The organism is Chengkuizengella sp. SCS-71B, from assembly GCF_040100845.1.
GTDB lineage: Bacteria > Bacillota > Bacilli > Paenibacillales > KCTC-33759 > Chengkuizengella.
In genome coordinates, this window is the sequence record NZ_JAZHSH010000001.1 from 1038087 (window position 1) to 1095015 (window position 56929).

Here is a 56929-nt window from a genome sequence, read left to right on the forward strand (position 1 = left end):
TGGAGTCATTAGCAGGAAAGATGTTTTACATGCATTACAACATCTTCAAAAACAACCTCAAATGGGGGAAACGTTTGAAAATCTCATTTGGTCAGGTTTTGAACAGGAACGTAACAACGATGGGGAATTACAATTTCATGGTGAAATCACCCCTCAGATGACAAGTCAACTAGGTACCGTTTCTGAAGGTGTGCTTACCACTTTAATGACAAAATCAGCTTATCAGGCCATAAGTGATGTTAAAAAAGGAGATTATGTATTAGATAATATCTCCACTTATTTTGTAAGACCTTTGCAGATTGATAGTCATATAAAAATATGCCCTGGAATTATAGAAGTTAGTAGAAAGTTTGCAAAAGTAGAAGTTCAGATTTTTCATGAATTTGATTTAATCTGCAAAGCGATGTTAACTGCTCAAATTATTGATTCATAAACTTCATAATTTGTACATGATTGCGGATGCCGCCGTATATATTAGCTATACCTAACAACAAGAATATAATACCTACAATGAAACGAGTCCAAGTGAACTCAAATAAAAATAACTGTATACAAGCAATGGTTATTAATCCTACTCCTATACTCATGTTCATGCGTGATCTCATCAGCCCTTGTTGTTTGGCATCCTTTGTACGCCTTGCCTTCATACTGAAATAAAAGGAAAGCCACGCAGCTACTAATACAATAATTAAAGGTATTAAATTGAGAAAATCCATTTGTTCATCTCCATATTCTGTTACTATCTATACTATATGACAACTATTGTATCAAAAAAAGCAGGCATAACTCAATCCGATATTATTCTTGGCTTAGTTTATGATTCTGGATTAAACTCTTCAACTGAAATCCAGAAGGTAACCTCGCCGTAAACAATGTACATATACTGTATCTCAACAACATAATCCTTTTCATGAACATTAATGTATGTTTTTCTACCATACAATTGTTTAACGTAATCAGGGTCTTTATAAATGATCGAAACTTGTTTCCCTTTTAAGACTTTTAGATCCTCACTTACTTCATTTTTTATATCATTTTTTATAAGGTCATCTAGTGGTTTTTCATCTTTATCCTCATGAATTTTAATAATAATAGAATGAATAACTGTATTTGAATCTTTATATTTTTCTAAACCTTCAATTTTTGACAGTAAATCTTTATTTTCTTGTCGGATCGTCTCGTTTATTTTAAACATCTCTTGCATATTGTGTTGATATATAATCATATGAGCAGCAGCCCCAATAATCATACCAGATACGATAAGAGCAATGGCTTGCATATATTTTAAAAATCTTGCGATCGATGGAACTCTCAAGAGGAATCTCCTCCATTACTTAACCATAACATGAGAGTTGTACCTGATTGAGCCCCTATAAAGGCGCTGATAATTTGTAATATTTGTTTGATTGCAGGTGAAAGATGACCGTCCACGACGTTACTTTCTATTAGACGCAGTGGATCAATTGTTCCTCCTATAGCTACAACTACTGCCCATATTTTCACGTTTTTTGCTACTTCTTGCATCGTAAAAGAAGGCGGCTGCAACGTCAGTGTAGCAGCTATTCCTGCCAATAAACTAGCACCAAGTACAACCCCAAATGCAATCATATAATCAGTAATCATTTTAGTTAATAAATTACCCATTGTGAATACGTCCTTTCTATTAAACAGGAAATCACAACTTCCCATTTAATTTAAGTTGATGTAATACAAGCCCTCTATATTAATGTATGGGGTGAGTTTAATAAATTATGCTAAAATAGAGTAAAGAGATTTGCGAAATGTTAGACATTTTTTTATTAAAAGTCGCATACCGATCTTTTTTCGAACATATGTTTTATTTGAGGGGCTTTTTTATGGTAATATGAAGTTAAACAACTAGCTTTGAGATGAATTTAAGGAGCGGTAGAGAAATGGAAAGCTTTACTCATCTTCACGTACATAGTGAATATAGTTTATTGGACGGAGCAGCTCGTATTGATGAATTAACGAAAAGAGCTTCTGAATTATCCATGAGTGCACTTGCATTAACTGATCATGGCGTGATGTATGGAGCGCTTCCTTTTTATAAATCATGCTTAAAAAATAATATAAAACCGATCATTGGTTGTGAGGTGTATTTCACTGCCGAATCTCTGCATGAAAAAAAATCTAGAAAAGAGAGTCCGATATACCATCTGATTCTGCTATGTAAAAATGAAAAAGGTTATCAAAATCTAATGAAAATTTGTTCTATTGCACATCTCAAAGGGCATCATTATAAACCAAGAATCGATGAGCAATATTTAAAACAACATGCAGAAGGGTTAATTTGTTTAAGCGCTTGTTTAGGAGGAGAAGTTTCACAACATTTACTTCATGAAGAGTGGGATAAAGCCCAAAAAGCAGCCAAACGTTATCATAGTATTTTTGGAGAAGATTTTTACTTAGAGCTTCAGGACCATGGGGTTTTTGAACAGAAAAAAGTGTTGAATAACATGATCAAACTAAGTCGTGAAATGGGTATACAATTAGTAGCTACAAATGATGTTCACTATATTAAACAAGAGGACTATTCTGTACAGGATGTTCTAATTTGTATTGGCACTGGTAAAACTTTAGAGGACTCACACAGAATGAAGTTTCAAACAGATCAGCTTTATTTAAAAAGTCAGTCTGAGATGAATGATTTATTTTCATTCGTACCTGAAGCGATCCATAATACAAAAGTCATAGAAAACAAGTGCAATCTACAATTAGAATTAGGAGCGTCTATTTTACCCCAATATGCACCAATACCAGAGGGGTTTAACTCATATACTTATTTAAACATGCTTTGTGAAGAAGGTTTACTAAGAAGGTATAAAGGGCTGCAAGCGTGGGAGAATCAATCCTTTCAGGCAAAAGTTAAAGAAAGACTAGATTATGAACTTCGTGTCATTCAAAAGATGGGATATTCCGATTATTTTTTAATCGTTTGGGACTTTATTCGTTTTGCACATGAAAAAAACATTATGACTGGTCCTGGAAGAGGTTCTTCTGCTGGCAGTTTAGTCGCCTATGTATTAAATATTACGAATGTCGATCCAATTCGTTACCAGTTATTATTTGAAAGGTTTTTAAATCCAGAAAGAATTTCCATGCCAGATATTGATATTGATTTTAGTGATGAACGCCGTGAAGAAGTCATTGAATATGTCGTACAAAAATATGGTTCAGAACATGTTGCCCAAATTATCACTTTCGGTACAATGGCCGCTAAAGCAGCTGTAAGGGATGTCGGTAGAGTACTAAACTTTCCTTATCAAGAAGTAGATAAAACAGCCAAAATGATTCCAAATCAGCTTGGAATCACTATTGATAAAGCAATCTCTTATAATCCTGATTTAAAGAGTGTCTATGAAAGAAACGAGAAAATTACCGAACTTTTAAATATGGCCTCTAAAGTAGAAGGATTTCCTAGACATGTTTCTACTCATGCAGCAGGAGTTGTCATATCTAAAGAACCATTAACAAACTACGTTCCTCTACAAGAAGGAACGGATTTAATTCCTCTAACTCAATATCCTATGGAACAGTTAGAATCCATTGGTTTATTAAAGATGGATTTTTTAGGACTACGAACGTTATCTATTATAGAAAGAACACTTGATTGGATAAAACAACAGTTTGATGTAGATATAGATTTAGAAAAATTAAATGTAAATGATGCAACAACATATGAGATGTTAAGCAAAGGAGAAACAACAGGTATTTTTCAACTAGAATCATCAGGCGTACGTCGTGTTCTAAAAGAATTAAAACCATCAGAATTTGAGGATATTATTTCTGTACTAGCCCTATATCGTCCTGGACCAATGGAGTTTATCCCTAAATATATTCAAGGTAAACATAAGCAAATTAAAGTAGAATACCCACACTCCTCTCTTAAAACCATACTATCAGACACATATGGTATTATCGTGTATCAAGAACAGATTATGCAAATTGCATCAAAGATGGCAGGATTTAGTCTGGGTGAAGCGGATCTTCTTAGACGAGCCGTATCTAAAAAGAAAAGGGAAGAGTTAATTAAACAACGTGAGGTTTTTGTAACAGGAAGCATAAATGAAGGATATGCAGAAACAGAAGCTAATAAAGTTTATGATATGATTGTTCGATTTGCGGATTATGGATTTCCAAGAGCACATGCAACTGCTTACGGTGTATTAGCATTTCAAACGGCTTTTTTAAAGGCACATTATCCTGTACAGTTTATGTCTGCCATGTTAACTTCTGTAATTGGAAATCAGGGGAAACTAGCTGAGTATATAGATGAATGCAGAAGAATGAACATCAAAGTATTGCCACCAGATGTAAATGAAAGTGATATTTTGTTTACACCTGTTACTAAGAAAAACTCAAATGATCAATGGAAGGGTAAGATTCGATTCGGATTGGCTGCAATTAAAAATGTAGGAACAACGGCAATGAAATCCATTATTAATGAAAGACAAATTTCGCCGTTTGAAGATTTGTTGGATTTTTGTAAAAAAGTGGACTTAAAAGCATGCAATACACGGGTTATAGAATCACTTGTATTAAGTGGAGCTTTTGATTTTCTTCCAGGTCATCGTGCTCAGTTACTTGCCATGTTGGATGAAACAGTGGATGCTGCAATGAAATGGAAAAAAGAAAGAGAGGATTTACAAATTCATCTATTCGGATTAACTGAGGAAATGAACTGGACAATAGAATATCCAGATGTTCTAGCTTTTACAGAAACACAAAGGTTAGAGCAAGAAAGAGAAATGTTAGGTTTTTTCGTTTCTGGACATCCACTTGACGCATTTCAAGAGAAGATCGCCAAATTAAATACGGATGAGATACATCTACTAGGTGAGATAAAGGAAAATACCAATGCTAAAGTAGTAGGTATGATTACATCTTTTAGAATGATTTTAACAAAGAAAGGTCAACAGATGGCTTTTATGGAATTAGAGGATCGTATCGCTAAAATAGAAGCAGTTATTTTCCCTGAAACGTGGAAAAAATATGGGAAAAACATTGAAAAAGGGAATATTGTGTATCTAGAAGGAAAAATACAACATCAAGATGAAGGTGTAAAAATCTTAGCACAGTGTGTTTTTTCAATAAATGACATTAATCAACAAATTGTTATCAAAGAAAGTCCAAAACAGGAGTACTCTGAGAAAAAGAAAAAAAATAAACTGAATAATAAGCAACAAGTATACATTAAGATTATGGAAATGAATCAAAGTGTTGAAAAATTAGTGAAGCTAAAAAAAATGTTGAAAAATCATTCAGGCCCTCTAGAGGTCATATTATTTTATGAACAAACCCATAAGGTTGTAGCATTAAATGAATCATTTAATATAAAACCTTCACAAGAGCTTTTTACAGCTATCGAAGCATTCTTAGGAAAGGGAACAGTAAAAGTGAGATAATTGGGTATCATAAAACAAATCACATATTGATCAACTTTCATTACTTTACAATTCGTAAAATCTAGGATAAGCTTTGTTATGGGGAAGGATAAGGATTATCGAGATACTTTAATCTATAAAATTACAAAACAAATTCAGGAGGTTCTTCATTCATGTGGACAGTAATTTATATTGCACCTACTGAAAAAATGGCAGAGCGATTAAAGGATAACCTGACAACCGAAGGTTTTTTTGTGAAAATTAAATCAAGCGGACTATCCAAAAATCAATTTGAAATATTGGTCCCTGAGGGAGAAGTAGAAGAAGTACAGGAGGTATTAGGCACCCTGCTTCACAAATAACCAGCCCAAAATACATACATGTTTTAATCTTATAAAAAATGAGTGTAAAAAAAATAAAACGCCTTGTGAGGTGTAATAGTGTTTAAAGATCTATTTAATAAAAAAAGAAAATATGCAATCATTCCTTCTGAAAACTCCAAACGAGACAATATTCCAGAGGGATTAATGAACAAATGTCCAGAATGTGGGACGATTCAATTTAATAAAGAGTTAGAAAAAAATTTAAAAGTTTGCTCAGGTTGTGGTTATCATTTTAGATTAAATGCCAAAGAAAGATTTCAAATCACATTGGATGATGGAAGATTATTTGAATATGACAGTGATATGATTTCTGAAGATCCATTAGATTTTCCAGGTTATAAAGAGAAAATAGCTAAACATCAAGAAAAAACAGGTTCAAAGGATGCAGTCATTACAGGAGAAGGAACGATAGGAGGATTTCCTGTCGTAGTGGCAGGGATGAGCTTTGAGTTTTTTGGCGGTAGCATGGGATCTGTTGTAGGTGAAAAAGTGACTAGAGCCATTGAAACAGCAATGAATAAAAACTATCCATTGCTTATTTTTTCTACATCTGGTGGAGCTAGAATGGAAGAAAGTATCCTAAGTTTAATGCAAATGGCTAAAACAAGCGCAGCAATCCAAAAATTTAGTGATCAAGGTGGATTATATATTTCCATTATTACAGATCCTACTTTTGGGGGCGTTCCTGCCAGTTTTGCAATGTTAGGAGATTATATTATTGCAGAACCAGGTGCTGCTTCTGGATTTACTGGCAGACGAGTGATTGAGCAAACCATTAGACAAAAATTGCCAGAAACATTCCAAACTGCGGAATTTAATTTAAAGCATGGGCAACTGGACAAAGTTGTTTCACGCGATCAAATGAAAAACACGTTAATTAAATTATTGGATTTACATTTAACAAAGGAGGAAACCGAATATGGCGAATGAGCTGCCATTTGAAAAACCTCTTATAGATTTACGTGCAAAAATTAATGAAATACGTAAATTTGGAATTGAGAAAGAGATTGATATATCAGAAGAGATTAATCGCCTTGAACAAAGATATACGGACTTGGAGGAAGAGATTTTTTCTAATTTGACAGTCTCACAAAAGATACTAATAGCAAGGCACCCCTTGCGTCCTACCACTTTAGATTATGTTCAACATATATTTGATGATTTTATTGAATTGCATGGAGATCGTTCTTATGGGGATGATTTAGCGATTGTTGGTGGAATAGCCAAGTTGAATGGCCAACCTGTAACGATTGTTGGTCATCAAAAAGGGAAAGACACGAAGGATAATATTGCAAGGAATTTCGGAATGCCTCACCCTGAAGGATTCCGTAAAGGATTGCGATTAATGAATCAAGCAAATAAATTTAAAAGACCTATTATTACCTTTATTGACACCCCAGGTGCATATCCTGGCGGTGCTGCAGAAGAAAGAGGTCAGGCCGAAGCCATTGCAAAGAACTTATTCGATATGGCTGGTTTTGAAGTGCCTATTATTTGTATTGTTATTGGCGAAGGTGGAAGTGGAGGGGCTCTGGCTTTAGGCGTAGGAAATCGAGTTCTTATGTTAGAGAACGCCATTTATTCTGTTAGCAGCCCAGAAGCTGCTGCATCTATTCTTTACAAAGATGCTTCCAAATCTCTTCTTGCCGCAGAATCCATGAGAATAACAGCAAATCATATTCTTAACTTTGGAGTTGCTGATGATATCATTCCGGAACCAAAAGGAGGAGCTCATCAGAACGAAAAAGAGCAAGCTGAGATGATAAAAAAATCCATACTGAAACATCTCGAACAACTTAATGGACTGGATGAATTTGAAATAAAAGAAGATAGATATAATAAATTTAGGAAAATTGGGAGTTTTACTATGCTTGAAAGTGTATATTAGTTTGGACTAGGAGGAGTAGATACATGCGTAAAACAAAAATAGTATGTACTTTAGGACCGGCAAGTGATTCATTGGAAAAAACAAAAGAGCTAATTCAATCAGGGTTGAATGTAGGAAGATTAAATTTTTCACATGGAGATTTTGAAGAGCATGGAAAACGAATCATAAACATAAGAAAAGCTAGTGAGGAATTAGGAAAGACAGTTGCTATTTTATTAGATACTAAAGGGCCTGAAATTAGGACAGGGAAATTAAAGGAAGATAAAGTTCAACTTGTTGCCAATGAATATATTACTTTAACCACAGAAGAAATTCAAGGTGATCAGAATCGTGTTGCAATTACTTATGATAAACTTCCTTCAGAAGTCCATATCGGATCAACGATATTAATCGATGATGGATTAATTGGTTTGGAGGTTGTAGAAGTCCAAGATACTGAAATTAAGTGTCAAATTGTAAACGGCGGTTTGCTTGGTAGTAGAAAGGGTGTAAATGTACCTGGAGTAAAAATTTCTTTGCCTGGTATTACTGAAAAGGATACCAATGATATTATATTTGGAATTGAACAAGGAGTTGACTTTATAGCAGCTTCATTTGTTCGAAAAGCAAGTGATGTATTAGAAATTAGAGATTTATTACAGCGTTATAATGCCCAGCATATACATATTATTTCAAAGATTGAAAACCAAGAAGGTGTAGACAATCTTGATGAAATTTTAGAAGTGTCAGATGGTTTGATGGTGGCACGTGGAGATCTTGGAGTTGAAATCCCAGCTGAAGAAGTACCCTTAGTTCAAAAACGAATGATAGAGAAATGTAACCAAGCAGGTAAACCGGTTATTACAGCTACACAAATGCTTGATTCTATGCAGCGTAATCCTCGCCCAACTAGAGCAGAAGCGAGTGATGTTGCTAACGCGATATTTGATGGAACGGATGCTATCATGTTGTCAGGAGAAACTGCACAGGGAAAATATCCATTTCAGTCAGTACAAACGATGGCTCGAATTGCTGAAAAAGCAGAATCTGCGCTAGAATATAGAGAAATCTTCTTAAAGCAAGCGAGTATTCAGCAAATTACTGTAACAGAATCGATAAGCCAATCCGTTGCGAACTCAGCTTTAGATTTAAATGCAAAAGCTATTTTCACCTCTACACAAAGTGGTTATACAGCACGTATGGTTTCTAAATATCGTCCAAAGTCCCCTATTATTGCAGTGACTCCTGATGAGCAGGTTATGCGTCGTTTATCCTTAGTGTGGGGAGTAAATCCAGTAAAAGGAGAACAGGCAGATTCTACAGATAAAATGTTTGAACTTGCAGTAAACAGTGGTTTAAAAGCTGGATATGTTCAATTTGGAGATTTAGTAGTGATTACAGCTGGAGTACCAATTGGACGTTCTGGAACAACAAATTTAATTAAAATTCATCATATTGGTAAAATGATTGCTAGAGGTCAAGGCATTGGTAGTTATAGTGTAACAGGAAAAGTTGTTGCAGCTCGTACACCAGAAGATGCTAATGAAAAGGTCACAGAAGGATGTATATTAGTAGCCGCTGGAACTGATAAGGAGTATGTCCCAGCCATGCAAAAAGCATCAGCAATTATAACTGAGACAGGTGGACTTACATCACATGCCGCAGTGGTAGGTGTTGAATTAGGCATTCCTGTTATTGTCAATGTAGAAAATGCCCTAAATATATTAAAAGATGGCATGGATGTTTCTGTATATAGTGAACAAGGCTTCATTTATTCTGGAAAATCAGAAACTTTATAATAGTTTAACTTAACGTTCGAGGAGCTTGGTCAGGTCGAATCTGACTGGCTCTTTTTATTATGGTAAAATATATATATTGGACAAAGTAGGAGGGATACTAGTGGAGACAACAGAATGGCAAAAGCATTCGGTAAGGGTCAGATACCAAGAAACAGATCAAATGGGTGTAGTACACCATGGAAATTATTTGAATTGGTTTGAAATAGGAAGGACAGAATATGTAAGAGCAATGGGTTATAGTTATAGAGAGATTGAGAAATTAGGTCTATACCTTCCTGTTGTTGATATACAAATGAGCTTTAGGAAACCAGCTAGATACGATGATATGATTGATATATATACAAAAGTGGATGAATTTACGAACAAAAAAATCATTTTTGAAGTTGAAGTTAGAAAGGGAGAGGATCTTCTAGTTACAGGAAAAACAGTACATGTATGGTTAAATTCACAATGGAGAACGGTTCGTTTGGATGAAGAAGCACCAGAAATATTTGAACACCTGACAAAAGGGGCTGTGGTGACTGACAAAGTAAAATGAGGGAGATGTGATTATGTTTCGTTTACTCGTTGTCATTATGATCGTTGTACCTGCTATTGAAATTTTGGGACTAATAACAGTAGGAGGTTTAATTGGTGGCTTTGAAACTTTTATTTTAATATTACTTACTGGATTTGTAGGTGCTTTTTTAGCAAAAAATGAAGGGTCCAAGGTCATGAATCAAGCTCGATTTGAAATGTCTAATGGTCGGGTTCCAGCAGGTTCTATTTTAGATGGGATATGTATATTTTCTGGCGGACTCCTTTTGCTTACTCCTGGGTTTTTAACAGATACTGTAGGATTTTTGCTTGTATTACCTATGACAAGGGGCTTTTTCAAAGGCTGGATTTTGTATTTTATAAAAAAACTAATGTCCAGAGGAACGATCATCCGTTTTTAGAGTATGTTTTTAAGATGAAAACAAAGTATATATGAGAATTCCGTATGGAATAAAATAATCTTTATAATAATGATAATGAAGTTTTATGTCCAGATGAGTTCACAATTTGTATGAAATCCTTTATCATTAACATGAATGATTATTAATCTATAAGGGTAAATATTTGGATGTTCAAATTCAAGTAAATTAATCTTTAAATAAAGGAGAGTATATAATGACAGCACCTACAAAAGGTCTAGAGGGTATCGTTGCGACTACTTCATCTGTTAGCTCCATTATCGATGGTGTATTAACATATCGTGGCATTAACATTGATGATTTAGCTGAAAAAGGTACTTTTGAAGAAATTGTTTATTTATTGTGGTTTGGCAAATTACCAAATCAGACAGAATTAGAAGAATTCAAGAACCAATTAGTTGAAAATATGGTGATTCCTAATGAAGTTTTAGATCAAATTAAACTTTTCCCTAAAGATGCAAACGCGATGGCCGCACTTCGTACAGCTGTTTCAAGCTTAGCATTATATGATGAAGAAGCAGAGGATATGAGCAAGGAAGCAAATGTAAGAAAAGCAATTCGTCTACAGGCTAAAATTCCGACAATCATTTCTGCTTTTGCAAGAATTAGAGAAGGAAAAGAACCAATTCAACCTAAAAAGGATGTATCTCTTTGTTATAACTTCTTATACACACTTACTGGTGAGGAGCCAGATCCTGTTGCGATAGAAGCTTTAGATAAAGCCTTAATTTTACACGCTGATCATGAATTAAATGCTTCAACTTTTGCTTCTCGTGTAACGGTTGCAACATTATCTGATGTTTATTCAGGTGTTACATCTGCCATTGGTACATTAAAAGGACCTCTTCATGGTGGAGCAAATGAGGCAGTAATGGTGATGTTAGAAGAAATAGAGACCATTGAAAATGCTGAACCATACATTGAAAAGAAATTAGAAAATAAAGAAAAAATCATGGGATTTGGACATCGTGTTTATAAAACAGGTGATCCTAGAGCAAAACATTTACAAAAAATGTCTTATGAATTAGGTAAAATCACTGGCAATATGAAGTGGTATGATATGTCTACTATCATTGACAAAATGATTACTGAGAAAAAAGGATTAAAACCAAACACTGACTTTTATTCAGCTTCTGTGTACACATCCTTACAGATTCCACGTGATTTATTTACACCTATTTTTGCATTTAGTCGTGTATCTGGTTGGACAGCTCACATTCTAGAGCAATTAGACAACAATCGTTTAATTCGTCCTCGTGCAGAATATATTGGACCATCTAGCCAACCATATGTCGATATAGAAAACAGATAAATAAAATTTTTAAGCAGAATGAAGGAGGTACCTATTCAATGGTACAATTCAAAATTTACGATCAACCAACAAACGGAGAAAAAATCACAATCGAAAATGGACAATTACAAGTCCCTAATAAACCAATCATTCCTTTTATTGAAGGAGACGGAACTGGTCCTGATATTTGGGCGGCTTCAAAACGTGTTTTAGACGCTGCTGTAAAAAAAGCTTACAATGGTGAAAAAGAAATTGCTTGGTATGAGGTTTTTGCCGGTCAAAAATCTTTTGATAAATATAATGAATGGTTACCAGAGGATACTTTAACTGCAATTAGAGAATATTTTGTTGCTATTAAAGGCCCTTTAACCACACCAATTGGTGGAGGAATTCGTTCTTTAAACGTTGCTCTTCGTCAAGAATTAGATTTGTACACATGTTTACGCCCAGTTAGATACTTTGATGGTGTTCCTTCACCTGTCAAATTTCCTGAATTGGTTGATATGGCTATTTTCCGTGAGAATACTGAGGATATTTATGCAGGAATCGAATATGAACAAGGTTCAGATGAAGTGAAGAAGGTCATTGATTTCTTGCAAAAAGAAATGGGAGTGAACAAAATTCGTTTCCCTGAAACTTCAGGGATTGGAATTAAACCTGTTTCTTCTGAAGGAACAAAACGCCTTGTGAAGGGTGCAATCGAATATGCAATTAAACATGGACGTAAAAGTGTAACCTTAGTACATAAAGGTAATATTATGAAATTTACTGAAGGTGCATTTAAAAATTGGGGTTATGAAATAGCTGAAGAAGAATTCGGTGATAAAGTATTTACTTGGGGACAATATGATCGAATTCAAGAAGCTGAAGGTAAAGAGGCAGCGGATAAAGCACAAGATGATGCTCTTGCTGCAGGTAAGATTCTTGTGAAGGATGCCATTGCAGATATTGCACTACAACAAGTTCTTACTCGTCCGAAAGATTTTGATGTGATCGCTACATTGAATTTAAATGGAGACTATTTATCTGATGCTTTAGCTGCTCAAGTAGGTGGTATTGGTATTGCTCCTGGAGCGAATATTAACTATGTTACTGGACATGCAATCTTTGAAGCTACTCATGGAACAGCTCCAAAATACGCTGGTTTAGATGTAGTTAATCCTGGTTCTGTCATTTTATCAGGTGTATTAATGCTTGAACATTTAGGTTGGAAAGAAGCTGCTGATTTAATTTACAAGGGTATGGAAACAGCAATTTCTAATAAAACAGTAACGTATGATTTTGAAAGATTAATGGAAAATGCTACAAAAGTGAAATGTTCTGAATTTGCAGATGAAATTATCAAACACATGGCTTAAAATAAAATAGTTTTTATGAATGAATATCCCCTCACTGATTAGTGAGGGGACTTTAAAGAGTAAAAAAATAAAAAAATTACTTAAAAGAGGAGAATCTTAAATGGCAATTCAAAGAAAAAAAATTGCAGTGGTAGGAGCAGGATTTACTGGAGCAACTACTGCACTTATGTTAGCTCAAAAAGAATTGGGTGACGTAGTATTAATTGATATTCCACAATTAGAGAATCCTACAAAGGGTAAAGCGCTTGATATGTTAGAAGCAAGTCCAGTACAAGGTTTTGATAGTAATATCATTGGTACTTCTAGTTATGAGGATGCTAAGGATGCAGATGTAGTCATTATTACAGCAGGTATTGCTCGTAAACCTGGCATGAGTAGAGATGATTTAGTAAATACAAATGCAGGTATCATGAAATCAGTATGTGAGAATGTAAAAAAATATTGTCCAGATTCATATGTAATCATTTTAAGTAATCCAGTGGATGCTATGACTTATGTTGCATTTAACACTCTTGGATTCCCGAAAAATCGTGTCATTGGCCAGTCTGGTGTATTGGATGCAGCTCGTTACTTTACATTTATCTCTCAAGAATTGAATGTTTCTGTTGAGGATGTTCATGGATTTGTATTGGGTGGTCATGGGGATGATATGGTGCCACTAGTACGTTACACGAATGTAGCAGGTATTCCAATTGATAAATTAATTCCGGCTGATCGCATTGAAGCCATTGTTAAACGTACTCGTACAGGTGGAGGAGAAATTGTAGGCTTGCTTGGAAACGGAAGTGCATATTATGCACCAGCAGCTTCTCTAGTTCAAATGACGGAAGCCATTTTAAAAGATAAAAAACGTGTATTACCTTCCATTGCATTTCTTGAAGGTGAATATGGATATGATAACTTATTTATCGGTGTTCCTACGATCCTTGGTGGAGATGGAATTGAAAAGATTATCGAATTAGAATTGACAGAAGAGGAAAAAACAGCTTTAGACAAGTCAGCAGAATCTGTTCGAAAAGTGATAAGTGTTGTAGACAACGGCTAAACATGATAGGATAAAAAGAGTATGGATCATAATCCATACTCTTTTTATGCCAAAATTCACCTATAGGTGCTGTGTTTTCTTCAAATCAAAATCATGGAGGGTTATTAAAATGACTGGTTTTTTACATCTTCATACTACAGTAGGGTTATTGTTAATTGCTTACATATTACTTCCGTTTCTTATTTTAACTTTAAAAAATGGAAATGAAGGGATAGCAAAAGTATCTGTTTTTATTAATCGTATAGGAATGTACATATTAATCATAGCATTTTTGACAGGTGGTTATTTAATAAGTCAATTTGAAGGATATTCTATCGCTTGGATGATTGTTGTAGTGTTATTGCTTCTAGTGATGTTTGCAATGACAGGCATGATGTCAAAACCATTGAAGCGAGCAAGAGATGGAAGTGCGATTGATGCGGATCATAAAAAGGCAAAAATGTTTAGTTTTATTAATGCAATTGCTGTATTAGTCATCCTTGTATTAATGTATAACCCTAGTCTGCTGTAATTTAAAATGTGTACTAGTCTATGGATACTTGTCTATACCAAATGAAAGGTTTGAACATAGTATATTTAAGTAATGAGAAGGTTTAATGATATTTCTACCACCAATACGCTCATTTTACCTCAAGACCTCACTATTGTATAAAGTAGTGAGGTTTTTCTATGTCTGATTAAAAATTATTTCTAATATTTGATCCTAAATGTCGAGGTTCCAATGAAATTGGGTACTTTCATCAATATACTAGTCCATACAAATTGAATTTTCCAACATAAAATATATTATCTCACTGCTATAGTGGTGAGGTTGTTGCGGTTTAAAGTTCTCCTTTTTATAATTGAATAGGATCATGTTACTCGGATAAAACGAATCTCTTTCAATTCATGGATGAAAGGGATTCGTTATTTTAATGTATCAGTCTTTACTAAACTATTTTCTAAGAATTATATTCACTATTTTGTATTCCTTTATTTCTACTGAATAGACTTAATTCATCTAATGTTTTCTCGAAACTTGGAGCAAGTGAGTTTAGAAAGAAATCAACTTCAGGCATATTTGTGCTTTTTAAGCTTAATTCAATATCTTTTTTTGCTGTTGCAAATTCCTTGTTACCAGCAGAGAATTCCGAAATACATTTTAAATAAGCATCTATCTCATCAGCAGCTTTTACATATTTCATTAACTCTTGATCTGATTCGCTGTTTTGTATTAAAGCTTCATACGCTGGTTTTAATACATCTGGAACAGTTTTCATGAGTCGGTCTGATGCTAATTCTTCAATTTCTCTAAAACTATTTAAGATTTGGTCATTATGATGTTTGACGGGTGTTGGTATGTCGCCTGTAAAAACTTCAGTTGCATCATGGAACAAAGCTAAACATACAGCTTTTTCTGTATTTATGTTTTTATCAAATACTTCATTTGCTATAGTGCATAATACATGTGTAATAAGTGAAACATGGTAGGAGTGCTCAGCAACATTTTCATTCACGACATTCCGCATTAAGCTCCACCTTTTAATATATCGTAGCCGGTATAAATAAGCTAAAAAATGGCTGTTTTCCATCATATAAATTACCCAACTTTCTATTCTGATCATATATGATATGAAATCAGAACCATATTTGTTAGCAGTATTATATCACATAAGTAATAAGTTGATAAAACAAATGTTCGTAAAACAGATGTTTAAAATAGTCATTTACATAGGGGGAATAGTCCAATCTAATTACTGTATAAGGCATATACTATAATAGCTAAAGGTTGGGGAGGTGAATGTATATCATGTTTTTCATCATAGGAATTGCTGTTGTAGTACTGGTTTTATTTATACTGTTGGTGATCATTCTAGCCCTCTTAATACCAATAAAGCGATGCTTCCCTCATAAAGTATTTTATTAAATTGAAAAAATAAAATAACCATACAATTTCACCATACAATTTTTTGTATGGTTATTTTTTTGATAACTTAAGAATTTATAAAATTTCAAATTCTAAGTTTCAAGTTTTTGTTCATATAAAAACATTTCATGAACTGGGATACTACTCTTATATGAATGATAAAGAAAAGTTTACTTTTATGATATAATATTGAAAGTGAATTTTTGTGTAAATCCATATACAATCACCTTCTAAGATGGATATGAAGATGAGTATATTCAAATAACACAGCTTAATACGAGGGGGAGTAATTCAGTACCATGAAACATTTTGAAGAGAGCGTTTATCAATTAATAGTAGAAACATCTACCAACCTACCATCAGATGTGCGAAAAGCAATCAAAAATGCAAAATCTAAAGAGAATCAAGGAACGAGAGCAGCATTATCTCTATCTACAATTTCCAATAACATTAGAATGGCTGAATCGAATGTTTCACCGATTTGTCAGGACACAGGGATGCCAACTTTTATAGTGCATACACCTGTGGGAGCTAATCAAATTGAAATGAAAAAAGACATTCTTACTGCTATAAAAAGAGCGACACAAAACAGTAAACTTCGTCCAAATTCTGTAGATTCTTTGACAGGGGAAAACAGTGGGGATAACATTGGAGAAGGAACACCAGTTATACACTTTGAACAATGGGAAAAAAAGGACATTGATATCCGTTTAATTTTAAAAGGCGGAGGTTGTGAAAATAAAAATATTCAATACAGCTTACCGATGGAGCTTGAAGGACTAGGTAAGGCTGGTCGTGATCTTGATGGTATTAGAAAATGTATTATGCATTCTGTGTACCAAGCGCAAGGTCAAGGATGTAGTGCTGGATTCATTGGAGTAGGAATTGGTGGTGACCGTACAACTGGGTATGAACTTGCAAAGAAACAACTTTTCCGTGAAGTGGATGATGTAAATCCTAATCCTGATCTGCAAAAGCTAGAAGAGTACGTATTGGAAAATGCCAATAAATTAGGAATCGGAACGATGGGATTTGGAGGAGAAGTTACTCTGCTTGGTTGCAAGGTAGGGGTAATGAATCGTTTACCTGCTAGTTTTTTTGTATCTGTAGCCTATAATTGCTGGGCATTTCGTCGTTTAGGTGTTTTGATAGATTCTACTTCTGGGGAAATTAATGAATGGATTTATGATAAGGATAGTGATCATCAAGCAAATGATGCAAACCAACATGAAATAGCATCTGATAAAGGGAATAATTCAGATCAAAAAGAAGTTGTTTTACAAGCACCGATTACTGAGGAACAAATTCGCGACTTAAAAGTTGGCGATGTTGTTATTATAAATGGAGCCATGCATACAGGGCGTGATGCATTGCACAAGTATTTAATGGAGAACGAATCTCCTGTAGATCTTAATGGCGGTATTATTTATCATTGTGGTCCTGTAATGGCTAAAGTAGATGATGAATACGTTGTAAAAGCTGCTGGTCCAACAACTAGTATTCGTGAAGAACCTTATCAAGGTGATATTATTAAAAAGTTTGGTATCCGTGCAGTGATAGGAAAAGGCGGTATGGGGGCAAAAACGTTATCAGCATTAAAAGAACATGGTGGAGTTTACTTAAATGCCATCGGTGGTGCTGCTCAATATTATGCTGAATCCATTAAAAAAGTAGATAGTGTCGACTTTTTAGAATTTGGGATTCCAGAAGCGATGTGGCACTTACAAGTAGAAGGTTTTGCAGCGATTGTGACAATGGATGCACATGGAAATAGCTTACATGCAGACGTTGAAAAATCATCACTTGAAAAATTAGCTCAATTTAAAGAATCAGTATTTTAAAATAAAATAGTTTATAATAAAAAGATATCCCAGTATCCTTTGATGCTAGGATTTCTTTTTTCATACGAAAAGTAATTATAAAATAATATAATAATTACTCTGATTTGGGTTATAGAAAGATAGGAGTTTCTAATGGTTAAATTACGAGTAAAACTAACATTAATAATTATTGTTTTATTGGCAGTAACTGCACTTGGGGCAGGGTTTTTTACAGTTGAAAAATTAAAGGATTCTCAGCTGCAATTTTTGAAGGATCAACTACTCCAAGAGATTAAAGTCATACAAAACACATTGACCTGGAAAAATACTGTGGATGATCAAGAAATGATAGCTTATTTTAGTGAAGGTGCAGAAGAACTCAGCAAGTCAACTCAAGCTAGAATTACATTTATTGATCTCGAAGGAAATGTAGTAGGAGAGTCAGATTTCGACCCTGAACAAATGGATAATCATTTGTTTAGAGAGGAAATATTATCCATTGTTGAGAATGGAGAATATGGAACTGCCATTAGATACAGTAATACAATTAAACATAATATGTTGTATGTTGCTGCTCCTTTTCACAATATTAATAACCCTATTGGATATTTGCGTTTGGCAATTAACTTAGATGAAGTAGAGTATAAAACTAACGAATTATGGACTTATTATATCATTGGGATTTTATTTTTATTGGTAGTAACTGCAATGATCAGTTATTTAATTACTCGTGGATTAACAAAACCATTAGAAAATATTATGATGGTAGCACAGCAAATTACTCGCGGTAATTATCAATCTAAAGTAAAAATATATCACAAAGATGAAATAGGTCGATTAGGAAAAGCGATAAATACAATGGCTTCAAGTTTGCAGTATCAAATGAACCGAATTTCTGAAAATGAAATCAGGCTTAAAACCGTTTTAGAGCATTTAATCAGTGGCGTTATTATGATCGATCGTCATGGCAAAATTGTATTATTGAACCGAGCATCTGAAACTATACTTGGTATAAAGGAGAATGAAATATTAGGAAAACGGTACATAGACACAAAACAAAATCAGGATTTAATTACATTGATACAAACCTGTTTTCAGAAAAAACAGCATATTCGTGAAGAGTTAACCTTTTATTATCCAGAGCAACGTACAATTGAAATGAATCTAGTTCCACTGCACCAAGATCATAAACAGCGGTCAGGAATATTAATAGTAATGCATGATATTACAGCGATCCGGAAATTAGAAAAAATGAGAAGTGATTTTGCAGCGAATGTCTCACATGAGTTGAAAACACCCATTGCCGCTGTAAAAGGTTTTTCAGAAACATTATTATCTGGAGCGTTAGATGACAAAGAGACAGCAAAATCATTTTTGCAAATCATATATGATGAAAGTGATCGTTTAAATCGATTGATTAGCGATATATTAGAGCTATCTAAAATTGAATCGAAAGCAGTTCCTCTTCATTATTCTCCAATTGCTATGAAGCAATTTGTAGAGAAGACGGTGCAAATGTTAGAGTCCCAATCAAAAGAAAAGCAGATCCATGTCACTCTAAATGTCAATCAAGATTTATATATGGAGGCAGATGAGGATCGCTTGAGGCAAGTATTTATTAATTTATTATCCAATGCCATTAACTATACGCCTGAAGGAGGACAGATTCAAATCAGAGTAGAGTATTTATATCTGTCTGAAGATGTTGATGATGAGAAAATACGAATAGAGATTTCAGATACTGGAATAGGAATTCCAAAAAAGGATTTACCACGAATATTTGAACGTTTTTATAGAGTGGATAAAGCTCGTTCCCGTATCTCTGGAGGAACTGGCCTAGGATTATCTATTGTAAAACATATCGTTGAATTGCATAAAGGAGAGATTAGAGTGGAAAGCGACATTGGGAGTGGAACTACTTTTATTATTGATTTACCACTTGTACAATAATTTACAAATAGTTTACATAGATTTAATAATTGGATGATAAACTAATATAGTTGTTAGAGGACGTTCAGAAGCACTTATGATCAATGAACACGTTAATCTATTATAAAGGGGAACAAGTTAGTATGTCCAAAAAGGTGTTAGTCATTGAAGACGAACCTACATTATCTAGACTATTATCATATAATCTATCTCAAGCAGGGTATGAAACAAAGGTTGCAGAGGATGGAAGAGTTGGATTACAATATGCGCTTCAGCAATATTTTGACCTAATCATCTTAGATATTATGTTGCCTGGCTTAAACGGATTTGAGATACTTACAAAAATAAGAGAACAAAAAGTAAAAACACCCATTATATTTCTAACAGCCAAAACAGCTGAAGATGAAATTGTGCAAGGTCTAAAACAGGGTGCGGACGATTATATTACGAAACCATTTGGAGTAGCTGAATTGTTGGCTAGAGTAGCGGCTGTTTTAAGAAGGTCTCTATCAGAGGATATACAAAGTGATGAGACACCTGATGATAAAGTAATTATACTTGGAGATTTAAAAATTTATCCTGATCAATATGAAGTTTTATTAAATGAGGAAAGTATTTCATTACGCCCGAAGGAATTTGAAGTTTTGCTGCATATGGTAGAAAGACAAGGCAAAGTAATTACAAGAGATGATCTGATGAATATTGTTTGGGGGTTTGATTACATAGGAGGTCAACGCACGGTAGATGTCCATGTAAGTTCACTTCGTAAAAAGCTTGAGTTAGGTCAAAATTCAGTTAAAATTGAATCCATTCGTGGTGTTGGTTATAAATTAGTAGTAAGAAATAATCAGTAAAATGAATCTTATTTATTTGATTTCCAATTCAGCATTTTTTTGCGGAACTCGTTGGGTGAACATTGATTGTACTTTTTAAAAATCTTATAAAAATGAGCCATGTTATTCATATTGATGCTCTCCCCAATCTGTGTGATACTGTCTTCACTCGTTAATAACATTCTTTCTGCTTTTTTAATTTTTTTGTAATTGACGTATTCTATAAATGTCATTTGAATTGTATTTTTGAAAGATTTCACAAAGTGGTAATAACTCATATTCACGATTTGTGATGCAGTTTCAATACTGATTTTATCCATCAAATGAGAATCAACATAATCTAGTACTGGTTTGAGACGAAGAAAATCTGCATTGTGCTGAACATTGAGTGTTTTGTTTGCATCATTTCGCAGTAATACCAGCATAATTTTATGGATAAAAAGAGTTACTGCAATCTCATAACCCGTTTTTTTACTCTTTGCTTCATTGTATATTTCTGATACAGTATCAAATATTTCTTTTTTTGCTTGTACATTATTTTTGAAAATATAATTGAGATGGCTTAACGGATCATTCGCTCCTGCAAAATATTTGATATATGGCATAATGCTATAGTCAAAATATTGTTCAATATCAAACTGCAGTACAATGTATTCTAAACCTTCTTTTACCATCCGATCCCGGTGAAGCTCATTCGAACCAATTAAGATAACATCTCCAGATTCCAGCAAATATACATCTTCTTCAACATGCACTTCTAGCTGCCCACTTAATACTGCTAAGATTTCCACTTCTTTATGATAATGCCAGCTAATCATGTTATGGTTAACTCTCTTACTTTGAAATATTTTTAAAGATAATAAAGGGTTTTCAAATGATATTTTTTCATTTATTATCAATGACTTCAATCCTCCAATATCCCAAAATAGCATAAAAGTAAAACTATTATGGTAATATCACTTTCTTATTTCATTGTGTATAATTTTGTTAGAATCTAAACTATAGAAAATTTCCAGTATAACGACATATATTTAATAATATAACACAAAATTGAATAAAGTGTACCTAGATTAAAATGGAGGGAAATTGGATGAATAACAAACTTAAAGTTGGGATTATTGGATGTGGAGGAATAGCAACTGGAAAACATTTGCCTTCACTTTCCAAATTGGAAGCGGTTGAATTAGTAGCATTTTGTGATATTGATATCACTAATGCAGAGAAAGTAGCTAAAAAATACGGTATAGAAGGGGCAATGGTGTTCACTGATCACATTGAATTATTAAACGAACCATCCATCGAAATTGTTCACATTTGTACTCCAAATGATTCTCACGCAGATATTGCAATAGCAGCTCTTGAAGCGGGGAAACATGTAAATTGTGAGAAACCAATGGCTAAAACAGCTAAAGATGCTAGACGAATGTATGAGGCTTCTAAATTATCAGATAAGAAGCTTACGATCAGTTATCAAAATCGTTTCAGAGCAGATAGTTTATATTTGAATCAAGCTTGTAGAGATGGAGAGTTAGGTGAAATCTATTTTGCCAAGGCTCATGCAATACGTCGACGCGCGGTACCTACTTGGGGTGTATTCTTAGATGAAGAAAAACAAGGGGGAGGTCCATTAATCGACATTGGTACACATGCTTTGGATTTAACATTATGGATGATGGATAATTATAAACCAAAAGTTGTATTAGGGACAGCTTTTCATAAACTATCTAAGCGGGAAAATGCAGCGAATGCATGGGGACCGTGGGATCCGAATAAATTTACAGTAGAAGATTCTGCTTTTGGAATGATCAAAATGGAAAATGGAGCAACGATTATATTAGAATCTAGCTGGGCTTTAAATTCCTTAGATGAAGGCGAAGCAAAATGCACACTTGCAGGAACTGAAGGCGGGGCAGATATGAAGGATGGACTTCGGATTAATGGTGAAAGTCGTGGGAAATTATTTACTAATCAGATTCAAACGAATGTAGGTGGAGTTGCATTTTATGATGGGAAAGAAGAAAGTGATGCAGACTTAGAAATGAGATTGTGGATTGATAGTATTCTTCATGATACAGAGCCTATAGTTAAACCTGAACAAGCTCTTGTTGTATCAGAAATTTTAGAAGCGATTTATGAGTCTTCAAAAACAGGGAAAGCTGTTTATTTTGATTAAAAAAATGTGTTTACTCTTATTCGCTCCACTTGCAAAAATTGCAAAAGTCGCGAATAAGAGTAAACCACACCTTTGGTGACGAGTTAGAGATGAGAAGGAAAAGGAGAGTGTAAATATGAAGCTTGGAGTTTTTTCCGTATTGTTTGCACAAAAATCACTTAAAGAAACCTTAGACTACATTCAAGCAAAAGGACTTGAAGCAATAGAAATTGGGACAGGTGGTTATCCAGGGAAGGCTCATTGTGATCCTGAAATTTTGCTGGAAGATGAACACAAATTGAATGATTTTAAACAACTTTTCTCTTCCAGTGGGATTGAAATTTCAGCATTAAGCGTTCACGGAAATACACTTCATCCACAGAAAGATATTGCTAGAGGTTATCATAATGATCTAATAAAAACAATTGATTTAGCTCATAAATTGGATATTCCAGTGGTTAATACATTTTCAGGTTGTCCTGGTGATCATGAGGGTGCTAAATATCCTAATTGGCCTGTAGCTCCATGGCCAAATGATTTCCAAGATATTTTAAAATGGCAGTGGGAAGAAAAAATCATACCTTATTGGGCAGAAATAGGTCAATATGCGAGTGATCGGAATGTGAAAATTGGTTTAGAACTTCATGGCGGATTTTCAGTTCATACACCTGCAACGTTACTTCGATTAAGAGATGCTGTTGGTGAAGTGATTGGAGCAAATTTAGATCCAAGTCATATGTGGTGGCAAGGTATAGATCCAGTGGAATCTATAAAAATATTAGGAAAAAATAAAGCGATACATCATTTTCATGCAAAAGATACAACGATAGATCAAAATAATGTGAACCGTTATGGATTAACGGATATGCAATCCTATGCAAACATGTTAGATCGAGCTTGGCAGTTTAGAACAGTTGGATTTGGACATGATCTAAAAACATGGTCTGACATTATAAGCACATTACGTTTAGTTGGTTATGATTATGTAGTGAGTATTGAACATGAAGATGGTTTAATGTCTATTGATGAAGGGTTTAGTAAAGCCGTTATGAATTTACAGCAAGTATTATTAAAAGAACCTTTAGGTGATATGTGGTGGGTTTAGAAAAACAAGTCATCATAGAGAGGTATCACAATTTGCAAAAGATATGTTGAGAAATGATGTGGGCATGATTGGTGGCATATCTATCGAGTTACTGAACTAGCAAAAAGAATTGCTGAAGAAGAAGGTGCGGATATATATATCTGCACCTTGGCTGCTTTGTTGCATGAAATAGCGGACGAAAAAGAATGATTATCTTATTTCACAATTAATTTCTATTGAATTGTCTACTTTATGGAAATTAGAATGAGTAAGGTTAAGGTTCCATTTCGTAAGATAAAGTTTATTATGTTAATTAATTTTATATACCATATCTCCTATTTTGACCTCTGATTCATTTATCCATTTAGCTTCTAATATTTCTTCTCTTCTCCAACTTAATGTATGTAGAATATCCCTTTTTTTAATCATTTTTAAGTATTCTTTTTCTAGAACATATACTATCTGCTCCCCATAAAAGAAGTCCTTTTTAGTATATTCAGTAATCACAATTTGTTTTTGTCCATTTGGAATGATTTCTCTAATATATGGTTTGAATTCATCCAAATTGTTCATAGAGTGATTTACAAAATTAAAATATAAAATGATTAATGAAATTAAGATTGGAAAAAGTGATGTTAAAATAACTCTCTTTTTGATAATAATAGCAATTACTCCTATCATAGGGATAGCAAAGATTAAGTTATAGAAAGTTAGATAGGTAAAAGTCAACCATAAAATAAATAAATAAAAATACTGACTAGGTTTCATGGTATTTATGAAGAGGAGAAAAAGTACAAGAAATGAAAATACTAAATACGTAACAATAAAGATATCTTCAGTAATAGATATTAAACTGTAACTACTAGTATATAAAGTAATTACACCGATTTGAAACATGAAGTATAAAAAAAGAATTACATTTTTTTTGGTTTTAAGAAAATTCATTCTAACTCTCCTTTTAATTTATTAATCATGTTCAATGATAGTTTTAAAATGTACTAAATTTAATGTTACTTATCTACAGTAACTACATAAGGAATTATTAATATGGTTTAAAGTATGATATAAACTCAATATATAATTATACAATAGTATTAAATGGGATTGAAACAGTAAAAAAAATACCCTTAGAATAGATTGTGATATATTCTCTACTCTACAGGGTTTTATTTTTTATATACTGGTCTTTTCACGTTTGATTTACTCTGAAACTATTTAGATATTTCGTTATCCATCTCTTCCACATCTGTATTCCCTTTTGCTCCCCACCAAAATCCTAAAAATAAACAAGCAGCAACAACTAGTGGTGGCGCATATGTGATTAAAAATTGATCCATTTGTATCATCCTTTCTTACCTTGCACGTATTTTATATCGAATAAGAATAAACGCATTAACAAATATAATGAAGGAACTAACAACAACAAACCTAGAATAAATACAGTCACGAGTGAAATAGCCATTGCTTGGTTCGTGAAATGCTCATGAATATTAATGTAGGGGTACAAAATATAAGGTAAATGAGAAGCTCCATACCCAAAAAATGCAAATGCAAATTGGAACATCACAAAAACAAAGGCCCAGCCTAATTTTTTTCGTTTCCAAACAAAATATACGGCTACTAAAAAACAAATAAAGGATATAACAAACATCCAAGATAAATCGACCATTCTTTCAAAATGTTCAACATTGTGATTTCGAATGGAGAAAAAGACAAGCAGACTAGCAACAATAGTTGGAAAACTCCAAGCAAGAGCATACTTACGAACAATTTCAAATGCTTTATGATCTCTTGCTTTATAAGCATAATAGGTCAAGAACATAGAGGAAATGTACAACACACTGATTAAAGCTAATCCAACTACTGTCCAAGCATAGGGACTTGTGAAAAGTTCCATATATTGAAATTGTACTTCTCCATTGATGACCTTAATAAAACCGCCCTCAGAAATAATTAATACTGTAGATAATGCAGCAGGAATCAACCACCCACTCGCTCCGTATAAAAACAAATAAAATCGGTTATTTTTTGCGCCATACGTACTAAATGCATAATAAGAACCTCGAATAGCTAATAAAATGACGGCAATACTTCCCGGTATAAGCAATGATGTTCCATAATAATAAGCTGTATCTGGGAAGAATCCGATTAACCCCACCATGAAAAAGATTAGAAATACATTTGTAACTTCCCATACTGGAGAAAGGTATCTTTCAATCATGGGCTGAATTAACTGTTTATTACCTGTAATTTCACTATAGTAACTGAAAAATCCAGCACCAAAATCTACAGAAGCGACAATTAAATAACCATAAAGGAAAATCCAGAGGACGGTAATTCCTAAAAGTTCATAATTCATTTATTATCTCCTCCCTTCGAAGCAATTTCATCTTCAGCAGGGTAATTCTTAAACATTTTTCGAATGACTTTGATACATGTAAACCCTAATACAATATATAATAATGTGAAGACTAAAAGCATTGTATCTACATGTCCTGAAGTTGTAGCAGCATCTGTTGTTTTCATATAACCTCGCAAAATCCATGGTTGTCTCCCTACTTCAGCGAAAATCCAACCGAATTCAATGGCCAACATGGCGAGTGGTCCACCTAGAACAATCAGTTTTAATAATCCCTTGTTATGAACATTCCATTTGCGGACTTTTTGTCCAACCACGTAAGTTAAAGCAATGAGCATCAGAGCAACTCCTATAATGGCCATTAAATCAAACATATAATGTATCCATAAAGGCGGAATTTCATCCTCTGGAAGGTCATTAATTCCTATGACTTCAGCATCTGGAGAACCGTGAGCTAATATACTTAACGCTAGTGGTAGTTTCAATCCATATTTAACTTCATTATTTTCTGTAAGGATTCCTCCAATAATGAGTGGAGCTTGATCTGTTGTTTCGAAATGCCACTCCGCTGCAGCTAATTTTTCAGGCTGATATTCAGCTAAATACTTACCTGAAAAATCTCCAATAATCGCTGTTCCTATGGAAAAGATAAGAGCAGATACCATAGTTAATTTAAGTGCTTTTTTATAATAAACATGTTTTCTTCCTCGCAGTATGGATATTGCTGCAATGCCTGCTAAAACAAAAGCAGATGTTAAATATGCAGATATAAGAACGTGTGCTACTTTTGTAGGTGTAGCTGGATTAAACATGGCTACTAGTGGTTGTACATTTATGATTTTTCCAGTTAAAACATCAATATCAAATCCCTGTGGTGCATTCATAAATGCATTTACAATCGTAATGAAAAAGGCAGAGGCAGATGAACCGATAACAACTGGAATAAGTAAATAAAAGTGAGTCATTCTGTTTTTGAAACGATCCCAAGTATATAAATATATACCTAAAAAGATAGCTTCAAAGAAAAACGCGAAAGTTTCCATAAACAAAGGTAGTGCAATAGATTGACCAGCTACCTGCATAAACTTAGGCCACAATAAACTTAACTGCAAACCTATAGCAGTCCCTGTAACAACTCCTACTGCAACTGTAATTGTGAATCCTCTAGCCCAGCGACGAGCAAGCAATAAATAATGTGAATCATTTCGTTTAATGCCTATCCATTCTGCTAATGCAATCATGACAGGTACACCAACACCTATGGTGGCAAAAATAATATGAAATGCTAATGTTAAAGAAGTTAATAATCTACTAAAAATGACGGGATCATATGCTGATAACATAATATCACTCCTTAACTAGTACAATGTATCATTTGTTAACAATCTATATTTCATTCTATTTTTTTATCAATGAGCTGATTTATGTTTAGAAGAAACGTCTAATGATTGATAGTGACATAAGAATCGCTACTACAATACATAGAATAATTAATTTTCTTTCTTGTTTATGAGATTTATTTGAATTAGATTTGTTGTTGTCCATTTGTTCTCACCCTATTCATAAATATATTATTTTATACATTAACAAATTTATGTTTAATTAGAACATTGATATTGTGATGAATATTGGAGGTTAAATATATTGTACGACATAATATGTGAAATAAATCACATAATTGTGATCAACGTATGAACGAAGTTTGTCAAAAATAAGTACAGATGTTTCAGGCAAATCTTAAAATTTACATTCCTTTTACAAAATTATAAAATAGCGAAAACAATCTCCTAGTAGTATATCCATTGTGAAAGACAAAATTAAAAAATAGCACTATTTAAAAATTAAGGAGTGGTTATACTTGTTTAATTCTAGGTTACGCAAGGGGTCAATTATTTTAACTGCATTTGTAGTGATATTTTCATTAGTAGCATGTGGTACTGAATCAGAGGAGTCTGGACAAATTAATATTGATGGTTCATCAACAGTTTTCCCAATTTCACAGGCTGTAGCAGAAGAATTTATGGCTTTGCACAATGATGTAAATGTAACTGTTAACTTATCTGGAAGTTCCAATGGTTTTAAAGCATTAATCGCTGGTGAAATTGAAATTGCTGGCGCATCTCGCCCAATTAAAGATAAAGAAGTTGATGCTCTAAAAGCTGAAGGAAAAGAAGCTGTGGAAATGCCTGTGGCATTTGATGGAATTACAGTCGTTATTAATCCTGACAATGATTGGGCTACTGAAATGACAGTTGAAGAATTGAAGAGCATTTGGCAAGTAGACAGCACAGTTAAGAACTGGAGCGATGTGCGTGAGGGCTGGCCAAATGAACCAATTAAACTCTATGGTCCTGGTACTGCTTCAGGAACATTTGAATATTTTACTGGCGCTATTAACGGAACTAAAAATGAATCTCGTGAAGACTACACACCATCTGAAGATGATAATGTATTAGTAACAGGAGTATCTGGTGATAAATATGCAATGGGATACTTTGGTTTTTCATACTATGTAGAAAATCAGCAGAAATTGAATGTGGTATCTATTAAAGTTGATGAAAATGCGGCTGCAGTTGCGCCGTCTGTGGAGACAATCAAGGACGGAACTTATAAACCATTATCACGTCCAATTTATATCTATTCTATAAAAAGTGTTTTAGATCAACCTGAAATTCAAGAATTTATTAAATTTTACATGAGTGAAGAAGGTCAAGCATTGGCTGAAGAAGTGGGATATGTAGCATTACCTGCTGAAATGTATGAAGAGAATTTAAAACTCCTTCCTTAATATATTTGATTAATATTTTATAAGATTAACTAATTGTTAGTGCAACCGTGGCGTATCTTAAATAAAAATTAAGATACGTCACGGTTATGAATTTTTAACGAAAAAGAAAAGCTCGTCTTCACTTTTGTGTGTTATTTTAGAAACTTGATTTAGGGGGAAGAAACGCATATGGCAAGAATGAAGCAATCGAAACAAGATAAAGAACGCAACAGCTTTATGCAGCGAAAAAAAGGATTTAATTCATTAGATCGTCTGATGCCCATTATTTTAGCTATCATTGCAGGTATATCTGTTTTAACCACTATTGGAATCGTCGTCATACTAATTACAGAATCAGCTGGATTTTTTCAGGCTGTTTCTATCGTTGAGTTTTTAACTGGTACTGAATGGACGCCGCTATTTGCAGATCCTAAATTTGGCATTTTACCATTAATTATGGGTACGTTTATGATCACGTTAGTAGCAAGTATTGTAGCTTTACCAATTGGATTTGGAAGTGCAATATATTTGAGTGAATACGCACCTAAAAAAGTTCGTAATTTTTTAAAGCCTATTTTAGAAATTTTAGCAGGAATTCCGACGATTGTTTATGGGTTTTTTGCATTAACTTTTATTACTCCAATAATTAAATTAATGATACCTCAGACGGATTTGTTTAATGCACTTAGTGCAGGTATTGTAGTTGGTATTATGATTATTCCAATGATTTCTTCATTAAGCGAGGATGCAATGAATGCAGTTCCTAATTCATTACGTTATGTAGCATATGCAATGGGTTCTACTAAACTAGAAGTTGCATTAAAAGTTGTTGTGCCTGCTGCTTTTTCGGGTATAGTTGCTTCCTTCGTATTGGGACTTTCTAGAGCAATTGGTGAAACGATGATTGTTACTTTAGCCGCTGGTGCTTTACCTAATATGGATTTTGATTTTCTAAAAAGTATTCAAACCATGACAGCGTATATCGTTACAACAAGCCAGGGTGATACTGCATATGGAAGTGTTGAATATAGAACGATATATGCCGTTGGTATTACTTTGTTTGTCATTACATTGCTTATGAATATCTTTGCAGGATATATTTCTAGAAAGTTTAGGGAGGAATACGAATGAAGCAATTAGATGCTGAGAGGCAAATGAAAAGACGGAAAAGAAAAAATACAATTTTTCATGTTTTATTTTTATCCTCTACATTGTTTGGTGTTGTTGCACTTGGAATGTTATTAATACAAATTTTATCTGATGGACTTGGATGGTTGAATTGGGATTTCCTTACGAATAATGCATCTAGAAAGGCAGAGAGATCTGGGATTAAAGCAGCCATTGCAGGTACGCTTTGGATGATGAGTATCACGGCACCTTTAAGCTTTATTATTGGTGTATCAACAGCAATATATTTAGAGGAATATGCTAAAAAAAATTGGTTTAACCGTTTTATTCAAACGAATATTGCGAATTTGGCAGGGGTTCCTTCTATTGTATACGGATTATTAGGTTTAACCATTTTTGTACGAGTTTTTGGATTTGGAAAAAGTGTACTTGCAGGTTCTTTGACCATGACGTTGCTTATTCTACCTATCATAATCGTTGCATCACAGGAAGCAATTAAAGCTATTCCAGTGACGCAAAGAAATGCTTCCTTTGCATTAGGTGCAAATCGATGGCAAACCATCATTCGAGTGGTACTACCTTCAGCTTTACCTGGAATTTTAACAGGTTCTATTTTATCTTTTTCTAGAGCTGTAGGTGAAACGGCACCACTTATCGTTGTTGGGGCAGTTGCGTATATAACTACATTACCAAGTGGTGTGTTTGATAAGTTTACGGTCATGCCGATACAAATATATACTTGGGCTAATTTACCCCAAGAAGAATTCCATCATGTTGCAGCAGCTGGTATTATCGTGTTGCTATTCATGTTATTAAGTATGAACGCAATAGCTATCTTTTTAAGAAATAAGTATCAAAAGAAGAATTAGGGGGAACTGTTCATGTCAATCGTAGAAATAAAAGACCTTGACTTATACTATGGAGAATTTCACGCATTAAAAAATGTGTCTATGAATATAAATGAAAAATCAATTACTGCGTTTATCGGTCCTTCAGGATGCGGAAAATCTACACTGCTTCGAACTTTGAACCGTATGAACGATATGATTGATTCTGTAAAGATATCTGGAGCTGTATCTATCAATGGAACCAATATATATAATCCAACAGTGAATGTTGAATTGTTGAGAAAAGAAATCGGCATGGTGTTTCAACAACCTAACCCTTTTCCAAAATCAATTTATGAAAATGTTGCTTATGGTCCTAAAATTCATGGGATACGAAATAAAAAAGAATTAGATGAGATTGTGGAAACTAGTTTGCGTGGAGCTGCACTTTGGAATGAAGTAAAAGATGATTTGAAAAAATCTGCTTACGGTTTATCAGGTGGACAACAGCAACGTTTGTGTATTGCACGTGCATTAGCCATCAATCCTCGTATCTTATTAATGGACGAACCAACTTCAGCTTTAGATCCAATTTCAACGTTAAAAATAGAGGAATTAATACAAGAGCTTAAAGGAGACTATACGATCATCATCGTCACGCATAATATGCAGCAAGCTGCAAGGGTATCAGATCAAACAGCGTTTTTCTTAAATGGTGAAGTCATTGAGTTTTCTGATACATCTATGCTATTCTCAAATCCTTCTGAGAAGAAAACAGAGGAATATATCACTGGGCGATTTGGATAAAACAAGAGAAGAGTAGGAAAGTCAAATCAAAATATGAAGTAGGAGGGATATTAAATGTTAGCAAACCGACAGCAATTTGATTCAGAATTACAACAATTAAGACAAGTATTAATTGAGATGGGGGATTTAGTAAAAAGAGCCATATTGGATTCCGTAAACTCCCTAAAAGAATGTGATGTAGAATTAGCTAAAGTAGTCATTGATTCTGATAAAGAAGTGAATAAGTTGGAAGAAAAAGTAGACGACATTGGATCACGTTTAATCGCTACACAACAACCAGTTGCTACAGATTTAAGAAGAATACTAATTGCATTTAAAATGGCTGCGGATTTAGAAAGAATGGCTGATCTAGCTGTTGATATTGCAAAGGTTACAGTTAGAAATGGTAAACAGCAATTTATTAAACCACTCGTTGATATTCCTAGGATGGCAGAAGTAGTACAGCTAATGACGAATGATAGTATTACTGCTTATATAGAAGAAAATGTTGACTTGTCTTACAAAATGGCAAAAATGGATGATGAAGTCGATCAATTGCATAGCGAAATATTACGAGAACTATTTGTAATAATGGCAAATGATCCTAAAAACGTAAATCAAGTGCTGAATTTATGTTTTGTAAGCAGATATTTGGAACGTATGGCAGATCATGCTACAAATATTGGTGAAAGTGTCGTTTACCTAGTTAAAGGGACGAGACCTGATTTAAATTAGATATAAGTGAACTCGATTAAGCAAAGCTTAAACATCGAGAAATCAGATGGAGACTCTACTCCACCTGATTTGAAGATACTATCTATAGAGATGAGCGTCTGTACGCAAAAATATTTTGGATCAAAGAAAAGCATAAAGCAATGGCTGAGTTAAAATTGCTTTATGCTTTTTGTTTATTGACATGTTAGTTCAACATTGCTGCTTGCTACTATACTTCAAATACAGAGACTAGTTGCTTTAAACTTTGAATATAAGTCACACCATTCTTGTCAGCTCTTCTACGACTCCCTTTTCTAGGTTTTCTAACAATCCATATGGCATCCATTCCTATATCAATAGCACCGCACACATCGTTCTTCCAGGAGTTTCCTACCATCACACTTTGTTCAGGACTAAAATTCATTTTTTTAAGCGCATTTTTAAAAATAGTTGGGTGAGGTTTATGATGACCAAACATTTTAGAGGTGAATACACGATCTTCAGGAATAAAATCTTTAATATTGAGATGATCATAATCATTTTTTCTTCCATTGCTAATAATGGCTAATTTATATTTATTAGATAGAGTTGCTAAGGGATGTAATACATCTGGAAATAATTGAACGTTTTGAGGTCTGTTTTCCTGTATCATGTTAAAAAAATGCTCTGAAAAACTTAAATTAACATCTAAAGGATATGGTTTTAATGCTTGCTTCAAACAATGATGCTGTAACTTATTCCTGGGTAAATAATATTTTCTCTTATCTTGTTTTGCAATCTTGAGTTCTTTCATGTAGTTTGTATACACCTTGTTTGGTTCCCAATTATTTGATTCTGGGTCCCATCGAGAGGTAAACTCATCTAGAGCATCTAAAAAGCTAACCTTAAAAGACCTTTGGTGATCAATGAGAGTATTGTTCAAATCAAAAAAAATCACTTTCTTATTTTTAGGTGAGAAGGATCTATTCATTTTTATCGCCCCTAATTACCCGTTTATTTTACATTATGCTATGATAGTAATAAAAATGAGGAGAGCTCATGATGGATAAGTTAATTTTAATTGATGGAAACAGTATCGCAAATCGCGCTTTTTATGCATTACCTTTATTAAATAACTCAAAAGGTATGCATACCAATGCAGTTTATGGCGTGACAACGATGTTGCTTCGCTTAATAGAAGATGAAAAACCGACACATTTTTTAGTTGCTTTTGATGCTGGTAAAGTAACATTTAGACATAAAGAATACAAAGATTATAAAGGGGGTAGAGCTAAAACACCTCCAGAGCTTTCTGAACAGTTCCCACTCATGAAGGAATTACTTCAAGCTTTTAAAATCAATCAATTTGAATTAGAAAGTTATGAAGCTGATGATATTATTGGAACAATTACGAAATTAGCCGAGGAAAACAACAAACAAGTCCTTGTAGTTACCGGAGATAAGGATTTACTTCAACTTGCTTCAAATAATGTAACTATTGCGCTAACTAGAAAAGGAATCAGCGAAGTTGATCGCTTTGACCCAGAAAAAATAAGAGAAAAATATAACCTAACGCCCCTACAAATTATTGATATGAAGGGGTTAATGGGGGATTCTTCAGACAATATTCCAGGTATTCCTGGTGTAGGTGAGAAGACGGCATTAAAGCTGCTTCATCAATATGGCAGCGTAGAGGAAGTATTAGCACATTCAGATGAATTAAAGGGCAAAATGAAGGAAAAAGTTCAATCTAATGCAGAGCAGGCAATAATGAGCAAAGAACTAGCTACAATATTTAGAGAAGTACCGTTAGAACAATCCATTGAGCAACTTAAATTTGATGGTTTTGATCAAGAGGCAGTTACTGCAATGTTTGAAAAGTTAGAGTTTAAGTCTCTTTTGGAAAAAATGGATGGTTCATCCGGATTAGGTGTTGAAGAAGCTCAAGAAGAAATTAATTTTCAACTCGTTGATCAAAAATCTCTATCATTAATAGTAGACAAGCTATCAACATTTAAATCCATTCATTTTGAAATTATTGGTGAAAATCCACATCAAGCAGAAATTTTAGGATTATCTTTATATACAGATGATGAGTCCTATTATGTGCCATTTGAGCTTTTAAAAACTGAAGAAGGAACTAGATTAAGAGAATGGTTAGCAGACGAAAAACATGAAAAATGGGTATATGATTATCATAAAACAAAGGTCGCATTGTTTTGGCAAGATATTGAGTTAAATGGAGTTTCCTTCGATATTTATTTAACTGCATATTTGTTAGATCCAACTGAAACTAAAAACCACACGATTAGTGGTTTAGCACTAAAATATGGACTTTCAGCAATAAAAAATGACGAAAGCTTTTATGGAAAAGGAGCAAAGTTCCAAGTTCCTGAGCTAACAGAATTAAGTGAATTTTTGTGTCGAAAAGTTTCTCTCATACATAAACTGACACCATTAATGAAAGCGAACCTAGAAGATAATGAATTGGTTGAATTATTTTACAATATGGAACTACCAGTTGCAGAAGTATTAGCACACATGGAAATACAAGGTGTTAAAATTGATACCCATGGTTTAAAAATGCATGGAGAGGAAATCCAAATCAAACTAGATAAAATTATAAATCAAATCTATACTTTGGCTGGAACTGAATTTAACATTAATTCACCTAAGCAATTAGGAGAAGTATTATTTGAAAAACTTCAGCTACCGGTTATCAAAAAAACAAAAACAGGTTATTCCACGGATGCAGAAGTACTTGAAAAGCTTGCTAGTGAACATGAGGTTGTCTCAAAAATATTAGAATATCGTCAATTAGCTAAACTTCAATCCACTTATATTGAAGGGTTGCTTAAGGAAGTTCGTCTAGATACACAAAAGGTTCATACTTATTTTAGACAAACGATTGCAGCTACAGGGAGATTAAGCAGTCAATTTCCTAATTTGCAAAATATCCCAATCCGTTTAGAAGAAGGCCGCAAAATTAGAAAAGTTTTTGTACCGTCTCAAGAAAATTCATATATGTTGGCAGCAGATTATTCGCAAATTGAATTACGCATCTTAGCGCACATTTCAGATGATGAAAGATTAATTGATGCTTTCCAGAACAATATGGATATTCATACAAAAACAGCAATGGACGTTTTTGGAGTGACTGAAGAAGAGGTAGACGCTGACAAAAGAAGACAAGCTAAAGCTGTTAACTTTGGAATTGTATATGGAATTAGTGATTATGGATTATCACAAAACCTTAACATTACCCGGAAAGAAGCGGCTCAATTTATAAAGCAATATTTTGCTGTTTTTAAGGGTGTAAAGCAATTTATGGATAATATTAAGCTACAAGCTAAACAAAACGGATATGTAACTACGTTGCTTCAGCGTAGACGTTATTTACCAGAGATCAATTCTAGGAATTTTAATTTAAGATCATTTGCAGAAAGAACAGCATTAAACACTCCTATTCAAGGAAGTAATGCGGATATTATAAAACTTGCTATGATTCGAATTGATGAACGTATTCAGTTAGAAAATTTAAAAAGTAAAATGTTACTTCAGGTCCATGATGAATTAGTTTTTGAAGTACCAGAAGATGAATTGGAAATGATGAATAAGCTAGTTCCTGAAATTATGGAGTCAGTCATTTCATTAAAGGTACCTCTAAAAGTAGATGTGAGTCATGGTAAGAATTGGTTTGAAGCAAAGTAAAGACAAAGATCAGCAAATCATGTAATCTAGCTTTGGGGGTGAATCATTGATGCCGGAATTACCAGAAGTAGAAACAGTTAAAAGAACATTAAGTCAATTAATTTTAAATAAAACAATCGACCATGTGACAGTTCAATTACCAAGAATTATCCAAAGGCCTGATGATGTTGTACAGTTCTGTGCTTTACTTGAAAATCAAACCTTTAAGAAAGTGGAGCGAAGAGGTAAATTCCTGCGTTTCATTTTAGATGACCTTGTTATGTTATCTCATTTAAGGATGGAAGGTAGATACGGATTATTTCAAAAAGGTGATCCAGTCGAAAAGCATACCCATGTAATTTTTCATTTTAAAGATGGTACTGAATTACGTTATAAAGATGTTCGTCAATTTGGTACGATGCATTTATTTGAACCAGGAGAGGAGTTCTTAAACCCTCCTTTGCACAAGTTAGGACTAGAACCACTTGAAGATAACTTTACTTTTGAGGCTTTTAAAGAGAAGCTTAAAAATAGGAAAACAAAAATCAAACCATTACTGTTAAATCAAGAGGTTGTAGTAGGTCTAGGAAACATTTATGTAGATGAAGCACTGTTTTTAGCTTCAATTCATCCAGAACAAACAGTAGATCAATTGAAAGGTACAGTACTTAAAAAGCTATATGAGGCTATTATTATTATTTTAAAAAATGCGGTTGATGCTGGTGGTTCATCGATCAAATCTTATGTAAATGGTCAGGGTGAGATGGGTTTGTTTCAACAACAATTAAAAATTTATGGTCGTAACTTAGAACCCTGTTATAACTGTGGGACTTCAATAGAAAAAATTGTTGTTGGAGGTAGAGGGACTCATTTTTGTCCAAATTGCCAGCTTGTAAACTAGTCATGCACCTATTTTTTCTCCTCTCCATATGATGTGAGAGGAGGGGATGATTACATGATTACTGCTATATCCATGTTTATTCTTGCACTAGCAGTTAGCTTAGATAGTTTTGGAGTAGGAATTATGTATGGTTTAAGAAAAATAAAAATTCCTTTGATCTCCATAATTATTATAGCGATATGCTCCGGTGCCATTATTTTTATTTCAATGCAAATGGGTGTTTTGTTATTAAAGTTTTTGCCTCCTGTTCTTGCAAAAATTATAGGTTCTTTTATCCTTGTATCCATAGGAGTTTGGGCCATCATCCAAATGAAAATTCAGAGGAAAAATGATGATGAACGGGAGCCTGTTGCAGTTATTTCCGATGAGAAAAAAACAATCGTTCACATTGAATTAAAAAGAATTGGGTTAGTTATTGAGATTTTAAAAAAACCAGTAAAAGCGGATGTAGATCGTTCAGGAGTTATTTCAGCAAGTGAAGCAGCATTTTTAGGTATTGCTTTATCTTTAGATGCTTTTGGAGCGGGAATCGGTGCTGCATTAATCGGTTTTTCTCCAATGTTAACATCTATAGTGATTGCATTTTCATCTGGTTGTTTTATTTTATTAGGATTACGAACTGGATATATTTTTTCAGAAACGAGATGGATTCGTAGACTTACTATGTTGCCTGGTATTATACTAATAGTAATGGGACTTATGAAATTACTATAAAATACCCCAAAAGTTTTAAAATAATTACAAAAGGTGAATAAACAATGAATGTAGGATTAACAGGTGGCATAGCTACAGGAAAAAGTACTGTTTCAAATATGCTTGTGCAACGTGGCGCCAGGTTAATAGATGCGGACGTTATTGCCAGGGAAGTCGTTCTCCCTGGTCATCCTGTTTTGCAAAAAGTAGCACAACATTTTGGACAAGATATTTTGTTAGAGGATGGGTCTTTAAATCGTTCTAAATTAGGAGAAATCATTTTCAGTGATCCATCCGCACGTAAAGAACTTGAAGGTTTGTTGCATCCTCAAATCCGTTCACTAATGAAAGAGAGAATGGCTCAGTATGAAATGGAGGAGCCAGAACGTTTAGTTGTTGTAGATATTCCGTTATTGTTTGAATCGAATCTCCAGGAGCTTTTTTCTTCTGTTGTTTTAGTTTATGTGCCAGAGTCCATTCAATTGGAAAGATTAATGAAACGTAATCAACTTAGTTTAGAGGAAGCAATGAAAAGAATTAAAGCTCAAATGCCAATTGAATCTAAAAAAAAGTTGGCTGACTATGTTATAGATAATAGTAAAAGTATGAAGCATACAGATGATGAAGTGAAACAATTTTGGGAGGATATATTTATGAAATGAATATCATTCGAAAAAAACGGTATTTTCTCATTTTATTCTTATTATTTATCGCTATTTTATTTTTTAATGCAAATTGGTTAGGTAAATTAATTTATCCAATAAAATATAAAGAAGAGATACAGGTTGCATCAAATGATTATAATATCGATCCATTGTTTGTTGCAGCTATTATTCGAGTAGAAAGTAATTTTAAATCAGATTTAGTTTCCTCTAAAAATGCTATGGGTATCATGCAAATTATGCCTGAGACAGCAGATTGGATCATCCAAATGGCACGCTCACCAAATCTAAGGAAGGATAAGATATTGGATGTTCGTGTGAATATTCAAATGGGAGTATGGTATTTAAATGCTTTATATGTTGAATTCAGACCTTATATAAATGATAAACCTATAAGAGATCAGATTGCATTATTATGTGCAGCATATAATGCTGGACCAGGGAATGTAAAAAGATGGTTAGATGAACAAAAATGGGACGGAAGCTTAAAAAATATTGAACAAATACCTTTTGGAGAAACAAGACATTATATTACAAGAACATTATATTATTATGAAAAGTATAAAAAAATTTATGGTTCTTCATTGAATTTTGAAGATATACATAAGCAGTAAAAGTGCCAAACTGTTTCAATAACAGTTTGACACCTTATTCATATTAAGATTTAATTATTGATAGTTTCCATGTCCTGCTAATTGCTGTTCAGCAATTTGGACTAAACGACGAGTTATATTACCACCGATAGAACCCGTATCACGAGTAGCCATGTTACCGTAGTAACCATCCTGAGGAATCGCAATTCCTAATTCTTGAGCAACTTCATACTTCAGTTGATCTAATGCTGCATTTGCTTGAGGTACAACAAGTGCGTTACTTGAACGGCTTTGTCCTTGTGCCATGATCATATCACCTCCTTGTCGTTGGTAGTTCTATTATGTGACGATTATCTTATATTCATAACAGGAAACGTATGCCAATTCAAGGAGAAACATTTTTATTGTTAACATAATTAATTAAAATGATTGGCACGTTAGTGGGCTTTTCACATTAAGTGTGTAGAATACAAAAATAAAATTAGATAGGGGAAAGATTTATGAGATGTCCATATTGCGATAATGATGGGGCTAAAGTATTAGATTCAAGACCAGCGAATGAAAACAAATCAATTAGACGTCGTAGGGAATGCGAGCAATGCCATAAAAGGTTTACTACTTTTGAAATGGTTGAAGAAACTCCTCTAATTGTCATTAAAAAAGATGGCAGCAGGGAAGAGTTTATGAGAGACAAGATACTTAGAGGGCTTATTCGAGCATGTGAAAAAAGGCCTGTTTCCGTAGAACGTTTAGAAAAAATTGTTTCAGAAGTAGAGCAGGAGTTGAGAAATACAGCTTTTACAGAGGTAAAGAGTATAGAAATTGGTGAACTAGTCATGGAGCAATTACATCCTGTGGATGAAGTAGCATATGTTCGCTTTGCATCAGTTTATAGACAATTTAAAGATATCAATATGTTTATGAAGGAATTAAATTATCTTTTACACAAAAGTCCAATACATATCGATAAAAAAGAATAGTGATTGTAGAGAATTTTCTTGCAGAAAAATGGCCAAAAAGCTATAATTGGTGTTGTTGCTGAAGTTGGGGCCATAGCTCAGCTGGGAGAGCGCTACGCTGGCAGCGTAGAGGTCAGGGGTTCGATCCCCCTTGGCTCCACCATATATGAAACCTTGGAATCCTTTGATATTAAAGGTTTTTTTTAATGCCTTTAAAGATTACCTATACTATTATTTTATACCAATAGAATGATTTGACAACCATTTGACAACCTTTAGTAAGCTAAAGGTGATTTGTTAAATTCGAATAAAAATTTTTTCCAAATTCATCAGCAGTATTTTTTTGCATGTTGGGCAATATATGACTATAAGTGTCTAATGTGATTCTAATGTTTGCATGACCAAGACGTTCAGATACTATTTTAGGATGTACACCTTGTTTTAATAATAAGGTGGCATGAGTGTGTCTTAGGTCGTGGAACGAGATTTTAGTAATGTCAATTGTTTTTATGAGACTTTCCATCGAACGGAGTAAATTTCTTGGGTTTACCGGAGTTCCAATATTAGAAGGCATAACTAAACCTAAGTCTGTATATACCGGTCCAGCTTTTAATTTTTCTTCATTAAGGGTAGTTTTTCTATGATGGTCTAATTCTATAGCTGTTTGTTTATCGATTGAAATAAGGCGATTCCCTGCATTTGTTTTTGTATGAGAATTAAATCCTTTACCATCGTGCGTTAAAGTTTGACGTATAGAAATGAATCTATCCTTAAGATCAACATCTTTCCAACGCAAACCAAGAATCTCACCTTGACGCATTCCTGTAGTTAGTGCTAATAAGAAGGTTATGTAATATCGGCTTCTCTTTTTTGCAGTACTTAAAAACTTGTGAGCTTCATTCTGATCCCATACATGAATTTCTTTTTTATCAACTTTTGGGCGATCAACTAATGCAGCAACATTTTTAGAAACATATCCCCAACGGATGGCAGTTTTTAATGCGTTTTTTAATACAGAATGAATATCTAATATAGTACGGTTTGAAAGTCCTTTATCATTTGATAAGTGTTTGAATAATTTTTCAACATGCAAAGCAGTTAATTTTGTTAAATCCATTTTTCCAAGGTAAGGTATAATATGGTTTTTTGTATGCCTATAATCTCGAGCATAGCTACCTGGTTTGACTTTACCTTCTCTTGTTTCTAGCCACATTGTCATAAAAGCATTTAGTTGCATTTTCTTTTCAATCATATTCCCTTGTTCATATTCAGTAATTAAAGCTGCGCATGCTTTTTCAGCTTCTTTCTTTGTTTTAAATCCACTCCTTGTAATTTGACGTCTTTTTCCGTCAGGATCTTTACCTAGAGAAACAGAAAATGACCACGTTGCCCCACAAGTACATTTCTTATCTGGTGGACACTTACAACCACGTTTTCGAAATGAACCTTTCAAAATTTATTCAACTCCCTTTTTTTCTTTTAGTGCAGTCCTTAAGAAAGCAATAGCAAGCTTAGCTTCTTCTTTACTTAAAGTTTCCCCATCAAGTGTTAAAGAGTATTTATCAAGTAGAAATTCATCGTCCAAATTTAGTGAATCTACAAAATTTTTTTCTGGACTTAGTGGAAGTGGGTTTTCGATTTTTCCAAGTAAATAATCAGTTGATACTCCGAAAATATCAGCTAATTTAGTTGCATTTTCTGCACTTAAATTTCTTTTCCCTTTTTCAATGTCATAATAATATTGAGCTGAAATTCCAATTAATTCAGCTACATTAGTTCCACTCATCTCCTTTTCTCTACGAATCTTTCTTATTCGAGAGGCTGTCATTTAAATCACCTATACCTTTCAGCTATTTGTTGATTTAATCCTATCAAATTAAGCTGACAAAAACAAACAGCAAATAGCTTAAAAAATAGCTGAATTTAAGCAATATGAAGAATTAATGAGATATAATGAGCTTTTTATAGTTAAATACAAGCTATATCTTTAAAATGCTTAAATTTTAAGCTTGATATTTAATTAATTTAAGCTTAAAATTTAAGCAGAAGGGAGGTAACCACATGAATTTTTCTAAAACAATTAAGAAATATTTGAATGAGAGAGAATTGAATGCTTCAGATTTAGCGAGGATGACCGGGTATTCGCCGCAATATATTCATGATCTCTTGAAGGGTGACCGTAGGTGGAATGAAAATACAATCGATAAGGTTTGTGATGCTCTAAAATTGGAAATTAAATTTTTAACTATCAAATAATTTACTAAGCGATTTATAGAAGGAGTTGAAAAAGTTTGGAGAATCTTCCACAAATTCTTACAGCAAAACAAATAAAAGAGATATTACAAATATCCGAAAGACGCGCTTATGAAATCATGGAGTTAAGATCATTCCCACTAATCAGAATCGGAAGAAGTAAACGAGTTTCAAAAGATTCTTTTTTCAGTTGGTTATATGAACATGAAAAGAAAGATGAGGTATTACTAGAGCAAAGTTGAAATAAAGGAAGGTGAAAGAGGAAAAGAACAAATCAAATATTTCAATATGGATGTAGCCCATACTAATTAAAAATAATTAGGTGGGATGAATATGAAAGAAATTATTATTAAAGTCCAATTTTCAGAGGAAATGATTCAGTCTATAAATGAGCTTGTAACAAATGTTTTAGAGAATGTTGAAAAAAACGGAGTTAATAAATCAGAGAAATTGCTGCCATCAAAACAAAAGGAAGAACAGCACTTAAAAGAATATGAAAACAAAGAAGATAATCATATTGATGAATTACCAGAAATATTAACCGCTCAAGATATAGCAAATTATCTTAAAATCTCACGTCGAAGGGTATATGGATTATATCAATTGAACCCAGAGCAAGGAGGGATACCTAATTTTAGCATAGGTAATTCTCATCGAGTTGTAAAAGAAGATTTTCTTGACTGGATTAAAGAGAAGAAACAGGAGAATTTTAAAAAATACACAGAATAAAGGAAGGTGAAAGAATGAGTCAATTAGTTTATATCGAAAACAATCGATCAGTAACAGATAGTTTAAAGTAGAAATGATTGAAAAATTATAAGAGAGGTGAAGTGGCTATGGAGATCAAAGGGAATGTAGTCAAAGATTATATGTCAGGCAATACCAGAATGATTTTTTGTGATGATGATTATATAAATAGAACAGAAGAGGAAGAAACAGAGATTTTTAATAGGGTTTATCAAGTGGCATGGGAGTGTGTTTTTGTTTTGGTAGAAAAAGGGGAGGAGGTATAAAAAATATAATTTTTTTTACTCTCAAACCTATCAAATAAAGGAAGGTGAAAGAATGAATCAATTAGTATACATCGAAAACAATCGACCAGTAACAGATAGTTTAACAATAGCAGAAGTGTTTGGGAAAAGGCATGACCATGTAATTAGGGATATTGAGAGTCAGATAGAAAAATTAATTGAAGCAGGGGAAGAAAAGTTCTCACTCCCCAACTTTGGGGAGACCCAGTATGTACATCCTCAAAACAAACAACTATACAAGAAATACCTTTTAACAGAAGATGCTTTTACATTAATCGCTATGTCTTATACAACAATTGAAGCAATGAAAATGAAAGTGAAATTTATTGAAGAGTTTAAACGAATGAAGGAAAACCTTCAAAATAAAATTCCAACACTTACAAGTCATGAAGCTTTAGGCATAGCAGTACAGCGAGCTGGAGAAATGATGATTAAGCTTCCACAACTTGAACAAAAAATTGAAAGTGTTGACCAAAAAGTGGACAAGCAGATCACACTCACTCAAGGAGAACAAAGAGTAGTACAAAGGAAAGTATGCGTGAGAGTTTACAGCTTTACTAAGGATCGAGAAAGGCGAAGTAAATTATTTAGAGAGCTGTATAGAGACATTAAAGACAGATGGGGAGTACCGAGTTACCGTGATGTATTACGAAAAGATATGCAGGATGCAATCAACTACATCAACGCTTGGGTTCCTAAAAAGAAAGAAGAAGGAGAGATAGCATGACAATACATCTAATAGACAACCTGTACTTACGAAGTGATGAGCGAAACTTTATTATTGCTAAAAAAACAGGAGAAGATAAATTTCTAAATACTAACTACTTCTCAAAGTTAGACTCACTACTTAAATTCTTATTAAACATGAAGCTCCAAGAATCAGACTCCAAAACATTAAAAGAACTCTTTAACGAATATTTAAAACTCACTGACACCGTAACGTTGGCTGTAGGACAGATAAAAGTGAAAGGAGAGATAGCATGAAGCCTAACTTAGACCGATTTGCAGAAAATTATGAAACGCCAGTGTTTGAAACAGTAGACCACTTAAATACATGCGAATGTGGTAAACAAGCAGAATGGTTAGTTTACAAAGATAAACAACCTCATTGTAAAGAGTGCTTTAAAGATGCAACTGAATGTGGTGATGTGGTGGAGGTGAAATATTTATGCGCTTGAATGTAACAAAAATACTAGATCAGATTAAAAAGCAGTTAGTTTCTCAGATTGATGAATACATTGAAACTTATCCAGCAGAGCCAAAAATTTTACTCATGGAAATAGACGATAATAAAGAATTTTGGATGCTTGATAATGGGTGGAAAAGTATGAGATTTGAATATGAACATGTTGAATTTAGTTTTTTGGAATTATGTAATTTTATAGAGTTACTTCATGGGGTAGAAGTAGAAAAGAAATTTATATCTGAAATCACTGAGGAAGTAAGAAAAATAACTGAAGGTAGAGTTAAAGTATTTATTTATCAATGTATGGAAGATGAAAAAGAAAAGGCGAGCTGCGCCAACAGCATCGCTTAGAACTAAAAAACAAATTTAATTAGAGGTCATTATAACATTATTTTTAAAATTTTGAAAGGTGGATGTTATTTATGAAAGCAACTGGAATGGTAAGAAAAATAGATGAATTAGGAAGAGTAGTAATCCCTATGGAGTTAAGAAGAACGCTTGGTATCGCAGAAAAAGATCCTATGGAGATATTTACTACTGAAGATTCGATTGTATTAAAGAAATATGCACCAGGTTGTGAATTTTGCGGTGAATTAGATATAAAAGTAGTTCTGAATGGTAAACAGGTATGTCATAAATGTGTTTCAAGTGTAGTAGAAAAGGCAGGTGCTTAAAATATGAATCTAGTAAATCCGTTGGTTCAGAATGATTTAGAAACAATAGAAGGAATGAAACAAGAAAATAGATTTAAAATCACTGATTTAGGTTCATTATCTTGGGCTATGCGAATGTTATCAGCATTAGCAGCTAAAAAAAATGACGTTAATAATTTAGCTGATGAAGAGGTAACAAGAATAGAAGATTATCGAAAATCGGAGCTTAATAGTATTGAACAATCGGAATCATTCTTTAAATCATTAATCAATGAATATGCGGTTGTTCGTAGAGAGAGTGATCCTAAATTTACAAGCGAAAAAACACCATATGGAAAAGTTGGTTTTCGAAAGCAACAAGCAAAATGGATTTATAAAGATAAAGAGCTGCTTAAATATTTAGACCTTGAACACTCTGAATTAATTCGAATTAAGCATGAACCGATAAAGACGGAAATAAAAAAACGATTTAAGGTTTCTAAAGGTAAAGTGTATGACGAAAATGGACAAGTTGTAGATGGCATTGTTGTAGAGGAACGCCCAGACATCGTAGAGATTAAAGTGGAGGTGTAGTATGGACGATAAAACAGAGTTATACCAAAAGATATTCAACGTTATGAGCGCTATAGATTATTTAAAGAAGGATGATCATGTTAAATTTGGACAGCAAAATTATAAAGCTATATCTGAAGAGAAAGTGACTACTACTGTTAGAGCTGAACTAATCAAGAATAAGTTGATTGTGCTTCCAATAGAGCAGGATCATAAGAGAGAAGGTACTATTTCTACCGTTGATACAAAATACAAAATCATTGATATAGAGTCAGGGCAATATGAAATTATAGTAAGTTCTGGGACTGGTGCCGATACACAAGATAAAGGCGTAGGAAAAGCCATGACATACGCATTTAAGTATTTATTCTTGCGTTCATTCGCTATTCCAACAGGAGAAGATCCGGACAAAGTTTCTTCTGCTGAATTAGATGAAAAACAAAAGAAACAGGCTGAAGAACGAGAGAAAAAGCTTAACAGTGTATTGATTAAGTGGCAGACATTGAGCGAAGAAAAAGACAAAGCGAAGTCTACAGAACAGTTTAAAGAGTGGCTTAAAAAGAAAAGTACAACCTATGAAACGGTAGATATAGAATCTCTTTCAAACTTCGAGAGGACATTTACTAAAAAGTTGAATGAAAAAGCACAAGAGAAGAAAGGGGCATAAGGATGTTAAATCGGGTTATTTTAATCGGGAGATTAACAAAAGATCCTGATCTGCGGTATACACCAAACGGAATAGGAACGTGTAATTTTACACTAGCTGTAGAAAGATCTTTTAGTAATAACGGAAAAAAAGAAACGGATTTTATCAAGATTGTAACTTGGAAAAAGTTAGCTGAAACATGTGCTAATTACTTGGGAAAAGGTAGATTAATCGGGTTAGATGGAAGATTACAGATACGAAACTATGAGAACAACGAAGGTAGAAAAGTGTATGTGTCTGAGGTAGTGGCAGAGAGTGTTAGGTTTCTTGAACATAAGGACGTAAGTGAAGCTGAGGAAGTTGGTAATTTCACTGACGGTAATAGTAAACCTATCGAGTTAAGTGATGATGATTTACCGTTCTAGGAGGGTGGACTAATGGACTTAGATGCACATATTAAAGAGATTACAACATTACGCAATAAAGCAGATAAATTAATAGAAGATAGTCCAGGAGCTCTTTTAAAAAAGATTGAAATATTAGCAAGATGTTTGGTGTTTATAGGTAGAGTATCTAGTCAATTAGATGGAGATTACAAGCGCATATATGCTCAAAGAAAGTATGAATACTCTTTCGCTGAAATCAATGCTAAATCACCTAAAAAAGCCCATGCGGAGTTAGCAGTTAAAGATTTAAGAGAGAAAGAAGCAGAAGCATATCAGATGATGCAACGGTGGAGAAATGCCTTTAGTAGCACACAGGAAGAGATACATGCTTTAAAACTAAAAATGAGAATTGATTTTGAGAACAGTCAAAATGGAGGTTGATCATATGGGTGGGTTTTATCCTGCCCCTAAACCTCAACATCGTAGAAGAACACCAAAACGAGGGGCAAGGGGGAAGTTTGACACTAACACGAAGAGAACCATTGTTGAACGTGATGGAGCCTTATGCGTGAATTGTGGACATTCCTATCATGATATCCATCATATTATATTCAAGTCTCAAGGAGGTCCTGGAACGGTTGATAACGGAGTTTGTGTCTGTAGGAAATGCCATAGCTGGGCGCATACGTCTAATGAAGGTAGACGATGGTTTGAAGGTTATAGATTAAGGTATTTGGTTTGAGTTTGAGGAGGGCATTATGCATAACCCAATATATCTATTCAAATGGATGATAGGTTTTTATATTCAAGAGTTTAAAAGAAAATCCGCATAGGGGATGAAATAAATGAAAGAGGCGTATTACTTTTCACACGATGCAAATGCACGCCATGACCCTAAGATATTGGCAATGCGAAGCGTTTATGGAATGGAAGGTTATGGACGGTATTGGGTACTTATTGAATTTCTAAGAGAGCAAACGCAATACAAGCTTAGAAAATCTAAACACTTATGCAATGCGTTAGCAATGCAAATGCAATGCACAGTAGAAGAAGCGCAAAACTTTTTAAATGATTGCATAAATGAGTTCGATTTACTGGTTGAAAATGATGAATTTATATGGAGTGACTCCTTGTTAAAACGAATGAGTGAAAAAGATAAAAAGTCAGAAAAAGCAAAATTGGCGGCTAAAAAGCGATGGGATAAAGCCAGTAACAACAAGGGTTCTATGCAAGACGACAAGGATAGCAATACAGATGCAATGCAAACGCATAGCGAAGGCAAAGCATTAAAGGAAAGGAAAGTAAAAGAAAAGAAAGTAAAGGAAAGTAAAGAAAAAGAAATAGTAGTAGAAGAAAGTAAAGAAAAGAAAAGCAATAATACAACTACTACTACAACAGACGAGAATTGCTTCAAAATTTATCAAAATGAAATCGGAATATTAAGTTCATCAGTCTCAGATGATTTAAATATTTGGTTAGATGATTTTAACGGAGATCATAGAGTCATCATTCAAGCAATCAAAATAGCAGTTGATCGGAATAAAAGAAACATGGGATTTATAAAAGGGATTTTAAAAGAGTGGTATAGCAAAAATGCAAGGACACTTGAAGATTGTGAAGCGTTGCAAAAGGAATTTGAAAACAAAAAGAATAATCGAAATCAACAACAAAGATGGAATTATGGACATCAAAAACCTAAAATACCGATCATACAATATACGGAAAATTCAGATGCAGAATTTACACAAGAACAGTTAGACGAAATAAAGAAAATAGCAGATGAATGGGATAATGCACCAGTAGCAGCAGGAATAGATCTTGATGACGATAGACCGTTTTAATAATCGTTTAAGGAAAGGGTGAGGATATGAAAATCATAGGTCAAGGGAAAGTAACTGGTGATGAAAGAGAACTTATAGTTAAGACTACAGATAAAGAGTTAAGGCTACTTACCGAAAACCCCACAGATTACAGGCAGACTTTGAAGGTCGGGGATGAAATAAATATTAGTAAAAAATATGAATTATTCAACCAAATGCAACGTTACGGAAATGCAATATTAAATGATTTTGATGGTTTACGAAATGTATTTATAGATATTGGTTTAGGAGGTATGAAAGAAGGTGATTCGGATTGATTAAGTTTGTAGTAAATGAGGAACCAGTTGCACAAGCAAGACCTAGAGTAACAACCAAGAACGGAAAACCTAGATTGTATGATCCTGATAAATCAAAATATTTCAAACAACTTGTAGCAATGAAAGCTAAACAATATGCACCTGAGACTTTACTAGATTGCCCTCTGTTGCTTCGAATCACTTTTTATAGGTCTATACCAAAAAACTTTACTATAGCCAAGAGAAAGCAAATAGAGGATGGAGAACTAAGACCAATAACCAAACCAGACATAGACAATTATGTTAAAGCTATCAAGGATGCTCTTAATAAAGTGATATGGACGGATGATAGTAAGGTTGTCGAATTACATGCTAGTAAATTTTATAGCGAATATCCGAGAGTGGTAATTGAGATTAGGAGGCTAGGTGATGCAACTAGATTTGTTTCGTGAAATCATAGTTGACAATTTTGCTGGTGGGGGAGGAGCTTCTACAGGAATTGAAATGGCAACTGGTTTAAGTGTAGATATAGCAATCAATCATGATCCTGCTGCTATAGCGATGCATAAAGCAAACCACCCAGATACGGAACATTATTGCGAGGATGTTTGGGACGTTGATCCTAAAAAGGTTGTAAGAGGTCGCAAGGTTGGATTGTGTTGGCTTAGTCCTGATTGTACACATCATAGTAAAGCTAGGGGTGGAAAACCTAGAAAGAAAAATATTAGAGGATTAGCATGGATAGCAGTTAGATGGGCGATTGCTGTTAAACCTAGAGTTATCATTCTGGAGAACGTAGAAGAATTTAAGGAATGGGGTCCATTAGATGATAGTGGAATGCCAATAAAAGATGCGAAGGGAAGAACGTTTTATTCATTCGTTGATTCTCTTAAATCGTTAGGGTACCAGGTAGAGTGGAGAGAATTAACAGCATGTGATTATGGCGCTCCAACAAAAAGAAAACGCCTGTTTATGATAGCTAGATGTGATGGCAGACCGATTGTATGGGCTAAACCTACTCATGGTGATCCAAAAAGCAAAGAAGTCTTAACAGGTAAGTTATTACCTTGGCGTACAACTGCAGAAATCATTGATTGGTCATTACCTTGTCCTTCAATATTTGAAAGGAAAAGACCACTTGCAGAAAATACAATGCGTAGAATTGCAAGAGGAATGCAGAAGTTTGTTATAAATAATCCTAAACCATTCATAGTACGGATTGGTCATACAGGGTTTGGGGGAGATAGATTGCAATACGAGATAGATAAACCTCTAACGACAATTACAACAAAAGCTGAACACTGTTTAGTTACACCATTCATATCTACTTATTACACTGAAACAACTGAAAATGGGGTTAGGGGTCAAAATGTTCAAGAACCACTGCACACTGTCAGTACAGCAAATAGATTTTCGCTAGTAACCGCCTTTATAGCAAAACATTATGGTGGAGGATATACAGGTGCAGGAACAGGGATGACAGAACCATTGTCAACCGTTACAACTGTAGATCATAACGCATTAGTGATGGCATTCCTTACAAAATATTATGGTTCTGACATTGGACAGGCTTTAGATGATCCAATCCATACCATTACAACAAAAGATAGATTCGGTTTAGTCAAAGTTAAAGGGCAAAATCATCAAATAGTTGATATAGGTATGAGAATGCTGCAACCACATGAATTATTCCCAGCTCAAGGATTTCCTGAAAGATACATCATAGATCGAGATTATGAAGGTAATAAATACACAAAAACAGCACAGATTGCAAGGTGTGGCAATGCAGTACCACCACCATTTGCAGATGCTCTTGTAAGAGCCAATTGTCCTGAGTTGTGTTATAGAAGTGCAGCTATAGCGAATTAAGGAGGGTTAGACATTGGGAATACCAAGAATATTACATTATCCCGGATCCAAGTGGTCTATGACGAATTGGATCATTAACCACTTTCCGGAACATGAAACATATTTGGAACCATACTTTGGATCAGGAGCGATTTTCTTTAATAAAAAGCCATCAAAGATAGAGACTATCAATGACTTGGATAGCAGTGTTGTAAACCTGTTTAAAGTGATCCGGGACCATCCAGATGAACTAGCTGAAAAGATTGAATATACACCAATGTCTTAGAGAGGAATATTACAACTCATTTGAATTCCAAACAGGGGATGATTTTGAAGATGCTAGGAGATTTCTTGTTAGAACCTTTCAAGCTATAGGAGCTAAAACATCGGACCGAACTGGCTGGAGGAACAACATTGTAACTAGTCCTACTGTTTCGAAAACAAAACAATGGGCTAGGATTCCTGAAAAAATTTCAAAAGTAGCTGAGAGATTAAAAGAAGCACAAATTGAAAATAAATTAGCAACTGAGTTGATTGCAAGATATAAGCATCCAAAAGTTTTAATATATGCGGATCCACCGTACATTTTGGAAACAAGATCAAAGAGAATGTATAAGCATGAAATGAAAATTGAGGACCACATGGAATTACTGGATTTGTTGGTTAAACATCCAGGTCCTGTTTTACTAAGTGGGTACGCACATCCACTATATGACGAAAAACTGAAGCATTGGAAAAGAGAAACATTTGCCGCAACTGCTGAAGCAGGAGCTAAAAGAACAGAAGTGTTATGGATTAATGAAGTAGCAGCACAAGGTCAACAAGTGATGTTTGAGTTTTAAATAATAGGAGGGTAAGAACAATGAGAGAGTTAACAATTAAAGATAAACAAGCAGTATTAGATGTATTTAATAGTTTTGAAGTTTATGAACAATCTGGTGGAGAAGATGCCTATATCTTAGTAGAAAACAATGAAGAAAACCGCAAACGATTAAATGATGTAGGTGTAACAAATAAAGAAATAGACAATGCAGCAGACGAAGCATTCTTTTGTACTATAGCCTTAGCATTTAACGGAGGTTATGCAGATAACTATGAATATGGAAAATTCGTTCTATGGGGTCCCATAGATGGTGTATTAAGGGAGAGAGTAAGGAACTTCGAGGGAACTCAGGTTGATGCTTTACGCTTGTTGGAAGCTTTGGAAGGAGTGAAAGAGGTTGGGTGATATAACAAATGATGTTTTGTTATTGATTGAAAATAAAGAACTACCTAAAGAAACACAACAATTGAAAACTGCACTTAATAAATATAAAGAAACAAGGAAAGTGGATAACAACAGAGATAGAGCTCAATTAATATTTTTAATAATCGCAATACTGGATATACCAGAAGATGATTTTCATAAAACGATAGAACGAATACAAAAGATAATAACTATTAAAACAACTGCAGATTTAATTGATAAAGCCTTAGGAGATTATGGCGAAACAGATATTCATTAAAACAAGAAGGTGAGGGAATGGAAATGGACAAGTTACCTGACAAAATAATTAACTTGGATACCATCCGCGTTAATAGAAGTGCAGATAAAAAATGCAAATGTAGAAAAAAACATTTTGTAGTAGATACAAGAAATCGTTTAGTACATTGCCAATGCGGAGCTCAAGAAGATCCATTTGAAGCCTTATATTACTTAGCAGCACACAGAGAACGTCTACAAGAAGAGACAGAACATCTATTAGAGCAACGAAAGCAGATCACTAATTATAAACCGCATATGGTTGTATTTAAAAATCTCGAACGACAATACCGTAAAAGACGTGGCGAACAAATGATTCCTAGATGTCCGAATTGTAACCGAGGATTTCGTTTTGAAGAGTTGTCGGGATGGGTTAATGAGAGGTTTGAAAAAAGACTTCGAGATAAGGAGAAATCAAAAGAATAAGCGCTCATTGGGGGTGGGAAAATGATAGAGTTATTTCCAAGTATCACTGAACAAGATAAAGAACAAACGAAATTTTACCTAAAAAAGTACCCTGATATGAAAAGCTTAATGAAAGACTATGAAAAACATGCTGTCGATATGTACCAGACGGATGTTGAAGGTGAAACAGCAAAAAAGGAAAGTAACGAGGAATACTATTCAAATAAGACTGCTAATACTGTAGTGTTTGACGAGAAAAGACGGTTGATATACTTGGAATATAAAATCCTTACTGAAGCCATTGAAAGGGCTGTAGCCTTAATTATAGACGAAGAAGAACGGAAAGCAATGTACTATAGACATATGAGAGGATACAGCTACAAAGAAGCTATGAATTTCATGCCTTACTCTGTAAGCTCAAAAACATTTGATCGGAGATTGACAGAAGGGTTAGTTTCAGTAACTAACACATTAAAACTTTGGGGAGTATTAGAAAGAGAGTGGAAATATTGACGGTAAATTGACGGTAATTAGACGGTCAACTGACGGTTAAACCATAGTATTATTATATTATGAGATATAAAGAAAGGGCGCACATAAGCGCTCTTTTTCCATTCCAGCCCATAGATAAGAGTCCAAGCAACTTCATTAGATTGTTCATAAGATATAAGATAGTTTAATGAGTTGGGAGGTAAGATTATGGGATTAAACAAAGGACCTTTTGTAGTAGCTCAAAGTTTTTCGGTAGAGAACCCATATGGTGGTGAAGGATCAATCGAACTTCCCTTTCCTGATCCTGATGAAGTTCCTGTGGTTGTAGCTACAGTTGATGTTTGTGTCCAACAACCACAGAAAACTCAAGTATCAATTGATTCAATGACCCAAATTGCTGTTATAGGTAATCCAGGACTTGATTCTATATCTTTTGAAGTGAAATATGAGATCTTGCGAAATGGCACTACCATTGCAACAATAAATGATGAAATGGATTATGCAAAACCTAATTCTATTGAATTTAGACATACAAACTTTCCAAACTTTCCTTTAGTAGATGAAGATCCGGATCCTGGAATCAATAAGTATGATCTTAGATGTACATTTTTATCATTCTTCGGTGTGAATTCTATCTTTGCTGGCTCTAGAAGTCTTAAAGCCACAGTAATAACAATATAGAACTAAAGTTTAAAAATAAAATTTTATGATTAAACGGTTAACAGAAAGGGCGTAGAAATGCGTTCTTTTTTTGTTGGGAAAATATCATCCATTGTGCTAGGGGAGGGAAGCAGGATGATAAAAAGGAACAGAAATTCTTATAATTAAACTACTTCACATTTTCTAATAAAAATTAATTTTCATAGGTAGATGCCCACTCGTTTAGGCTAATGACTTCATATTTTGTGATAGGGTCATTTAACTATGATTTTTTAACAATAAGGATGTGAATAAATGGATAGTAAAAAATGTAACCGTGAAGCACCAGGAGATTGCGCCACAGCGTTAGGTAGAAATACGGTAGCTAGTGGTGACAACTCTCTTGCTGAAGGTAGAAGTACACGATCAAGTGGGGAAAATTCTCATTCCGAGGGAAGAGATACCATGTCAAGTGGAGATGCCTCACACTCTGAGGGCAGAAACACAATGGCGAGTGGTGATGCATCTCATACAGAAGGCAGAAATACCACAGCTAGCGGTGATGCTTCCCATTCGGAAGGAAAAGACACCGTAGCCCAAGGAGATAACTCTCATGCGGAAGGAGAGGGAACTCAAGCGATTGGAACAGCTTCCCATGCGGAAGGAACAAACTCAAAAGCGAAGGGGCTTCAATCCCATTCCGAAGGAGATTGTACTACGGCATCAGGAAGCTACTCACACTCAGAGGGAACTAAAACGGATGCTGAAGGTGAAGCTTCCCATTCGGAAGGAAGAAATACGACAGCTAGTGGAGATTATGCCCATGCGCAAAATCGAGACACCGTAGCCCAAGGGGATAATTCCACCGCTGAGGGATTAGGTTCTCTTGCTAGAGGATTAAATAGCCACTCGGAAGGATATATTACACAGGCGGATGGAGAAAACGCGCATGCTGAAGGGCGGAACTCGAAAGCAACAGGAGATAATTCCCATGCCGAAGGTAGAGACACACTTGCACAAGGAGATAATTCCCATGCCGAAGGAGAAGGGACGATGGCAACGGGTATTGGTGCGCATGCAGAGGGAACAAATACAGTTGCTTCTGGTGAACAGTCTCATGCAGAAGGAATAGATACAATAGCCAGTGGAGATTTTTCACATGCGGAAGGATTTCGAACAGAAGCGAATGGTCTTCGTTCCCATGCGGAAGGTAGTGTAACGTTTGCACAAGGAGATTTTTCTCATGCGGAAGGACGCGTTACAAGAGCTACTCAAGATGCATGTCATGCCGAAGGATTTAGAACGATGGCCGATGGAATTAATTCTCATGCTGAAGGATTTTTAACACTAGCCAATGGATTAACCTCCCATGCCGAAGGAAACGAAACGAGAGCTCTAGGAGATAATTCTCATACTGAAGGACGCAATACAATAGCCTTTGTTGATAATTCTCATGCCGAAGGACAGAGAACGAGAGCCGAGGGAATTAATTCTCATGCTGAAGGATTTTTAACAGAAGCCATAGGATTAGCCTCCCACGCCGAAGGCCGTAATACGATTGCTTCCGGTGAGTGCTCCCATGCTGAAGGCAATGCTACCGAAGCATTTGGAGATTTTTCCCATTCCGAGGGGGCTGTTACAATTGCTAATGGTGCTCAGTCTCATGCTGAAGGATTTTTAACAGAAGCCATAGGCGAAGCTTCTCATGCTGAAGGATTTTTAACAGAAGCCATAGGCGAAGCTTCTCATGCAGAAGGAGAGGCAACCACAGCCCAAGGAGATAATGCTCATGCCGAAGGATTTGAAACACAAGCGAATGGTCTTCGTTCCCACGCAGAAGGAGAGGCAACCACAGCCCAAGGAGATAATGCTCATGCTGAGGGAAATTCAACGAATGCATTAGCAAATGACTCACATGCTGAAGGATTTCGAACACAAGCGAATGGTCTTCGTTCCCACGCTGAGGGAGCCCTTACAATTGCTAATGGCACACAATCTCATGCTGAAGGTTTCTTTTCAGAAAGTACGGGTTTCAGTAGTCATGCTGAAGGTGATGCTACAGAGGCATTGGGCGATTCTTCTCATGCTGAAGGGTTTCGAACACAAGCGAATGGAAATTTTTCTCATACTGAAGGTTGTAACACTGTGGCTTTTGAAGAATGTTCTCACGCTGAAGGTAGGAATACAAATGCTCGAGGTATAAACGCTCATGCTGAAGGTGAGGGTTCTATGGCCTTTGGAACTGCATCCCATGGGGAAGGTAGCGATACAGACGCATTAGGAGATAGTTCCCATGCGGAAGGATTTCGAACACAAGCGAATGGTCTTCGTTCTCATGCAGAGGGAGCCCTTACAATTGCCAATGGTACACAATCTCATGCTGAGGGTTTCTTTTCAGAAAGTACGGGTTTCAGTAGTCATGCTGAAGGCTGTAATACTGTAGCTTTAGGAGATTGTTCTCACGCCGAAGGAAGCAATACAAGAGCGGAAGGCTTTGCTTCTCATGCTGAAGGTTGTGATACGGTAGCTTTAGATGATTGCTCTCACGCCGAAGGAAGCAATACAAGAGCGGAAGGATTAGCCTCCCACGCCGAAGGTTGTAACACAATTGCCTCAGGCGAATGCTCTCATGCTGAGGGAAATGGTACAGATACAAATAATAGAGTAAATGCGCATATTATGGGACGTTCAGGTCAAGCGGTTGAAGATAACTCCTGGCATTTAGTGAATGATACTTTAATGGCTCTTATTAACGGAAACACAGGAGATGCATGTTTTGCAGGTGAAATTACTTCAGGCAGAGGATGCGATTTCGCTGAACTATTTGAAACGTTGGACGGTAAACCCATTGATGTTGGATATTTTGTCACAATGGAAGGAAAGAAAATAAGGAGAGCTTCTGATAAAGATAATTATATTTTAGGTGTAACCAGTGCTGTCCCTGGTTTCTTAGCAGGTAGTTCGGGTTATGAATGGAATAAGCGTTTTATGACAGATAGATGGGGTCGAGTGTTATATGAAGAGGTGACCATTCCAGCGGAAAAAGATGATAAGGGTAACATCATCTCACCTGAGCGAATCGAAAAAAGACAAAAGCTAAATCCAGAATATGATCCAGATCAACAGTATGTTCCAAGAGCAAAAAGACCAGAATGGGAAGCTGTTGGATTAGTTGGACAATTATTAGTAAGAGACGACGGGACATGTGAAGTAGATGGATATTGTAAACCTAACGCTGATGGAATTGCCACAAGAGCTCATAGTGGTTATCGAGTGATAGAACGAACAGATGAAGACCAAATTTTAATTATTAT

At 34.5% G+C, this 56929-nt stretch carries 65 protein-coding genes, 1 tRNA gene and 2 pseudogenes (2 of these 68 only partly in view); 55 read left to right on the top strand and 13 right to left on the bottom strand.

Annotated elements, in window-relative coordinates; all coding sequences use genetic code 11:
• Positions 1 to 433, top strand: the 3' end of a protein-coding gene (locus VQL36_RS05100; protein ID WP_349248277.1) for a DRTGG domain-containing protein. 905 nt of this gene lie to the left of the window's left edge; only the last 433 of its 1338 coding nucleotides appear in the window; its start codon lies beyond the left edge, outside the window; it ends in the stop codon at positions 431 to 433.
• Here VQL36_RS05100 and VQL36_RS05105 read toward each other — a convergent pair.
• From VQL36_RS05105 to VQL36_RS05115, 3 genes are all read right to left on the bottom strand, one after another.
• Positions 420 to 716: a YtpI family protein gene (locus VQL36_RS05105; RefSeq protein ID WP_349248278.1), complete on the bottom strand. Its 297-nt coding sequence runs from the start codon at positions 714 to 716 to the stop codon at positions 420 to 422. The genes VQL36_RS05100 and VQL36_RS05105 overlap by 14 nt on opposite strands.
• 98 nt (positions 717 to 814) lie before the next feature.
• Positions 815 to 1315 carry a hypothetical protein gene (locus tag VQL36_RS05110; RefSeq protein WP_349248279.1) on the bottom strand — a complete coding sequence of 167 codons (501 nt, stop codon included), beginning with the start codon at positions 1313 to 1315 and terminating at the stop codon, positions 815 to 817.
• Positions 1312 to 1644 (bottom strand): YtrH family sporulation protein, encoded by a 333-nt coding sequence (locus VQL36_RS05115; RefSeq protein ID WP_349248280.1) that lies wholly within the window; start codon positions 1642 to 1644, stop codon positions 1312 to 1314. Before VQL36_RS05115 ends, VQL36_RS05110 begins: the two co-directional genes overlap by 4 nt.
• A gap of 269 nt (positions 1645 to 1913) precedes the next feature.
• Between VQL36_RS05115 and VQL36_RS05120 the strand changes: the two genes are divergently transcribed.
• The 11 genes from VQL36_RS05120 (at position 1914) to VQL36_RS05170 (ending at position 14615) form a co-directional block, all read left to right on the top strand.
• Complete coding sequence (locus tag VQL36_RS05120) at positions 1914 to 5426, top strand: DNA polymerase III subunit alpha (RefSeq protein ID WP_349248281.1); 3513 nt, start codon at positions 1914 to 1916, stop codon at positions 5424 to 5426.
• Positions 5427 to 5578: 152 nt separating this feature from the next.
• Positions 5579 to 5767, top strand: coding sequence for a glutamate decarboxylase (locus tag VQL36_RS05125; protein ID WP_349248282.1), 189 nt, complete (start codon positions 5579 to 5581; stop codon positions 5765 to 5767).
• A 78-nt stretch (positions 5768 to 5845) separates the two neighbouring features.
• Complete coding sequence (gene accD / locus VQL36_RS05130) at positions 5846 to 6718, top strand: acetyl-CoA carboxylase, carboxyltransferase subunit beta (RefSeq protein ID WP_349248283.1); 873 nt, start codon at positions 5846 to 5848, stop codon at positions 6716 to 6718.
• Positions 6708 to 7676: an acetyl-CoA carboxylase carboxyl transferase subunit alpha gene (accA, locus tag VQL36_RS05135; protein ID WP_349248284.1), complete on the top strand. Its 969-nt coding sequence runs from the start codon at positions 6708 to 6710 to the stop codon at positions 7674 to 7676. Before accD ends, accA begins: the two co-directional genes overlap by 11 nt.
• Before the next feature lie 23 nt (positions 7677 to 7699).
• Entirely contained in the window at positions 7700 to 9454 is a 1755-nt protein-coding gene (gene pyk / locus VQL36_RS05140; RefSeq protein ID WP_349248285.1) for a pyruvate kinase, read from the top strand.
• 100 nt (positions 9455 to 9554) lie between these two features.
• Positions 9555 to 9992, top strand: coding sequence for a thioesterase family protein (locus VQL36_RS05145; protein WP_349248286.1), 438 nt, complete (start codon positions 9555 to 9557; stop codon positions 9990 to 9992).
• Positions 9993 to 10005: 13 nt separating this feature from the next.
• Positions 10006 to 10392 carry an FxsA family protein gene (locus VQL36_RS05150; protein WP_349248287.1) on the top strand — a complete coding sequence of 129 codons (387 nt, stop codon included), beginning with the start codon at positions 10006 to 10008 and terminating at the stop codon, positions 10390 to 10392.
• Between the two features lie 214 nt (positions 10393 to 10606).
• Positions 10607 to 11722, top strand: a complete 1116-nt coding sequence (gene citZ / locus VQL36_RS05155; RefSeq protein ID WP_349248288.1) for a citrate synthase — start codon at positions 10607 to 10609, stop codon at positions 11720 to 11722.
• Between the two features lie 38 nt (positions 11723 to 11760).
• The gene (gene icd, locus VQL36_RS05160) at positions 11761 to 13059 is read left to right on the top strand and encodes an NADP-dependent isocitrate dehydrogenase (RefSeq protein ID WP_349248289.1); all 1299 of its coding nucleotides are present in this window, start codon (positions 11761 to 11763) and stop codon (positions 13057 to 13059) included.
• Positions 13060 to 13159: 100 nt separating this feature from the next.
• Positions 13160 to 14104: a malate dehydrogenase gene (mdh, locus tag VQL36_RS05165; protein WP_349248290.1), complete on the top strand. Its 945-nt coding sequence runs from the start codon at positions 13160 to 13162 to the stop codon at positions 14102 to 14104.
• Between the two features lie 109 nt (positions 14105 to 14213).
• Complete coding sequence (locus tag VQL36_RS05170; RefSeq protein WP_349248291.1) at positions 14214 to 14615, top strand: hypothetical protein; 402 nt, start codon at positions 14214 to 14216, stop codon at positions 14613 to 14615.
• A 430-nt stretch (positions 14616 to 15045) separates the two neighbouring features.
• On the opposite strand, the gene yfbR is transcribed toward VQL36_RS05170, so the two are convergent.
• Entirely contained in the window at positions 15046 to 15678 is a 633-nt protein-coding gene (gene yfbR, locus VQL36_RS05175; RefSeq protein ID WP_413789557.1) for a 5'-deoxynucleotidase, read from the bottom strand.
• A 631-nt stretch (positions 15679 to 16309) separates the two neighbouring features.
• Between yfbR and VQL36_RS05180 the strand changes: the two genes are divergently transcribed.
• From VQL36_RS05180 to VQL36_RS05190, 3 genes are all read left to right on the top strand, one after another.
• Entirely contained in the window at positions 16310 to 17851 is a 1542-nt protein-coding gene (locus VQL36_RS05180) for a fumarate hydratase (RefSeq protein ID WP_349248292.1), read from the top strand.
• Positions 17852 to 17983: 132 nt separating this feature from the next.
• Positions 17984 to 19780 carry a two-component system histidine kinase PnpS gene (pnpS, locus tag VQL36_RS05185; protein ID WP_349248293.1) on the top strand — a complete coding sequence of 599 codons (1797 nt, stop codon included), beginning with the start codon at positions 17984 to 17986 and terminating at the stop codon, positions 19778 to 19780.
• Positions 19781 to 19902: 122 nt separating this feature from the next.
• Positions 19903 to 20613, top strand: a complete 711-nt coding sequence (locus VQL36_RS05190; RefSeq protein ID WP_349251127.1) for a response regulator transcription factor — start codon at positions 19903 to 19905, stop codon at positions 20611 to 20613.
• An 8-nt stretch (positions 20614 to 20621) separates the two neighbouring features.
• Here the strand turns inward: VQL36_RS05190 and VQL36_RS05195 are convergent, their stop codons facing one another.
• The gene (locus VQL36_RS05195) at positions 20622 to 21491 is read right to left on the bottom strand and encodes an AraC family transcriptional regulator (RefSeq protein WP_349248294.1); all 870 of its coding nucleotides are present in this window, start codon (positions 21489 to 21491) and stop codon (positions 20622 to 20624) included.
• A 191-nt stretch (positions 21492 to 21682) separates the two neighbouring features.
• Between VQL36_RS05195 and VQL36_RS05200 the strand changes: the two genes are divergently transcribed.
• From VQL36_RS05200 to VQL36_RS21125, 3 genes and pseudogenes are all read left to right on the top strand, one after another.
• Positions 21683 to 22765 carry a Gfo/Idh/MocA family oxidoreductase gene (locus VQL36_RS05200; RefSeq protein WP_349248295.1) on the top strand — a complete coding sequence of 361 codons (1083 nt, stop codon included), beginning with the start codon at positions 21683 to 21685 and terminating at the stop codon, positions 22763 to 22765.
• Between the two features lie 115 nt (positions 22766 to 22880).
• Positions 22881 to 23849, top strand: a complete 969-nt coding sequence (locus VQL36_RS05205) for a sugar phosphate isomerase/epimerase (RefSeq protein WP_349248296.1) — start codon at positions 22881 to 22883, stop codon at positions 23847 to 23849.
• Positions 23850 to 23909: 60 nt separating this feature from the next.
• Positions 23910 to 24032: pseudogene (locus VQL36_RS21125) on the top strand (HD domain-containing protein); the annotation flags it as partial.
• A 105-nt stretch (positions 24033 to 24137) separates the two neighbouring features.
• Here VQL36_RS21125 and VQL36_RS05215 read toward each other — a convergent pair.
• The 4 genes from VQL36_RS05215 to VQL36_RS05230 form a co-directional block, all read right to left on the bottom strand.
• The gene (locus tag VQL36_RS05215; protein WP_349248297.1) at positions 24138 to 24773 is read right to left on the bottom strand and encodes a hypothetical protein; all 636 of its coding nucleotides are present in this window, start codon (positions 24771 to 24773) and stop codon (positions 24138 to 24140) included.
• Positions 24774 to 25039: 266 nt separating this feature from the next.
• Positions 25040 to 25165 (bottom strand): cytochrome bd oxidase small subunit CydS, encoded by a 126-nt coding sequence (gene cydS, locus VQL36_RS05220; RefSeq protein ID WP_276609513.1) that lies wholly within the window; start codon positions 25163 to 25165, stop codon positions 25040 to 25042.
• Between the two features lie 5 nt (positions 25166 to 25170).
• Positions 25171 to 26187, bottom strand: a complete 1017-nt coding sequence (locus VQL36_RS05225; protein ID WP_349248298.1) for a cytochrome d ubiquinol oxidase subunit II — start codon at positions 26185 to 26187, stop codon at positions 25171 to 25173.
• The gene (locus VQL36_RS05230; RefSeq protein WP_349248299.1) at positions 26184 to 27530 is read right to left on the bottom strand and encodes a cytochrome ubiquinol oxidase subunit I; all 1347 of its coding nucleotides are present in this window, start codon (positions 27528 to 27530) and stop codon (positions 26184 to 26186) included. The genes VQL36_RS05225 and VQL36_RS05230 overlap by 4 nt, the downstream gene beginning before the upstream one ends.
• Before the next feature lie 515 nt (positions 27531 to 28045).
• On the opposite strand from VQL36_RS05230, the gene VQL36_RS05235 reads away from it, so the two are divergent.
• The 5 genes from VQL36_RS05235 to phoU all read left to right on the top strand — a co-directional run bounded on the left by VQL36_RS05235 (position 28046) and on the right by phoU (position 32430).
• A complete protein-coding gene (locus VQL36_RS05235; RefSeq protein WP_349248300.1) occupies positions 28046 to 28975 on the top strand; it encodes a PstS family phosphate ABC transporter substrate-binding protein in 930 nt (309 codons plus the stop codon).
• Positions 28976 to 29152: 177 nt separating this feature from the next.
• On the top strand, positions 29153 to 30085 hold the full coding sequence (pstC, locus tag VQL36_RS05240) for a phosphate ABC transporter permease subunit PstC (RefSeq protein WP_413789558.1): 933 nt from the start codon (positions 29153 to 29155) through the stop codon (positions 30083 to 30085).
• On the top strand, positions 30082 to 30951 hold the full coding sequence (gene pstA / locus VQL36_RS05245) for a phosphate ABC transporter permease PstA (protein ID WP_349248301.1): 870 nt from the start codon (positions 30082 to 30084) through the stop codon (positions 30949 to 30951). Before pstC ends, pstA begins: the two co-directional genes overlap by 4 nt.
• 12 nt (positions 30952 to 30963) lie before the next feature.
• The gene (gene pstB, locus VQL36_RS05250; RefSeq protein ID WP_349248302.1) at positions 30964 to 31716 is read left to right on the top strand and encodes a phosphate ABC transporter ATP-binding protein PstB; all 753 of its coding nucleotides are present in this window, start codon (positions 30964 to 30966) and stop codon (positions 31714 to 31716) included.
• Positions 31717 to 31770: 54 nt separating this feature from the next.
• A complete protein-coding gene (gene phoU / locus VQL36_RS05255; protein WP_349248303.1) occupies positions 31771 to 32430 on the top strand; it encodes a phosphate signaling complex protein PhoU in 660 nt (219 codons plus the stop codon).
• Positions 32431 to 32638: 208 nt separating this feature from the next.
• On the opposite strand, the gene VQL36_RS05260 is transcribed toward phoU, so the two are convergent.
• Positions 32639 to 33379, bottom strand: coding sequence for an HAD family hydrolase (locus VQL36_RS05260; protein WP_349248304.1), 741 nt, complete (start codon positions 33377 to 33379; stop codon positions 32639 to 32641).
• Positions 33380 to 33450: 71 nt separating this feature from the next.
• Between VQL36_RS05260 and polA the strand changes: the two genes are divergently transcribed.
• From polA to VQL36_RS05285, 5 genes are read left to right on the top strand one after another with little or no spacing between them, the layout of a single operon-like run.
• On the top strand, positions 33451 to 36099 hold the full coding sequence (polA, locus tag VQL36_RS05265; protein WP_349248305.1) for a DNA polymerase I: 2649 nt from the start codon (positions 33451 to 33453) through the stop codon (positions 36097 to 36099).
• A 49-nt stretch (positions 36100 to 36148) separates the two neighbouring features.
• Positions 36149 to 36979, top strand: a complete 831-nt coding sequence (mutM, locus tag VQL36_RS05270; RefSeq protein ID WP_349251130.1) for a DNA-formamidopyrimidine glycosylase — start codon at positions 36149 to 36151, stop codon at positions 36977 to 36979.
• 54 nt (positions 36980 to 37033) lie between these two features.
• On the top strand, positions 37034 to 37693 hold the full coding sequence (gene ytaF, locus VQL36_RS05275) for a sporulation membrane protein YtaF (protein ID WP_349248306.1): 660 nt from the start codon (positions 37034 to 37036) through the stop codon (positions 37691 to 37693).
• A 44-nt stretch (positions 37694 to 37737) separates the two neighbouring features.
• Positions 37738 to 38334 carry a dephospho-CoA kinase gene (gene coaE / locus VQL36_RS05280; protein ID WP_349248307.1) on the top strand — a complete coding sequence of 199 codons (597 nt, stop codon included), beginning with the start codon at positions 37738 to 37740 and terminating at the stop codon, positions 38332 to 38334.
• Positions 38331 to 38948, top strand: coding sequence for a lytic transglycosylase domain-containing protein (locus tag VQL36_RS05285; RefSeq protein WP_349248308.1), 618 nt, complete (start codon positions 38331 to 38333; stop codon positions 38946 to 38948). Before coaE ends, VQL36_RS05285 begins: the two co-directional genes overlap by 4 nt.
• Before the next feature lie 54 nt (positions 38949 to 39002).
• On the opposite strand, the gene VQL36_RS05290 is transcribed toward VQL36_RS05285, so the two are convergent.
• Complete coding sequence (locus tag VQL36_RS05290; RefSeq protein WP_349248309.1) at positions 39003 to 39233, bottom strand: alpha/beta-type small acid-soluble spore protein; 231 nt, start codon at positions 39231 to 39233, stop codon at positions 39003 to 39005.
• Positions 39234 to 39427: 194 nt separating this feature from the next.
• Here VQL36_RS05290 and nrdR point away from each other — a divergent pair, with 194 nt between their 5' ends.
• Together nrdR and VQL36_RS05300 are read left to right on the top strand one after the other, a co-directional pair.
• Positions 39428 to 39907, top strand: a complete 480-nt coding sequence (gene nrdR, locus VQL36_RS05295) for a transcriptional regulator NrdR (RefSeq protein ID WP_349248310.1) — start codon at positions 39428 to 39430, stop codon at positions 39905 to 39907.
• Positions 39908 to 39973: 66 nt separating this feature from the next.
• Positions 39974 to 40049 (top strand) — tRNA-Ala (locus VQL36_RS05300).
• Positions 40050 to 40169: 120 nt separating this feature from the next.
• Here VQL36_RS05300 and VQL36_RS05305 read toward each other — a convergent pair.
• Positions 40170 to 41339, bottom strand: a complete 1170-nt coding sequence (locus tag VQL36_RS05305) for a tyrosine-type recombinase/integrase (protein ID WP_349248311.1) — start codon at positions 41337 to 41339, stop codon at positions 40170 to 40172.
• Positions 41340 to 41342: 3 nt separating this feature from the next.
• Entirely contained in the window at positions 41343 to 41714 is a 372-nt protein-coding gene (locus VQL36_RS05310; protein WP_349248312.1) for a helix-turn-helix transcriptional regulator, read from the bottom strand.
• A gap of 233 nt (positions 41715 to 41947) precedes the next feature.
• On the opposite strand from VQL36_RS05310, the gene VQL36_RS05315 reads away from it, so the two are divergent.
• The 25 genes and pseudogenes from VQL36_RS05315 to VQL36_RS05435 form a co-directional block, all read left to right on the top strand.
• A complete protein-coding gene (locus tag VQL36_RS05315) occupies positions 41948 to 42142 on the top strand; it encodes a helix-turn-helix transcriptional regulator (RefSeq protein ID WP_349248313.1) in 195 nt (64 codons plus the stop codon).
• Positions 42143 to 42177: 35 nt separating this feature from the next.
• Positions 42178 to 42381: a DNA-binding protein gene (locus VQL36_RS05320; RefSeq protein WP_349248314.1), complete on the top strand. Its 204-nt coding sequence runs from the start codon at positions 42178 to 42180 to the stop codon at positions 42379 to 42381.
• Between the two features lie 91 nt (positions 42382 to 42472).
• The gene (locus VQL36_RS05325; RefSeq protein ID WP_349248315.1) at positions 42473 to 42868 is read left to right on the top strand and encodes a helix-turn-helix domain-containing protein; all 396 of its coding nucleotides are present in this window, start codon (positions 42473 to 42475) and stop codon (positions 42866 to 42868) included.
• 77 nt (positions 42869 to 42945) lie between these two features.
• Positions 42946 to 43152, top strand: a complete 207-nt coding sequence (locus VQL36_RS05330) for a hypothetical protein (protein ID WP_349248316.1) — start codon at positions 42946 to 42948, stop codon at positions 43150 to 43152.
• A 52-nt stretch (positions 43153 to 43204) separates the two neighbouring features.
• Positions 43205 to 43897 (top strand): Rha family transcriptional regulator, encoded by a 693-nt coding sequence (locus tag VQL36_RS05335; protein WP_349248317.1) that lies wholly within the window; start codon positions 43205 to 43207, stop codon positions 43895 to 43897.
• A complete protein-coding gene (locus tag VQL36_RS05340; protein ID WP_349248318.1) occupies positions 43894 to 44154 on the top strand; it encodes a hypothetical protein in 261 nt (86 codons plus the stop codon). Before VQL36_RS05335 ends, VQL36_RS05340 begins: the two co-directional genes overlap by 4 nt.
• Positions 44151 to 44348 carry a hypothetical protein gene (locus VQL36_RS05345; protein WP_349248319.1) on the top strand — a complete coding sequence of 66 codons (198 nt, stop codon included), beginning with the start codon at positions 44151 to 44153 and terminating at the stop codon, positions 44346 to 44348. The genes VQL36_RS05340 and VQL36_RS05345 overlap by 4 nt, the downstream gene beginning before the upstream one ends.
• Positions 44339 to 44707: a hypothetical protein gene (locus VQL36_RS05350; RefSeq protein WP_349248320.1), complete on the top strand. Its 369-nt coding sequence runs from the start codon at positions 44339 to 44341 to the stop codon at positions 44705 to 44707. Before VQL36_RS05345 ends, VQL36_RS05350 begins: the two co-directional genes overlap by 10 nt.
• A gap of 71 nt (positions 44708 to 44778) precedes the next feature.
• On the top strand, positions 44779 to 45030 hold the full coding sequence (locus tag VQL36_RS05355) for an AbrB/MazE/SpoVT family DNA-binding domain-containing protein (RefSeq protein ID WP_349248321.1): 252 nt from the start codon (positions 44779 to 44781) through the stop codon (positions 45028 to 45030).
• Positions 45031 to 45033: 3 nt separating this feature from the next.
• Positions 45034 to 45582, top strand: coding sequence for a host-nuclease inhibitor Gam family protein (locus tag VQL36_RS05360; protein WP_349248322.1), 549 nt, complete (start codon positions 45034 to 45036; stop codon positions 45580 to 45582).
• Position 45583: 1 nt separating this feature from the next.
• Positions 45584 to 46228 (top strand): ERF family protein, encoded by a 645-nt coding sequence (locus VQL36_RS05365; RefSeq protein WP_349248323.1) that lies wholly within the window; start codon positions 45584 to 45586, stop codon positions 46226 to 46228.
• A gap of 2 nt (positions 46229 to 46230) precedes the next feature.
• Positions 46231 to 46632: a single-stranded DNA-binding protein gene (ssb, locus tag VQL36_RS05370; protein ID WP_349248324.1), complete on the top strand. Its 402-nt coding sequence runs from the start codon at positions 46231 to 46233 to the stop codon at positions 46630 to 46632.
• Between the two features lie 12 nt (positions 46633 to 46644).
• Positions 46645 to 47034 carry a hypothetical protein gene (locus tag VQL36_RS05375; protein WP_349248325.1) on the top strand — a complete coding sequence of 130 codons (390 nt, stop codon included), beginning with the start codon at positions 46645 to 46647 and terminating at the stop codon, positions 47032 to 47034.
• A gap of 4 nt (positions 47035 to 47038) precedes the next feature.
• Positions 47039 to 47335 carry an HNH endonuclease gene (locus VQL36_RS05380; protein WP_349248326.1) on the top strand — a complete coding sequence of 99 codons (297 nt, stop codon included), beginning with the start codon at positions 47039 to 47041 and terminating at the stop codon, positions 47333 to 47335.
• A gap of 103 nt (positions 47336 to 47438) precedes the next feature.
• Complete coding sequence (locus VQL36_RS05385) at positions 47439 to 48434, top strand: DnaD domain protein (RefSeq protein WP_349248327.1); 996 nt, start codon at positions 47439 to 47441, stop codon at positions 48432 to 48434.
• 26 nt (positions 48435 to 48460) lie between these two features.
• Complete coding sequence (locus VQL36_RS05390) at positions 48461 to 48730, top strand: hypothetical protein (protein ID WP_349248328.1); 270 nt, start codon at positions 48461 to 48463, stop codon at positions 48728 to 48730.
• Positions 48727 to 49161, top strand: a complete 435-nt coding sequence (locus tag VQL36_RS05395) for a RusA family crossover junction endodeoxyribonuclease (protein ID WP_349248329.1) — start codon at positions 48727 to 48729, stop codon at positions 49159 to 49161. The genes VQL36_RS05390 and VQL36_RS05395 overlap by 4 nt, the downstream gene beginning before the upstream one ends.
• Positions 49139 to 50578, top strand: a complete 1440-nt coding sequence (locus VQL36_RS05400; RefSeq protein WP_349248330.1) for a DNA cytosine methyltransferase — start codon at positions 49139 to 49141, stop codon at positions 50576 to 50578. The genes VQL36_RS05395 and VQL36_RS05400 overlap by 23 nt, the downstream gene beginning before the upstream one ends.
• A gap of 13 nt (positions 50579 to 50591) precedes the next feature.
• A pseudogene (locus tag VQL36_RS05405) lies at positions 50592 to 51399 on the top strand (DNA adenine methylase).
• Between the two features lie 20 nt (positions 51400 to 51419).
• Positions 51420 to 51785, top strand: coding sequence for a hypothetical protein (locus tag VQL36_RS05410; protein WP_349248331.1), 366 nt, complete (start codon positions 51420 to 51422; stop codon positions 51783 to 51785).
• Complete coding sequence (locus VQL36_RS05415; RefSeq protein ID WP_349248332.1) at positions 51778 to 52062, top strand: hypothetical protein; 285 nt, start codon at positions 51778 to 51780, stop codon at positions 52060 to 52062. Before VQL36_RS05410 ends, VQL36_RS05415 begins: the two co-directional genes overlap by 8 nt.
• A gap of 17 nt (positions 52063 to 52079) precedes the next feature.
• Positions 52080 to 52505 carry a hypothetical protein gene (locus VQL36_RS05420; protein WP_349248333.1) on the top strand — a complete coding sequence of 142 codons (426 nt, stop codon included), beginning with the start codon at positions 52080 to 52082 and terminating at the stop codon, positions 52503 to 52505.
• A gap of 21 nt (positions 52506 to 52526) precedes the next feature.
• A complete protein-coding gene (locus VQL36_RS05425; protein WP_349248334.1) occupies positions 52527 to 52997 on the top strand; it encodes a hypothetical protein in 471 nt (156 codons plus the stop codon).
• A gap of 186 nt (positions 52998 to 53183) precedes the next feature.
• The gene (locus VQL36_RS05430; RefSeq protein ID WP_349248211.1) at positions 53184 to 53657 is read left to right on the top strand and encodes a hypothetical protein; all 474 of its coding nucleotides are present in this window, start codon (positions 53184 to 53186) and stop codon (positions 53655 to 53657) included.
• Positions 53658 to 53930: 273 nt separating this feature from the next.
• On the top strand, positions 53931 to 56929 hold the 5' portion of the coding sequence (locus VQL36_RS05435; protein ID WP_349248335.1) for a peptidase G2 autoproteolytic cleavage domain-containing protein. 7 nt of this gene lie beyond the right edge of the window; the window shows 2999 of its 3006 coding nt (coding positions 1-2999); it begins with the start codon at positions 53931 to 53933; the stop codon falls past the right edge of the window.

What these genes read in the sequence shown, in the direction of transcription:
- VQL36_RS05105 (WP_349248278.1), bottom strand. Translation starts at nt 716, where the DNA reads ATGGATTTTCTCAATTTAATACCTTTAATTATTGTATTAGTAGCTGCG.
- VQL36_RS05115 (WP_349248280.1), bottom strand. Translation starts at nt 1,644, where the DNA reads ATGGGTAATTTATTAACTAAAATGATTACTGATTATATGATTGCATTT.
- VQL36_RS05120 (WP_349248281.1), top strand. Translation starts at nt 1,914, where the DNA reads ATGGAAAGCTTTACTCATCTTCACGTACATAGTGAATATAGTTTATTG.
- VQL36_RS05125 (WP_349248282.1), top strand. Translation starts at nt 5,579, where the DNA reads ATGTGGACAGTAATTTATATTGCACCTACTGAAAAAATGGCAGAGCGA.
- accA (WP_349248284.1), top strand. Translation starts at nt 6,708, where the DNA reads ATGGCGAATGAGCTGCCATTTGAAAAACCTCTTATAGATTTACGTGCA.
- pyk (WP_349248285.1), top strand. Translation starts at nt 7,700, where the DNA reads ATGCGTAAAACAAAAATAGTATGTACTTTAGGACCGGCAAGTGATTCA.
- VQL36_RS05150 (WP_349248287.1), top strand. Translation starts at nt 10,006, where the DNA reads ATGTTTCGTTTACTCGTTGTCATTATGATCGTTGTACCTGCTATTGAA.
- citZ (WP_349248288.1), top strand. Translation starts at nt 10,607, where the DNA reads ATGACAGCACCTACAAAAGGTCTAGAGGGTATCGTTGCGACTACTTCA.
- icd (WP_349248289.1), top strand. Translation starts at nt 11,761, where the DNA reads ATGGTACAATTCAAAATTTACGATCAACCAACAAACGGAGAAAAAATC.
- mdh (WP_349248290.1), top strand. Translation starts at nt 13,160, where the DNA reads ATGGCAATTCAAAGAAAAAAAATTGCAGTGGTAGGAGCAGGATTTACT.
- VQL36_RS05170 (WP_349248291.1), top strand. Translation starts at nt 14,214, where the DNA reads ATGACTGGTTTTTTACATCTTCATACTACAGTAGGGTTATTGTTAATT.
- yfbR (WP_413789557.1), bottom strand. Translation starts at nt 15,678, where the DNA reads ATGATGGAAAACAGCCATTTTTTAGCTTATTTATACCGGCTACGATAT.
- VQL36_RS05180 (WP_349248292.1), top strand. Translation starts at nt 16,310, where the DNA reads ATGAAACATTTTGAAGAGAGCGTTTATCAATTAATAGTAGAAACATCT.
- pnpS (WP_349248293.1), top strand. Translation starts at nt 17,984, where the DNA reads ATGGTTAAATTACGAGTAAAACTAACATTAATAATTATTGTTTTATTG.
- VQL36_RS05190 (WP_349251127.1), top strand. Translation starts at nt 19,903, where the DNA reads ATGTCCAAAAAGGTGTTAGTCATTGAAGACGAACCTACATTATCTAGA.
- VQL36_RS05200 (WP_349248295.1), top strand. Translation starts at nt 21,683, where the DNA reads ATGAATAACAAACTTAAAGTTGGGATTATTGGATGTGGAGGAATAGCA.
- VQL36_RS05205 (WP_349248296.1), top strand. Translation starts at nt 22,881, where the DNA reads ATGAAGCTTGGAGTTTTTTCCGTATTGTTTGCACAAAAATCACTTAAA.
- VQL36_RS05215 (WP_349248297.1), bottom strand. Translation starts at nt 24,773, where the DNA reads ATGAATTTTCTTAAAACCAAAAAAAATGTAATTCTTTTTTTATACTTC.
- cydS (WP_276609513.1), bottom strand. Translation starts at nt 25,165, where the DNA reads ATGGATCAATTTTTAATCACATATGCGCCACCACTAGTTGTTGCTGCT.
- VQL36_RS05225 (WP_349248298.1), bottom strand. Translation starts at nt 26,187, where the DNA reads ATGAATTATGAACTTTTAGGAATTACCGTCCTCTGGATTTTCCTTTAT.
- VQL36_RS05230 (WP_349248299.1), bottom strand. Translation starts at nt 27,530, where the DNA reads ATGTTATCAGCATATGATCCCGTCATTTTTAGTAGATTATTAACTTCT.
- pstC (WP_413789558.1), top strand. Translation starts at nt 29,153, where the DNA reads ATGAAGCAATCGAAACAAGATAAAGAACGCAACAGCTTTATGCAGCGA.
- pstA (WP_349248301.1), top strand. Translation starts at nt 30,082, where the DNA reads ATGAAGCAATTAGATGCTGAGAGGCAAATGAAAAGACGGAAAAGAAAA.
- pstB (WP_349248302.1), top strand. Translation starts at nt 30,964, where the DNA reads ATGTCAATCGTAGAAATAAAAGACCTTGACTTATACTATGGAGAATTT.
- phoU (WP_349248303.1), top strand. Translation starts at nt 31,771, where the DNA reads ATGTTAGCAAACCGACAGCAATTTGATTCAGAATTACAACAATTAAGA.
- VQL36_RS05260 (WP_349248304.1), bottom strand. Translation starts at nt 33,379, where the DNA reads ATGAATAGATCCTTCTCACCTAAAAATAAGAAAGTGATTTTTTTTGAT.
- polA (WP_349248305.1), top strand. Translation starts at nt 33,451, where the DNA reads ATGGATAAGTTAATTTTAATTGATGGAAACAGTATCGCAAATCGCGCT.
- mutM (WP_349251130.1), top strand. Translation starts at nt 36,149, where the DNA reads ATGCCGGAATTACCAGAAGTAGAAACAGTTAAAAGAACATTAAGTCAA.
- ytaF (WP_349248306.1), top strand. Translation starts at nt 37,034, where the DNA reads ATGATTACTGCTATATCCATGTTTATTCTTGCACTAGCAGTTAGCTTA.
- coaE (WP_349248307.1), top strand. Translation starts at nt 37,738, where the DNA reads ATGAATGTAGGATTAACAGGTGGCATAGCTACAGGAAAAAGTACTGTT.
- VQL36_RS05285 (WP_349248308.1), top strand. Translation starts at nt 38,331, where the DNA reads ATGAATATCATTCGAAAAAAACGGTATTTTCTCATTTTATTCTTATTA.
- VQL36_RS05290 (WP_349248309.1), bottom strand. Translation starts at nt 39,233, where the DNA reads ATGGCACAAGGACAAAGCCGTTCAAGTAACGCACTTGTTGTACCTCAA.
- nrdR (WP_349248310.1), top strand. Translation starts at nt 39,428, where the DNA reads ATGAGATGTCCATATTGCGATAATGATGGGGCTAAAGTATTAGATTCA.
- VQL36_RS05310 (WP_349248312.1), bottom strand. Translation starts at nt 41,714, where the DNA reads ATGACAGCCTCTCGAATAAGAAAGATTCGTAGAGAAAAGGAGATGAGT.
- VQL36_RS05315 (WP_349248313.1), top strand. Translation starts at nt 41,948, where the DNA reads ATGAATTTTTCTAAAACAATTAAGAAATATTTGAATGAGAGAGAATTG.
- VQL36_RS05325 (WP_349248315.1), top strand. Translation starts at nt 42,473, where the DNA reads ATGAAAGAAATTATTATTAAAGTCCAATTTTCAGAGGAAATGATTCAG.
- VQL36_RS05335 (WP_349248317.1), top strand. Translation starts at nt 43,205, where the DNA reads ATGAATCAATTAGTATACATCGAAAACAATCGACCAGTAACAGATAGT.
- VQL36_RS05340 (WP_349248318.1), top strand. Translation starts at nt 43,894, where the DNA reads ATGACAATACATCTAATAGACAACCTGTACTTACGAAGTGATGAGCGA.
- VQL36_RS05345 (WP_349248319.1), top strand. Translation starts at nt 44,151, where the DNA reads ATGAAGCCTAACTTAGACCGATTTGCAGAAAATTATGAAACGCCAGTG.
- VQL36_RS05350 (WP_349248320.1), top strand. Translation starts at nt 44,339, where the DNA reads ATGCGCTTGAATGTAACAAAAATACTAGATCAGATTAAAAAGCAGTTA.
- VQL36_RS05355 (WP_349248321.1), top strand. Translation starts at nt 44,779, where the DNA reads ATGAAAGCAACTGGAATGGTAAGAAAAATAGATGAATTAGGAAGAGTA.
- VQL36_RS05360 (WP_349248322.1), top strand. Translation starts at nt 45,034, where the DNA reads ATGAATCTAGTAAATCCGTTGGTTCAGAATGATTTAGAAACAATAGAA.
- VQL36_RS05365 (WP_349248323.1), top strand. Translation starts at nt 45,584, where the DNA reads ATGGACGATAAAACAGAGTTATACCAAAAGATATTCAACGTTATGAGC.
- ssb (WP_349248324.1), top strand. Translation starts at nt 46,231, where the DNA reads ATGTTAAATCGGGTTATTTTAATCGGGAGATTAACAAAAGATCCTGAT.
- VQL36_RS05375 (WP_349248325.1), top strand. Translation starts at nt 46,645, where the DNA reads ATGGACTTAGATGCACATATTAAAGAGATTACAACATTACGCAATAAA.
- VQL36_RS05380 (WP_349248326.1), top strand. Translation starts at nt 47,039, where the DNA reads ATGGGTGGGTTTTATCCTGCCCCTAAACCTCAACATCGTAGAAGAACA.
- VQL36_RS05385 (WP_349248327.1), top strand. Translation starts at nt 47,439, where the DNA reads ATGAAAGAGGCGTATTACTTTTCACACGATGCAAATGCACGCCATGAC.
- VQL36_RS05390 (WP_349248328.1), top strand. Translation starts at nt 48,461, where the DNA reads ATGAAAATCATAGGTCAAGGGAAAGTAACTGGTGATGAAAGAGAACTT.
- VQL36_RS05400 (WP_349248330.1), top strand. Translation starts at nt 49,139, where the DNA reads ATGCAACTAGATTTGTTTCGTGAAATCATAGTTGACAATTTTGCTGGT.
- VQL36_RS05410 (WP_349248331.1), top strand. Translation starts at nt 51,420, where the DNA reads ATGAGAGAGTTAACAATTAAAGATAAACAAGCAGTATTAGATGTATTT.
- VQL36_RS05420 (WP_349248333.1), top strand. Translation starts at nt 52,080, where the DNA reads ATGGAAATGGACAAGTTACCTGACAAAATAATTAACTTGGATACCATC.
- VQL36_RS05425 (WP_349248334.1), top strand. Translation starts at nt 52,527, where the DNA reads ATGATAGAGTTATTTCCAAGTATCACTGAACAAGATAAAGAACAAACG.
- VQL36_RS05430 (WP_349248211.1), top strand. Translation starts at nt 53,184, where the DNA reads ATGGGATTAAACAAAGGACCTTTTGTAGTAGCTCAAAGTTTTTCGGTA.